Genomic DNA, 54695 nt, shown 5'->3' with positions numbered 1-54695 from the left:
CGAGCGTCTCCGGCCGAGGCGCCCCCGCCCCGTCTCTGACGATCCGGGGGCGGACGACGCGCCGGATTACCCGCCGCCGCGCGTCCGGCGCCTGCCGCTAGGGCTCTTCCTGCCGCCGGCGATCCATGGCGGCGGCCTGTTCCCCCCGCGCTTTCCGGGGTCCTGGGGCGGGCGTTATCCGCAGGGGCCGCGCGGAGGCGCAGGCGGCTACGGCGCGCCGATGCGCGGCGGCTTCAATCGATTTTAGGCGCCCGCCCTCCTATCAGGGAAGAGAATGGGCGCCCCCTGCGGGGCGGGCGCTCGAAAGTTTATCCCCCTGCGCGATTGTCCTGCTATTGGGTTTCGCCGGACCCAAGGCGTCCCCACATTCAGGGCGGTCGGGAGTAGGAGAGCGCGATGCTTGAGGTCGCGGTCCAGATGGACCCATTGGAACGCATTAATTTTGCCGCCGATTCGACTTTCGCGCTGATGCTGGAGGCAAAGCTCAGAGGCCATCGGCTTTGGTTCTACACGCCGGACCGCCTCTCGCTGGAAGGGCGGCGGCTCACGGCGCGCGCGCATCGAATCGACGTCTTCGACGATCCCCACCGCTATTACGCGCTCGGCGAGGAGACCGACCTCGATCTCAATTCGGTCGATGTGGTGCTCTTGCGCCAGGATCCGCCCTTCGACCTCGCCTATATCACCTCGACGCATTTTCTGGAGCGGCTCGCGCCGCATGCGCTCGTCGTCAACGATCCCGCGCATGTGCGCAACGCGCCCGAAAAACTCTTCGTGATGGAATTCTCTGACCTCATGCCGCCGACGCTGATCACCCGCGACCGCGCGGCGATCGAGCGGTTCCGCGCGCTTCATGGGGAAGTCGTGATGAAGCCGCTCTATGGCCACGGCGGCGCGGCGGTGTTCAAGGTCGCGCCGCGCGATCCCAATTTCGGCTCGCTCTTCGACATGTTCGCCACCACCTTTCGCGAGCCCTGGGTGGTGCAGTCCTTCCTGCCGGAGGTGGCGAAGGGCGACAAGCGCATTCTCATCGTCGATGGCGAGGCCATGGGCGCGATCAACCGCATTCCCGCGGCCGACGACATCCGCTCCAATATGGTGCGCGGCGGCTCCGCCGCGACGACCGAGTTGAACGGCCGCGAGAGGGAAATCTGCGCGCGGCTCGGCCCCGAATTGAAGCGGCGCGGCCTGCTTTTCGTCGGCATCGACGTGATCGATGGAAGGCTCACCGAGATCAACGTCACCTCGCCGACGGGGCTGCGCGCCCTAAAACGGGTGGGCGGGCCAGATCTCGCGCCGCCCATTTTCGACGCCATAGAGGCGCGTCTCGCCGCTTTGCGCGCATCGCGCCGCGCGCCGGAACATAGCGCATGAACGAATTGGCTGAGCCGAGCGTCTTCGCCGGACTTGACGCCGGCGCGCAATTTCGCGGATTGCGCGCGGCGCTGGGGCGGCGCGTCGCCACGCTTTGCAAGGAGGCGCGCACGGACGAGGCGCGCCGCACGGCGGCGCTGGAGCTCTTTCGCGAGACGCTGGCGGAGGGCCGCGACATGGCGCGCGCGCGGCTCGAGGCGCGCGGCTCCGGCCACGCATGCGCCAGGCTCCTTTCCGGCCTGCAGGATGAACTGATCGGCGCGATCTACGATTATGTCCTGCGCTATGTTAGCGGCGTCGATGCGGCGCTTGCCGGGAAGCTCACCATCGTCGCCGTCGGCGGCTATGGACGCGACGCGCTCGCGCCGGGCTCCGACATCGATCTCCTCTTTCTCGCGCCCGACAAACAGACGCCTGCGGGCGAGAGCGTCATCGAGGCGATCCTCTATATTCTTTGGGACCTGCGTCAGAAAGTCGGCCATGCGACGCGCTCCGTCGCGGAATGCATGCGGCAGGCGCGCGCCGACATGACCATCCGCACGACGCTGCTCGAGGCGCGCTTCATTCTCGGCGACGCCGAACTCTTCGCGCAATTGCAGGACGCCTTCGACCGCGAGATCGCGCGCCTCGATCCGCGCGAATTCGTCTCGGCGAAGCTCGCCGAACGCGAAACCCGCGTGCGCCGCGCCGGCGCCTCCCGCTATCTCGTCGAGCCGAACGTGAAAGAAGGCAAGGGTGGCCTGCGCGATCTCAATACGCTGTTCTGGATCGCCAAATATGTCTATCGCGTGCGCGAAACGAAGGAGCTTGTCGCGGCGGGCCTTTTCACCTCCGCCGAACTCAGCCTCTTCGAGCGCTGCGAGGAATTTCTGTGGCGCGTGCGCTGCCATCTGCATTTTTTCACGGGCCGCGCCGAGGAGCGGCTCTCCTTCGACGTTCAGAACGCGCTCGCGCGGCGGCTCGGCTATCACGATCGCGGCGGCCTGTCGCCCGTCGAGCGCTTCATGAAACATTACTTCCTCGTCGCCAAGGACGTGGGCGATCTCACCGCCATTGTCTGCGCGGCGCTCGAAGAACGGCAGGCGAAGCCGCGCGCGATTTTCGAGCGTTTCCTGCAGCCCTTCCGCCGCCGGCGCGGCAAGGCGCCGGGAGGCGACTTCGTCATCGATCACGACCGCATCAGCATCGTCGACGCGGACGCTTTCAAGCGCGATCCGGTCAATATCATCCGTCTGTTTTGGATGTCCGACCGCCAGGGCCTGCCGCTGCATCCCGACGCGCTGCGCGCGGTGACGCGCTCGCTGCGCCTTATCGACTCGGATTTGCGCGAGAACAAGGAGGCGAACCGCCTGTTCCTCGAAATTCTGCTCTCGCGCAACATGACCGAAATCACGCTGCGCCGGATGAACGAGACGGGCGTGCTCGGCCGCTTCATCCCGGATTTCGGCCGCGTCGTCGCGATGATGCAGTTCAACATGTATCATCACTATACGGTCGACGAGCATCTCCTGCGCGCCGTCGGCGGATTGTCGGATTTCGAGGCGGGGCGCATGACGGAGCATCGCGATCTCGTCGAAGAGGTTCTGCCCACGATCGTGAACCGCAAGGTGCTCTATCTCGGTCTGTTCCTGCACGACATCGCCAAGGGCCGCCGGGAGGACCATTCCTTCGCCGGCATGGAGGTGGCGCGCGCGCTTTGTCCGCGTTTGGGCTTCACGCCGGGCGAGACGGAAAGCGTCGCCTGGCTCGTCGAGCATCACCTCACCATGTCGAGCTTCGCGCAGAGCCGCGATCTTTCCGACCGCGTGACGATCGAGAATTTCGCCGCCATCGTGCAGACGATGGAGCGGCTGAAAATGCTCTTCGTTCTCACCGTCTGCGACATCAACGCGGTCGGCCCCAACGTGCTCGACGCCTGGAAGTCGCAATTGCTGCGCGCGCTTTATTGGGAGACGGAGGTCGTTCTCGGCGGCGGCCAGTCGTCGGCGGATCGTAAGAGCCGCGTCGCGGCGGCGATCGAAGAATTGCGCGCCGCGCTTCCAGGCTGGAGCGATGAAGCGTTCGAGGCCTACGCCAAGCGCCATTATCCCGCCTATTGGCTGAAGGTGGACGTCGCCCGCAAGCTGCGTCACGCCGAATTGCTGGCGAGCCTCAATGGCGCGGCGACGCCGCTCGCGACCGCGGTCGATCTCGATACGACGCGCGGCGCCGTGGAGCTGACCGTCATCGCGCCCGACAATCCGCGGCTCCTGTCGATCATCGCAGGCGGCTGCGCGGCGAGCGGCGCCAATATCGTCGACGCGCATATTTTCACCACCGTCGACGGTCTCGCGCTCGATACGATCTTCTTCTCGCGCGCCTTCGATTATGACGAGGATGAATTGCGCCGCGGCCGGCGCATCGCCGATTTCATCGTCAAGGCGCTGCGCGGCGAAGTCGCCGTATCCGACGCCGTGAAAGCCCGCGTCCGGGCGGCTCCGCAAAACGCCGCCTTCTCCGTCGCGCCGGAAGTGGTGGTCGATAACAGCCTCTCCAACGTCTATACTGTGATCGAGGTCTCCGGGCTCGACCGGGAGGGGCTTTTGTTCGAACTCACCAACGCCATCTCGAAGCTCAACCTCAATATCGCTTCGGCGCATATCGTCACTTTCGGCGAGCGCGCCGTGGACGCCTTTTACGTCACCGATCTGACGGGGGCGAAAATCGCGTCGCCGCCGCGCCAGGCGGCGATCAAGCGGCAGCTTCTCGACATTTTCCGTCCGCCCGGCGTGCGCGGCGGAAAGGCATTTGCGGTCGCGGCGACTTGATTTTGACTTTTAAGCGCTGATATCGAGGCCTTAACGATTTTGGGGGTAGACGACAGCATGAGCGATCCAAGCAACGCAAAGAAGAACGCGGAGGCGGCCGAAGACAAAGCGCACGCCGATCCGGCGTCCTCCCTGTCGCAGCCGTCGGCCGAGTCCGACATCGCCGAGCCGGAGCCCTTCACCGAGCTTGAGAATCTTTACGCCGAGAACGCCGGGCTGAAGGACAAGCTGCTCCGCTCGCTTGCCGAAGTCGAGAATGTGCGGCGGCGCGCCGAGCGGGAGGTCGCCGATGCGAAGATTTACGGCGTCGCCAATTTCGCCCGCGAAATGCTGGCCTTCGTCGACAATCTCCGCCGCGCGCTGGACAGCGTCCCGGAAGCCGCGCGGGCGGACGCCAACGTCGCGAGCCTCGTCGAAGGCGTCGAGGTGATGGAGCGCGATTTTCTGTCGCGGCTCGCGCGCTTCGGGATAAAGAAAATCGAGGCGCAGGGCGTGCGTTTCGATCCCAATCAGCACGAGGCGCTTTTTGAGGTCCCCGACGAGACGCAGCCCGCCGGCACGGTGGCCCAGGTCGTTGAACAGGGCTACATGATCGGCGAGCGCGTGCTGCGGCCGGCGAAGGTCGGCGTGACGCGGGGCGGACCCAAGCCGGCCTGACGGGCCGGTCTGACGAGCGGAGCGATCGATGGACGAACGCCCCACGACGACGTCGAAAGAAGCGGGAGTCGTCGCGGCGTCCGTCTATTCCGAGGGGCGCAGGGTCGCCGATATCGGGATCGACGAAGCCGGCGAATGGGCGAGGCGCGAGGGGCATATCGTCTGGATCGGCCTGTATGAACCCTCCGTCGCGCTTCTGGAGCGCGTCGGCCGCCAGTTCTCGCTGCATCATCTGGCGATCGAGGACGCCATCAAGGCGCATCAGTTTCCCAAGCTTGAGGAATATGAGGACAGCGCCTTCATCGTCGCGCGCACGGCGCAGTTGGTGGACGGGCGCATCGCCTTCGGCGAGACGCATATTTTCGTCGGCCACGGCTTTGTCGTCAGCGTGCGCCATGGCGCGTCGAGTTCATACGCGCATGTGCGCGAAAGGTGCGAAGCGCGCATCGAGCGCCTCTCCGAGGGAGAAGATTTCATCGTCTACGCCATTCTCGATTTTATCGTCGACAATTACTTCCCCGTGCTCGACAGCATCAACGAGGAAGTGGATGACATCGAGGATCATGTGCTCGCGACGACGATGGGCAAGGGGGAGATCGAGCAGCTCTACACGCTGCGACGCGACTTGCTGCGGCTACGCAACGCCGCGACGCCGCTTGCCGATGTCTGCCGGCGGCTGGAGCGTAGCGACATTGTCGCCATCGATCCCATCATGCGACCGCATTTCCGCGATGTGCGCGACCATTTGCGCCGCGTGCAGGAGCGGATCGACACGATGCGCGAAACGCTCGCCTTCGCTTTCGAGGCGAGCCTGATGACCGCGCAAATGCAGCAGACGGAGATTTCGCGCCGCCTTGCGGCCTGGGCGGCCATCCTCGCCGTGCCGACCGCCATCGCCGGCATTTACGGGATGAATTTCGAACATATGCCCGAGCTGAAGTGGGAATATGGCTATTATGTCGTTCTGGGCGTGACGCTTACGATTTGCGTCGCGCTCTATTGGCGCCTGCGCCGAGCCGGCTGGCTATAGATCAGGCCTCTGTCGCGCCAATCTTTCGACGAGCTTGCCGATCGCGAGCGAAGAGGTCAGGCCCGGCGACTCGATTCCGAAAAGATTGATGAGGCCGGCGACGCCATGTTGCGTTTCGTCCTGGATGACGAAATCCGTCGTCGATCCGCCCGGCCGCTCGATCTTAGGACGAACGCCGCAATAGTCGGGCGCGAGCGCGCCGTCGGGAAGGCCGGGCCAATATTCGCGGATCGCCGAATAGAAATGCGGCGCGCGCCCGGCGTCGACGCGATAGTCGATGCGATCGATCCATTCGACGTCGGGACCGAAACGCGCCCGGCCGGCGAGATCGAGCGTGAGATGCACGCCAAGGCCGCCGGCGGCGGGCATGGGATAGATGAGCCGCGAAAAGGGCGAGCGCGTCGTCAGGGAAAAATAATTGCCTTTGGCGAGATGCAGCGGCGGGATCAGCGCCGGCGGCATCCCCGCGATGTTGCGCGCCAGCGCCTGCGCGCCAAGGGCCGCCGCATTGACGACGGTTCGCGCTACGATTGACATCGGCGCGTGGCCGCCGGTTTCGAGAAGGATGCCTTTTCCCGCGACGCGGCCCGAGACGACAGGCGTATCGAGCGCGATCGTCGCGCCATGCGCCTCCGCGTCGCCGCGCAGCGCCAGCATCAGGGCATGGCTGTCGACAATGCCGGTCGAAGGCGAGAGGAGCGCCTTGACGCAGGATAGAGCCGGCTCGAGGTCGATTGCTTCTTCGCGGCGGAGCCAGGCGAGATCATGCACGCCATTGGCGTCGGCCTGGGCCTTGATCGCCTCGAGTTTCGGTATCTCGCTCTCCGAAGTCGCGACGATCAGCTTTCCGCAGCGCCGATGCGGCACATGAAAGTCTTGGCAAAACGCATAGAGCAGCTCCTTGCCTTCGACGCAGAGCCGCGTCTTGACGAGGCCGGTCGGGTAATAGATTCCCGCATGGATCACCTCGCTATTGCGCGCGCTGATTCCCGTCCCGATCGCATTCTCGGCCTCGATCACAATGACGTCGCGTCCCGCACGCGCGAGTTCGCGCGCGGCCGCGAGGCCGACGACGCCGGCGCCAATGACGATGCAATCGGCCTCGGCCATCGATGCTTCTCTTAGCCTGTTCAGTCGCCACGAATGTCATTCCCGACGCTTCGCGTTAGCGCAGCGATCGGGAGTCCAGAATAACCACAAACGTCCTGGAAGTTGCTCCGGATTCCAGGTCAGGCGTTCCGCCTGCGGGGAATGACGCGGCGAGCGATCGGATCAGTCGACGCCGCTATGATATAAACACTTCGAGGAGGCGCGATGGCGTACGTCTATCTTGCGGGTCCCGATATTTTCCTTCCCCATGCGCAGGAGATCGGGCGGCTGAAAAAGGCGCGCTGCGAACATCATGGCTTCGTCGGCCTGTTTCCCCTCGACGCGGAATTGTCGCTCGAGCGCGGCGATGCCATGTCGACGCGCATTTTCGAGGCGAATATCGCGCTGATGCGCCGAAGCGATGCAGTCATCGCCAATCTGACGCCGTTTCGCGGGCCGAGCGCCGATGTCGGCGCGGTTTTCGAAATCGGTTTCGCCTTCGCGCTGGAAAAGCCGGTTTTCGCCTATACGAATCATGGCGCCTCCTATCGCGAGCGCGCGCTCAATTGCGCCGGCGACGGCATGAGCGTCGAGAATTTCGGCCTGCTGGACAATCTCATGATCGTCGAAGCCATTCGCGCGCAGGGCTGGGACATCGTCGTTCGCGATCCGCCGGCCGAGCGCCGTTTCGAGGATCTCGACGGCTTCGAACATTGTTTGCGCCAGGCGGCGGCCTTTTTCCGGCGGGGCCGGGAGGGCGCGGCGGCGCCCTGAATCCGCCTCCGGCGCGGAGCCTTACGAAAGTTTCATCCGGCCGCCATTGGACGGAAACGCGACAGTCTCCATCTTGGTGTCGTAGCGGCGGCCCGGTCCCCTCCGCCAGGGCGCCGCCAAAGATGGAGATTTCTGGAAAATGCCTATCGCTATCAATCATCGCGAGGAGAACGCCATTCGAGCGCCGCGCCGGGCTTCGCGCCTCGCGCTTTTGGGCGCTGCGGCCGCGGTTGCGCTTGGCGCCGCGATCGGCCCGGCTCCGCTGACGCCGGCCGTCGCAGAAACGTCGCTTTCCGGCTCCGTCGCCGCCGGCCCGGCCTCTTTCGCCGATGTGGTCGACCGGGTGAAGCCGGCCGTTGTCGCGATCAAGGTCAAGGCGGTGGAGGAGGGCCAGAACGAGGGCTTCGGCATGCCCGATATTTCGCCCGACGATCCGATGTATCGCTTCTTCAAGCGCTTCGGCGAGGGCCCGAACGGCCGTCCGCAGAAGCATGAGACGCAATCGCAGGGCTCGGGCTTCATCATCAGCGCCGACGGCTATGTGGTGACGAATAACCATGTCGTCGACCATGCGACCGAGGTCGAGGTCGCGCTCGACAATGGCAAGACGCTGCCCGCCAAGGTCATCGGCACCGACAAGCGCACCGACCTCGCTTTGCTGAAGATCAATGACGGCGATAAGCTCCCTTATGTCGAGTGGAGCGCCGCGTCGCCGCGGGTGGGCGACTGGGTGATCGCCGTCGGCAATCCCTTCGGCCTCGGCGGCAGCGTCACGGCCGGCATCATCTCCGCCCGCGGCCGCGACATCGGCGCCGGCCCCTATGACGACTTCCTGCAGATCGACGCGCCCGTGAACCGGGGCAATTCCGGCGGGCCGGCTTTCGATTCGCGCGGCAATGTCGTCGGCGTCAACACCGCCATCTATTCGCCCTCGGGCGGCTCGGTCGGCATCGGCTTCGCCATCCCGGCGGAAGTCGCCAAGGATGTCGTCGCCGCGCTCAAGGACAAGGGCGCCGTCTCGCGCGGCTGGATCGGCGTGCGGATCCAGAACGTCACACAGGAGATCGCCGACAGCCTCGGGCTCAAGTCCACCAAGGGCGCGCTGATCGCGCAGCCCGAGAAGGGCGCGCCGGCTGACGAAGCGGGCCTGAAGGCCGGCGACGTGATTGTCGCGGTCAATGGCGAGAGGATCGAGGCGCCGCGCGATCTTGCGCGCCGCATCGCGGCTCTCGGGCCGGGCAAAACAGCCGACATCGCCTATCTGCGCGGCGGCGTCGAAAAGACGGTCAAGCTCAAACTCGGCACGCTGCCCGACGAGAAAGAGGCGCGCGCTGACGAGGGCTTCACCGGCCGCGGCGAATTCTCGAGCCTCGGCGTCGAAGTCGCGCCGGCCTCCGAAGTTCGCGGCGCCGGCGGCAAGGAAGGCCTGGTCGTGACCGACATCGACCCCTCGGGCGAGGCGGCGCGCAAGGGATTGCGCCGCGGCGACGTGATCCTCGAAGCGAGCGGCCAGCCCGTCAATTCGCGCGGCGAGCTTGTCTCGGCTTTCGACGCCGCTCGCAAGGATGGGCGCCGTTCGGTGCTGTTGCGGGTGAAATCGACGGATGGCGCGAAATTCGTCGCCGTGCCGGTGAAGACCAGCTAGGCGAAGCGCGCTGCTTCAGTCGAAGCGCGCTTCAAGGACTTCTTGCGTAGAGACCGGACAACTGCACCCGCCCGCAGCGGCCTCCGCAAAGAAGGGCGTCGGACAGAGCCAGCCCCCTCCTGGCTCCCGACCGTGGGCAGGCTGGCGCGCCATGCGCCGGCCTGCCCTTTCTCTCCAAAGTGGCTGGCGCAGCCTGCGCCGCTCTGCCGTTTCGGCGCAATGTCAGCTATATAGAGCCATGCGCATTCTCATCATCGAAGACGATCGCGAAGCGAGCGACTATCTCGTCAAGGCCTTTCGTCAGCAGGGCCATGTGGCCGAGCACGAGCACGACGGCCTCGCCGGCTATGCGCGCGCCGCCGAGGGCGAATATGACGTGCTCCTCGTCGACCGCATGCTGCCAAAGATGGACGGGCTGTCGCTGATTTCGAGTCTGCGCGAGCAGGGGGTCGAGACGCCGGCGCTGATCCTCTCCGCGCTTGGTCAGGTCGACGACCGGGTCAAGGGGCTGCGCGCCGGCGGCGACGACTATCTGCCGAAGCCTTACGCCTTCTCGGAGCTGCTGGCCCGGGTCGAGGCGCTGGCGCGCCGGCGCGTCGGCGCGAAAGGCGAGGAGACGCATTATCGCGTCGGCGACCTCGAGCTCGACCGGCTGTCGCACAAGGTGACGGTCGGCGGCCAGGAGGTCGTCCTGCAGCCGCGCGAATTTCGCCTGCTCGAATATTTGATGAAACATGCCGGTCAGGTCGTGACCCGCACCATGCTGCTCGAAAACGTCTGGGACTATCATTTCGATCCGCAAACCAACGTCATCGACGTGCATATCTCGCGGCTGCGCTCCAAGATCGACAAGGGCCGCGAGAACCAGCTTCTGCACACGGTGCGCGGCGCCGGCTATATGATTCGTGACAGCGCTCGGTAAACTCTTCCGCACGACGGCGTTCAAGCTCTCGATCGCCTATCTCGTGCTGTTCTCGATCGGCGCCGGCATGGTGCTGACGCGAGTCGGCGCGCGCGTGAAAGAAGTGCTCGACGAGCAGATCGAGCAGACGGTCGACGCCGAGATTCGCGCCCTTTCCGAGCAATACGCCCAGGGCGGCCTGCGCCAGCTCGCCAATGCGGTGGAGCGGCGCGTGCGCGCGCCGGGCGGCTCGCTTTATCTGCTGACGAACCATGCCGGGGAGGTCATCGTCGGCAATATCGAACAGCCGAAATTCACCCCCTCCGGCAGTTCGGAGCTTGTCGAAACCACCTATGAGCGCCGTGGCGAGCCGGGCGAGACGCATCCCGCGCTGCTTCGGCTGTTTCTTTTGCCCGGCGGCTTTCGCCTGCTGATCGGCCATGACATCCAGGATCACCAGGTGCTGCGCGACATTCTGCGCCGCGCGCTCGGCGTCTCGCTGTTCTGGCTCGCGCTCGTCGGCGCCTTTGGCGGCCTCTTCATGGCGCATCGCATGCTGGAGCGCGTCGATGTGATGTCGGATTCCGCCCGCCGCATCATGGCGGGCGATATGCACGAGCGTCTCGCCGTCTCGGGCGCCGGCGACGAACTCGATCGACTCGCCGAGAATTTCAACGCCATGCTCGAACGCATCAGCGAGCTGATGGCGGGCTTGCGCGAAGTCTCCGACAATATCGCTCATGACCTCAAGACGCCGCTGACGCGCTTGCGCAACCGCGCCGAGGCGGCCTTGCACGGAAGCTCCAGCGACAGCGAGCATCGCGAAGCGCTCGCCGCGGTGATCGAGGAGTCGGACAGTCTCATTCGCGTCTTCGACGCGCTTTTGATGATCGCGCGCGCCGAGGCCGGCTATTCGAGCGACAATCTGGCGATGTTCGACGCCGACGCGGTGGTGCGCGACATCGTGGAAATGTACGAGCCGGTCGCCGAAGAGCAGGGCGCGCGGCTCGACGTCGAGACGCAAAGCGGGCTTGCGGTCACGGGCAGTCGCGAATTGCTTGGCCAGGCGCTCGTCAACCTCGTCGACAATGCGCTGAAATACGGCGTCGCGGGAGAAAATCCGACGATCGCGGTTTCAGCCAGGCGCCTCGGCGAGAATATCGAGATCGCGGTCGCCGATCGCGGGCCCGGCATTTCGCCTCAGGATCGCGAGCGCGTGGTGGGGCGGTTCGTTCGGCTGGAAAATTCGCGGTCGCGGCCGGGGTCGGGCCTTGGCCTGTCGATGGCGGCGGCGGTGGCCCGCCTGCATCACGGCGCGCTGCGGATCGAGGATAATGCGCCAGGATTGCGCGTCGCGCTGTCGCTGCCGGCGACGCGCGCGATGCCGGGCCCAGCGTCGCGCGCGACGGAGCGCGCGTAAGAGGGCCTCAGCGGCGTGATCGTCGCCGAGGCGCGTAAAGTCGGCGGCGCCGGCAGTCGCATCATGACGATGGTGCCGACGCCGAGCCGCGAGCGGAAACGCAGCGCGCCGCCATGCAATTCGATGAGGGCGCGGGCGATGGCGAGGCCGAGCCCCGAGCCGCGCATGCCGTTCTCCATCAGATCGGCGCATTGCTCGAAGGGCCGCCCGAGCTTGGGGATCGCGCGCGGATCGATGCCGCGGCCGGCGTCCGCCACATAAACGTCGATCGCCGCGCCGTGGCGGCGCGCGCGCAGGCGCACCTTGCCGCCCATGTCGCTGAATTTCACCGCATTGGAGAGGAAGACGCCAAGCGTCTTGACGATCGCCGCTTCGTCGCCGACGCAGCGCAAATCCGCGCCGGCGTCGGCGACGAGCTCCACGTCTTTAAGGTCTGCGCGCTGGCGCCATGAGTCGATCGCTTGACGCATGGCGTCGGCGACGTCGATCTCGCGCTCGGCGAGGCGCACGAGGCCCGCCTCGAGCCGCGACATGTCGAGAATGTCGGAGAGCACCTCGTTCAAATAGCTGCCGCCCTGGCGAATGCCGCTGCAATATTCGAGATATTTGGGCGAGCCGAGCGATCCGAAGGGCTCCGCCTGCATCATCTCCGAAAAGCCGATGATGGCGTTGAGCGGCGTGCGCAATTCATGGCTCATATTGGCGAGGAATTCGGATTTGGCGAGATAGGCCGCTTCGGCCTCGGCCTTCTGCAGGTGATATTGCTCGGCGAGCGTCGCAAGCTGCTGCGCCTGCATCTCCAGCGTCTGGCGCGAGCGCGTCAGATCCGCGACGCTGGCGGTGAGGCGACGCTCCGATTCGCGCAGCTTCTCCTCATTGTGCTTGAGCGCGGTGATGTCTGCGCCGACGGAGACATAGCCGCCGTCCTTGGTGCGCCGCTCGTTGATCTGGAGCCAGCGGCCGTCGACAAGCTGCGCTTCATAGGTGCGCGCGTCGGGCGCGCGTCCGCCCGACGAGGCGATTTCGGTGCGGATCAGCGGCGCTCTCGCGCGACTCATGATCGCGCCATATTGCGCGCCCGCGCAGGCCGCTTCCGGCGGCAGGCCATGCAGGGCGAGGAATTTCGAATTGCAGGTGACGAGCCGGTTCTGCGCGTCCCACAGCACGAAGGCTTCCGAAATCGTGTCGATCGCGTCGCGCAGGCGCAGATTGGCGAGCTCGGTGTGTTCGGCGAGGGCGCGCTGCTCGGAAATGTCGACGGCGATGCCGACGAGATGCTTGCCGGGGTCGCGCGCGTCTTCGACGATGTCGGCGCGCGCGCGCAGCCATATCCACTTTCCTTCGGCGTTCTTGAGGCGGAATACGTGATCGAGCGCGCGCGCCTTTCCGGCCGCGACCATATCGGCGACCGCTTTGAAATCGCCGTCGTCCGGATGCATCAGCGCGCGCAATTCGCCAAAGGAAAGACAGCGCCGCTCGGCGGGCAGGCCGAGCATTTCATACATGGAGTCGGACCAGTAGATGCGTCCGCGCGAAATGTCCCAGTCCCATAGTCCGCAGCGCCCGCGCGAGAGCGCCGTCTCAAGCCGCGCGCGGATCAGCGCATTAACGCGCTCGACCGCCTGCAGCCGGCGCGTCTGACGGAAATAGGCGAAGACGATGGCGAGAAGCGTCAATGTCGTGAAGGCGAAGAGCAGCGTATAGCGCGACGCGATGGCGCGCCATTCGCCCAACACATTGTCGAGTGGATAGATCATCGCCACCTGGCCGAAAGGCGCCGGCAGCTTGCGCAGGGAGACGAGCGCCGGCGCGCCGTCGGGAAGGGTGATGCGCATCACGCCCGCCTTGGCGGCGAAATCGGTCAGCTCCGGCTCGGTCCCGAGGACCTCCGCGAGAGTCGGATTTTTCGCCGCCAGCGGGGGAAAGGCCGCGGCGACGCGACCGCGATGGTCGGTGACGAGAATGCGCCGCCCGCGCGCCAGCGCGCCTTGCGGCACGATCTGATTGAGCGGCTCGCCGAGCGGCGTTTGCGCGTCCGTCTTGATCTTCTCATGCAGGTCATGCGAGACGGCGCGGGCGAAGAGTTCGAGATCGCCGATCGCCTCCTCGACAAGATGGTCCTGCATGGAGGTCGCGAGCGAAACGACGAAGGCGGTCAGGCTGACGAGGCAGACGGCCGATACGGCGAAGGCGAGCGGCCGAAGCCAGGCGAAATCCTTCGGCCCTCTCTCGCCGACCTCGTCGAACCGATACGCTCCCCACACCGTATCGGCGTGAGTCGTCACGCGGGCAGCGGGGGCGCGCGCCATCAAAAGCCTCCAGAATGATTGCAATTCGGGGACCGCCAGACGACCGAATCACCTTCATTCGAATCTCTCGAGGCGAGATTGTCCAGACCTTAATGCAAGGTTAACGAAATCTTTTTCTCGCCGCCTTTGTCAACCGAGCGCGCGTGTCGCGATGTCGCGCAGATCCGCCGAGAGATTTTCCGCAGCGAGGATATGTTTCAGGCGGGTTTCGACGAGTTCGCGGCGGCGCGCTTCGAGCGTTCGCCATGACCGCAGCGACGACAGAAGCCGCGCCGAAAGCTGCGGGTTCTTGGGGTCAAGCTCCAGCACGACGCGCGTGAGGAGATCGTAGCCGGAGCCGTCAAGCGCATGGAAGCGCGTGAGATTGGCGTTGGCGAAGGCGCTGATCAGCGCGCGCACGCGATTGGGATTGCTCATCGAAAATTCGGGATGCGTCATCAGCTCCTGCACGCGCCGCGTCGTCGCCTCTTCGGGAATCGTCGCCTGCAGCGAGAACCATTTGTCGATGACGAGCGCGTCGCCGGCATATTGCGCATAGAAACGCGCGAAGGCGTCCTCGCGCGCCGCGCCGCCGAGATGCGCCAATGTTGCGAGCGCCGCCAGCCGGTCGGTCATATTGCCCGCCGTCTCGAACTGCGCCTGCGCCAATGCGCGGCCCTTGTCCGCATCGCCCGCGGCGATGAGGTCGAGCGCGACATTGCGCAGCGCGCGCCTCCCCGCGCTCGCCGCATCGGGCGCGTAGGCGCCGGGGTCGGCGAAACGCGCATGGATCGTTTCGAGCGCCTCCCCGAGCGCGCGGCCGATCTCGGCGCGCAGCGACTGGCGCGCCGCGAAGAGAACGTCGGGATCGACGTCGGATCCCTTTTCGCGCGCGAGATCGATCTCGGAGGGCAAAGACAGCGCCTGCGCGGCGAAGGCGGGGTCGCCTTCGGCTTTCGCGAGCAGCAGGCGCAGCGCGTCCGTCAGGCCGCGCGCGTCGGACGCCGCGCCGTCGCCGTTCACGCGCGCGAAAATGGCGCGGAGCGCAAGGCTCTGCGCCGCCTGCCAGCGGTTGAAAGGATCGTCGTCATGGGCGAGCAGCCGTTCGAGGTCTTCGCTCGCCGGCGCGGGTTCGAGGCGCACCGGCGCCGAAAAGCCGCGCAGGAGCGAAGCGACGGGCCGCGAGGGGATGTCGCGGAAGCGAATGACGCGCTCCGGCCGGTCGAGTTCGATGAGACCGCGCGCCAGCTCCCGCGCGCTTGCGTCCTCGCTCGCGAGGTCGAGCTTCTGTCCGTTTTCGGAAAAGAGCGCCAGCGCGATGGGAATGACGACGGGCCTCTTCTCGCTCTGGCCGGGCGTCGGCGGCGTCTCCTGACGCAGCGTCAAGGTAAAAGTCTTCGCCGCCGCGTCATATTCTTCGGAAGTCGTGACGAGCGGCGTGCCCGCCTGGCTGTACCACAGCGCGAAATGCGACAGATCGCGTCCCGAGGCTTCGGCGAAGCAGGAGAGAAAGTCTTCCACCGTCGCCGCCGCGCCGTCGAAGCGCTCGAAATAAAGATCCATGCCGCGGCGGAAATCATCCTCGCCGATCAGCGTGCGCAGCGCCCGAATGATTTCGGCGCCTTTCTCATAGACGGTGGCCGTATAGAAATTATTGATCTCCTGATAGACGTCCGGGCGCACCGGATGCGCGAGCGGTCCCGCGTCCTCGGGAAATTGCGCGAGGCGCAGGCCGCGCACGTCGCTGATGCGCTCCACGGCGCGCGAGCGCATGTCGGCGGAAAATTCCTGGTCGCGGAAGACGGTGAGGCCCTCTTTCAGACAAAGCTGGAACCAGTCGCGGCAGGTGATGCGGTTTCCCGTCCAATTGTGGAAATATTCATGGGCGATGACGCCTTCGATCCCGGCATAATCGCCGTCCGTCGCGGTTTCAGGAGAGGCGAGCACATATTTGTCGTTGAAGATGTTGAGGCCCTTGTTCTCCATCGCGCCCATGTTGAAGTCGGAGACGGCGACGATGTTGAACACGTCGAGATCATATTCGCGGCCGAATTTCTCCTCGTCCCAGCGCATCGAGCGTTTCAGCGCGTCCATGGCGTAGCCGGCGCGCGGCTCCTTGCCGTGCTCGACGTAAATGGCGAGATCGACGAGACGCCCCGACATCGTTTTGAAAGCGTCGCGCACGACGCCGAGGTCGCCGCCGACAAGCGCGAAGAGATAGCTGGGCTTCGGAAAAGGATCGCGCCAGATCGCGTAGTGACGCGTCCCGCCGTCGATGTCGCCGGATTCGACTGGATTGCCGTTCGAGAGGAGAATCGGCGCGTCGCTTTTTTCCGCTTCGATGCGCGTCGTATAGACGCTCAAGACGTCCGGCCTGTCGAGGAAATAGGTTATACGGCGAAAGCCCTCCGCCTCGCATTGCGTGCAATAGGCCGAGCCCGAGCGATAGAGGCCGGAGAGTTGCGTATTGGCGCTCGGATCGACCTGCGTTTCGATTTCGAGAACGAAAGGCGCGTCGGGGACGGCCGCGAGAGTGAGCTTGTCGGGCGTCGCCGCATAATCTTGCGGACCGAGCGCGCGGCCGTCGAGCCTGACGCCGATGAGCGTCAGATCGTCGCCGTCGAGAACGAGCGGCGCGCCCGCTTCGCCCGCTGGATTGCGGCGCAACGCCAGCCGCGCGACGACTTTGGTCTTCGTCGGATTGAGCGAGAAGTCGAGTTCGACGGAATCGATGACGAAGTCGGCGGGCCGATAGTCGGCGAGTCGGATGGCGGCGGTCGAAGGGTGGCGCATAAGATCCTCAAGTCCGGAATGACGGTTCTTGAGGCTGATTATAGGCCGAGCGCCGTTGTTGGCGACGGCTATCCCCGCCGAATTGCGACATTCGACTCAAATTCATTGTAAAAAAGCGCCACAATGGGCGAAATGCCTTGAGCCCATGGCCGCGCGCGGGCAATATCGCCTCTGTCGGCGCCCATCCCCGATTCTGCGGGCGTGCAGGGCGTTCTTATAAAGTCGTCACTTGGAGGATATAGCCGGCGCTGCGGGGGAGGGCCCGCAAGCAGCGGGCCGCAACCGCGGACAGCTATGATCGATCACATGCGGCGCACGCTTGCTCTTTTTTTCTGTCTCTTCGCCTTTGGCGTACGGTTTGCGCAAGGCGCGCCCGCCGAGACGGCGAATCTGCAGCCCATTCACATCAAGCTGACCGAAGAGGAAGCGCGCGTCGCGGGCGTCGAGACGCAGCCGGTCGAGCAGGAGTCGAGCCTCGGCGAATTGGTGGTGCCGGGTGTCGTCGCCGTGCCGCCGCAGCAATTGCGCATCGTCGCCGCGCCGGCGGCCGGTCTTATCGAGACATTGCTCGTGGCGCCGGACGAGGACGTAAAGGCCGGCGATCCGATCGCCACGCTGAAATCGTCGGAATTGGTCGAGGCCCAGCGCGCCTTTCTGCATGCGCTCGCCGACGCCAATCTCGCGACGGAGAAGTTGCGGCGCGACGAGCAACTCTTCAAGGAGCGCATCATCTCCGAGCGGCGTCTCATCGTCACGCGCGCGGAAGCGACGCAGGCGCGGTCGGCTTTGGAGGAACGCAGGCAGATTCTCGCGCTCGCCGGTATGACCGAGGAGGAGATCGCCACGCTGCAGCGCGACCGCAAGTTCGCGAGCGCGCTCAATGTGCGCGCGCCGATCTCTGGGGTCATTCTCCAGCGGCACGGCACGACCGGCGAGCGCGTTCAGGCCTCGGCGCCGCTCGTCACCATCGCGCGGCTCGATCCGATCTGGGTCAATCTGCAAGTGCCCCTGGGCCGCGCGGCGGCGCTCGAAAGCGTGGACCGCGTGCATCTGCCGATCGCCGGAATCGACGGCGATCTCATTCGCATCGGCCGCACGGTCGACCTTGCCACGCAGTCGGTGACCGCGGTGGCCGAATTCCGACCCGGCCGCAGCCCCTTGCGCCCCGGCCAGGCGGTGCAGGCGCTCCTGCGCGTCAGGGGCGGATCGGGCTCGCAATGGCGCGTCCCGGCGGACGCCGTCGTCAGCCATCAAAATCACAATTGGGTGTTCGTGCGCGCGCCAGAGGGCTTTGTCGCAACCCCGGTGACGCTCGTCTCCGAGACGCCGCAATTCGCTTCGGTGCAGGGTCAGTTCAAGCCGGGCGATCGGGTCGCCACGCGCGGTTTGCTCACCTTGCTCGCGGAACTCGCTGAAACCGAGAAGTGAAAAACGTAAGATGCTTGAAGTCCTGATCCATGCCGCGCTCCGGCAGAGGCTGCTCGTCTTTATCGGCGCGCTGAGTCTCGCCGTGTGGGGCGGCGTCAGCTATTTCAAGCTTCCGATCGACGCCTTTCCCGACGTCGCGCCGGTGCAGGTGCTTGTCGCCATGCGCGCGCCGGGCCTCACCCCGGAAGAACTGGAGGCCCGCGTCACCGCGCCGATCGAAGTCGTCGCGAAGGGCATCCCCAATCTCGTGCGCATGCGGTCGACGACGCGCTATTCGGTCGCCCTGATCACTTTCGAATTCGAAGAAGGAACCGACATTTATTGGGCGCGCGCGCAAGTGAACGAGCGGCTTGCGCAGGCGCAGGACCAGTTGCCGCCGGGCGTCAGCGGCGGGCTCGCGCCGATCGTGACGCCGCTCGGCGAAATGCTGATGTTCACCATCGTCGGCGGCGGCCTGACGCCGACCGAGCAGCGCTCGCTCATTGATTGGACGATAAGGCCCGCCATCCGCGGCCTGCCGGGCGTCGCCGATCTCAACGTCCTCGGCGGCTTCGTGCGCACCTTCGAGGTCGCGCCGTCGCCGTCGGCCATGGCGGCGCGCGGCGTGACGGTGGATATGCTGCAGACGGCGCTCTCCGCCAACAATAAGAACGACGGCGCCGGGCGCGTGCGCGACGGCGAGGAGACGCTGCTTGTGCGCGCCGAGAGCCGCCTGCGCTCGCTCGACGACATTCGCTCGGTCGTCATCATCCGGCCGGCGGTGGGCGGCGCGCCCGCGACGGGCATCGTGCGGGTCGGCGACGTGGCGGAGGTGCGCAACGGCGCCTTGCCGCGCAATGGCGTCGTCGTGCGCAACGGCGAGGGCGAGGCGGTGTGGGGCCTCGTGCTCGCGCTACGCGGCGCCGACGCGCGCAAGGTGGTGAGCGGCGTCAAGGAGCGGCTCGCCGAACTCGAGCCAGGCCTGCCCAACGGCGCCAAGATCGAAATCTTCTACGACCGCAGCGAATTGATCGGCAAGGCGGTATGGACGGTGCAGAAGGTGCTGATCGAGGCCATCGTCCTCGTCGTCATTCTGCTCGCCCTCTTCCTCGGCAATTTGCGCGCGGCGGTCGTCGTCTCGATCATTCTGCCGCTCGCCGCGCTTTCGACTTTCGGCATCATGCGGCTGTGGGGCCTCTCCGCCAACATCATGTCGCTTGGCGGCCTCGCCATCGCCATCGGCCTGCTCGTCGATTGCGCCGTCGTCGTCGTCGAAAATGTCGAGCATCGCATGGCGCATGCGCATGACGCGACGCTCTCCGACCGAATTTTCATGACCCTGGAGGCGACACGCGAAGTCGCTGCGCCGCTGACTTCGGGCGTCGTCATCATCGTCACCGTCTTCCTGCCGCTGCTGTCGCTCGAAGGGCTGGAAGGCCGGCTGTTCGCGCCGGTCGCGCTCACCATCGCCTTCGCGCTCGGCTCCGCGCTCGTCCTGTCGCTGACCGTGGTGCCGGCGCTTTGCGCGACGCTCTTAAAGCCCGGACAATCGGACGAGCCGTGGCTCGTGCGCAAGATCGCCGCGATCTACGAGCCCGTACTGATGCGCGCGCTGGCGAAACCCTCGCTCGCCGCCGCCATCGCCTTTTTCGGCCTCGTGGTCGCCGGCGTCGCCTATTCGCGCATCGGCCAGACCTTCATGCCGGTGATGAACGAGGGCACGCCGGTCATCACCGTGCGCAAACATCCGACGATCAGCGTCAATGTCGCCGCCGAGACCGACATGCGCATCCAGCGCGAAATCATGGAGCGCGTGCCCGAGGTCAAGGGCATGATAGCGCGCGCCGGCGCGGACGAACTCGGCATCGATCCCGTTGGCCTCAACGAGACGGATAATTTTCTCACCCTCGCGCCTCAGAGCGAATGGCGCGGCAAGGGCATGGACTGGCTAATGGGCGAAATCCGCGCCGTTCTCGACACAATGCCCGGCATCTCCTACGCTTTTTCGCAGCCGATCGACATGCGCGTGCAGGAGATGATCATCGGCGCGCGCGGCGACGTGGTGATCAAGATTTTCGGCGACGACATCAACGAGCTCAATCGACTGACCCGCGACGTGGCGGCGACTCTGCGCAAGATCAAGGGCGCGCGCGACGTGTTCGGCTTGCAGAACGACGGCATGCGCTATCTTACGGCGCGTGTGGACCGGCTCGCAGCCGGACGCTTCGGCCTGAGCGCCGCCGAAATTCAGAACGCGCTGCGCGTCTGGGTCGACGGCCAGCCGAGCGGCATCGTTCTCGAAGGACCGCTCCGCACGCCGCTTGTGGTGCGCGGATCGGAAACCTCGCGCCGCTCCTCCGTGGATTTCGCGCGGCTGCCGATGGTGGCCAGCGACGGCAGGGTGGTCGAACTCTCGCAGCTCGCCCAGGTGGAGGCGGAGAACGGACCGATCCAGGTCGCGCGCGAGGGCGGGCGGCGCTTCGCCACCGTGCTCGCCAATGTCGCGGGACGCGATCTCGTCGGCTTCGTCGACGAAGCGAAAAAGGCGGTCGCGCAAAATGTGAAGACGCCGCCGGGCTACCGCTATCAATGGGGCGGCCAGTTCGAGAACCAGCAGCGCGCCTCGGCGCGGCTCGCCATCGTCGTGCCTATCGCGCTGGCGCTGATTTTTCTCCTGCTCTATCTGACCTTCAATTCCATGCTGCAGGCCACCCTCGTGTTCTGCAACGTGCCCTTCGCGGCGATCGGCGGCATTCTGGGCCTGTGGCTCTCCGGCGAATTCATCTCCGTGCCGTCGTCGGTCGGATTCATTGCGCTCATCGGCATCGCCGTGCTCAATGGCGTCGTGCTGATTTCCTATATCAACAAGCTCGTCGCGGAAGGAACGCGCACGACCCGCGAGGCCGTCGTCGAAGGCGCGCGTCGGCGCATGCGGCCGGTGATGCTTACCGCGAGCATCGCGGCTTTCGGCCTCATTCCGTTTCTTTTCGCGACGGGGCCGGGCGCGGAGATCCAGCGGCCGCTCGCCGTCGTCGTCATTGGCGGATTGATTTCCGCCACCGTGCTCACTCTCGTGCTGCTGCCGATTCTTTACGACCGCACCGCCAATCTTGGCCTCTTCCTGCGTCAGAAGCTGAGCGCCAGGGGGCCGCGGGGCGCCTCGGAGCGCCGACGCGAGGACGCCCGCGCATGAAAGTGCGCGTCGTTTTCATCGCTTGCTCCTTGGCGGCCCTTGGCGGCGCTTGCGGCGACGCCTGCCTGGCGCAGGAGGCGGCCCAATCCGCGGAGCCGCGCGTCAAAGGCTCGGTGAAAGCCGCGGGCAAAAGACCGGCTGCGCGGCCGGCGGCCCAGAAGCCGCGCGGCGGCGTTCTGGCGCGTCATCTCGAAATGGCCGTCGCGATCGATGCGCAGAGCAAGGCGCTCGAAGCGCAATATCGCGCCATTTCGGCGCGCTACGCCACCGCGAATTCGATCTCGCCCGGTTCGCCCTATGTCGGCGGCCTGCAACGCAACAATGTCTCCAGCAATGTCACCGGCAATATGCGCAATTACAACGAGACGGAGTTGGAGGCCGGGCTGCCGCTGTGGCTGCCGGGTCAGCGCGACGCCTATGAAGCGACGGTGACGACCGGCGTTTACGAGGTGGAGCAGTTGCTGGCGCTGCGCCGGCTCGGCGTCGCGGCGCTGCTGCGCGACGCTTGGTGGAGCGCGCAGCGCGCCGGACGCGACGTTGAGGTGGCGCGCAACCGCGTCGCGACGGCGCATGACATCGGCAGGGACATGACCCGGCGCGTCGAGCTTGGCGACGCCGCGCAGGGCGATGCGCTGCTCGCCCAGAACGAGACGCTCGCCGCCGAAACGGAGCTGGCGCAGGCGGAAGGCGCCGCGAAGGTCGCGCAGGTGAATTATATGACGCTGACCGGCGGCGCGCCGCCGGAGGGAACGCTCGAAACCGTGCGTCCCGCGACCGACATAGAAGATCATCCGGCCCTGCGCGCGCCGCGCGCCGCGCTCGAGCGCGCCGAGGCGCAAATGCGCCTCGTCGATGCGACGCCGATCGACAGTCCCGATATCGGCGTCTTCGGGCGGCGCGAATATAATGATCAATATTCGACCGATCCTTCGCAGCCGATCACCAACCAGCGCACCGATACAACGACCGTCGGCGTTCGCATCCGCATTCCCTTGCCGACAGCGGGCCGCAACGAGCCGCGAATCGCCGCGGCGCAAGCCGAAATGGACCGCGCGCAGGCCGAATATGATCGTGCGCGTCGCGTCGTCGCGGCGGAGATAAAGGCGGCGCGCGTGGCGCTCGCGGCCGCGCAGCGCGCGGCGGGCACAGCCAACAGCCGGCTTTCCGTCGCCAACGATCAATTCGAATTGTCGCGCAAATCATATAGTATCGGCGAGATCAGCGCCTTCGACCTTTACCGCGTGCGCCAGATCCAGCTCGAGGCCCAGCGCATGCAAGCGAACGCCGCGATCAATGTCGGCGTCGCGATCTCGCGGCTCAATCAGGCTCTCGGCTACGCGCCCTAGGCGGACGATGCGGGGAGTTTTGCATGGCGCGCATTTGACGATATACATGGCGGCGGCGGTTCCTTGCCCGGCCGTTTCGGCCTGCAGCCATTCTTAAAAAATATACGACCGAGCAGGACCGGAATGGCCGAGATCATCGCGATCGCCGAGGATGAAGAGGATTTGCGCGACCTGCTCGCCGAATTCCTGGGATCGAACGGTTATCGGGTGATCGCGACGGGCTCTGCGGGCGAGTTCCGCGCGGCCGTCGAATTCGAATCGATCGACCTCGCCGTCATCGACGTGAATATGCCGGGGGAAGACGGGCTGTCGCTCGCCCGCTGGCTCAACGCCCGCAGCTCCGCGGGAATCATTTTCGCGACCGCCATGAATTCGTCGATCGATCGCATCGTCGGGCTCGAATTGGGGGGCGACGATTATATCGGCAAGCCTTATCACATGCGCGAAATGCTGGCGCGCATCCGCGGCCTGTTGCGTCGGCGCAAGTCGACGCAGGCCGCCTTCGCGGGCAAGCGGCTCGCGGCGATCGCATCGGTGGATATCGTCGGCTATACGCGCATGATCCAGCGCGACGAGCCCGGCGGCCTCGCGCTGACCGACCGTTTCTTTCGCGACGTGGTCGCGCAATCCGTCGCTGCGCGCTCGGGCTTTTTGTTCAAAATGCTCGGCGACGGCGCCTTGATCGACTTCCCGAGCGTGCAGAACGCCGTCGAGTGGGCCGTCGACTGTCAAAGCGAGACGCGCGCCTATGCGGGCGGACGCGGCCTCGACGATATGCTGCGGCTGCGCATCGGCGTCGCCGTCGGCGACGTGATCGTCAGGAATGGGGACAGATTTGGCGAGGTCGTGGCCTTTGCCGCAAGGGTTCAGGAAGCGGCGCCGCCCGGCTCGATCATGATAACCGATCTCGTGCGCGCCATGACGCAGGGGAAGGTGCGCGCCAATTTCGTCGCCACGAGACGCGAACTCAAGAATGTCGCCGAGCCGATCACCTTGTGGCTGCATGAAACGCCCGATCTTCGCGTCGCGCCGGCGGCCTCCAACGCTTTGCGGGCCTGAGCATGTCCAATATCGCGCAGTCCTCCGACATCGCGCCGCCCGCGAGCGCCGCGCAAGGGGCGGCATCGATGCTGCGCGCCTTTTTCCAGGCCATTCCGGGACCGGCGGCGTTTCTCGATCTCGATTTGCGCTACCGCTTCGTGAACGACGAATTTCTCGACGCCGTCGCCCTGCCGGAAAGCGCCGTGCTGGGCAGGCCCGTCGAGGAGGTTTTGGATGCGGAGACGGCGAAGGCCTATCGACTCGCCCTGCCGAAAATCCTCAAGGGAGAGCCGGTCCGCTCCGAGCGATGGCTCGGACGAAAGGCCGGCCTTCGCGCCTTCATCGAGGAAAGTCTGCGGCCGTTTTCGCCGAATGGCGCGACGCTCGGCGTCATTGCGATCGAACGCAATCTCACCGAAATCGAAAAGCGCAGGCTCGATCAGGCCGATCTTTTGGTGCGGCATCAGAGGCGCGAGGCGATTCACGCCGCTGTCGTCGACTCGGCGCTCGATTGCATCGTCGTGACCGACGCGGAAGGCCGCGTCGTCGAATTCAATCCCGCCGCGACGGCGACCTTCGGATTTTCCCGCGAAGAGGCGGTCGGCAAGACCATCGCCGAATTGATCGTGCCGCCGGAGTTGCGCGAGGCGCATAACGCCGGCCTGAAGCGTTTCGCCTCCGGCGGCCCGAGCGCGGTGCTTGGCCGCCGAGTGGAGCTTGAGGCGCTTTGCGCCGATGGTTCGCGCATACCGGTCGAGCTTGCGATCACCGCGGTCGGCGCCTCGCATGAGGCGTTGTTTACGGCGCATTTGCGCGATTTGCGGCCGGCGCGGAAGGCCGCCGCCGAGATCGAGCGGCAAAGAGAGGCGCTGTATCAGAGCGAGAAGCTCGCCGCGCTTGGATCGCTCCTCGCTGGCGTCGCGCATGAATTGAACAATCCGCTTTCGATCGTCATCGGTCAGGCCTTGATGCTGCGCGAGGCGGCGCAGGCGCGCGGCGGAAGCGATCCGCAATTCGCGAGCTTCGCGGAACGCGGCGCCAAGATCGAAACCGCCGCCAATCGCTGCGCGAAAATCGTCAAGACCTTCCTCACCATGGCGCGCCAGCGCGAGGCCGAGCGCGTCGAGGTCAATATTCCCGAATTGATAGAGCGCGTCCTCGACCTTCTGTCTTACAGTCTGCGCACTGCCGGCGTCGACGTGGCGACCAAGATAGAGCCGGGTCTTCCCTTGATCAGGGCGGACAGCGATCAATTGCATCAGGTGCTGCTCAACCTCGTGGTCAATGCGCAGCAGGCGCTCGAAAGCCAGCCCGCGCCCCGGCGGATTTCAATCGACGTCAGCGCCGATAGGGCGAGCGAGAAAATCATCTTCGCCTTTTCGGACAATGGTCCCGGCATTCCCGAGAGAATCCGCAACCGCGTGTTCGAGCCCTTTTTCACGACGAAGCCGCAAGGCGTCGGAACGGGGATCGGTCTCGCCGTCTCCCGCGGGCTGATCGAGTCGCATGGCGGGTCGCTGACGCTCGCGCCGCCGCAGCCGGGCGTCGGCGCGACATTCGTCATTCAACTTCCGATCAATGCGGGCGAGGGCGCGAGCGGCTTGCGCGCCGATGAGTCTGAAAGCGTCGCGCAAGCCGCGCCGCCGCGTCGCCATGCGTTGGTGATCGATGACGAAATCGAGATCGCGTTTCTTCTCGTCGAAATCTTGAACCGCATCGGCTTCGATTGCGAATGCGTGGCGAACGGGGCGGAGGCCAAGGCGCGCCTGCGGGAGCGCGCGAAGCCGGTCGATCTCATTCTTTGCGATATCCGCATGCCCGATTGCGACGGGCCAGCCTTTTACGATTGGCTTTCGCTCGAAGCGCCATCATTGACCTCGCGCATCGCTTTCGTGACGGGCGACGTCCTTGGCCCTTCCGCCGCCCGCTTCATCGCGCGGTCGGGAAGCCCGGTCATCGAGAAGCCGTTTCTCCCCGACGACATTCGGCAGGTCGTCGAACTGCTCACCGAAAGCAGCCTCGTCTAGAGCAAGTTTCGAAAAAAGTTGACGGACTTTTTCGATCGGCGCTGGCTCCGGCTAATAAGTTCAGCACGATTTCTTCTCATCCTAGGGGCGTTGGCGCACGAAATCGGCGATGCGCGCGATCGTCGGCGCATCGAGCAGCAGCGGCGCGTGGCCTTGGCCTTCGACGACAAGCCGCTCCACCAAAGGCGCGCGGCGCGCCATTTCGTCGAAGACCTCAGGCGAGAGAATGTCGGAATTGGCGCCGCGAATGGCGAGCAGCGGCAATTCCGCGAGCGCGGCGAAATCTTCCCAATGGGTTTCCGGCTCCGCCTCCGGCGTCACCATATCGAGCGTATGGGCGAGCTCCGGGTCGTAGCGCAGCAGCACTTTGCCGTCCTTCTCGACGAAGGTGAGGCGCGCATACCTCTCCCATTCTTGCGGCGAAACGTCGGAAAATTGCGCGCCGGCCGCGAGCCGCATCAGCGCGATCGCTTCGCGCATCGAGGGGATCGGCGGCAGCTTCCCGACGTAGCGCTTGATGCGCAGCAATCCCGCATGCTCGATCTTGGGGCCGATGTCGTTGAGCACGGCGGCGCGGACGACGCCGGGCCGCCTTGCGGCGATGCGCATCGTATGGAGGCCCCCGCGCGAGGTGCCGAGAAAGATCGCCTCGGCGACGCCGGCGTCGCCGAGCTGGGCGGAAATATCGCCCTGCTCGACGTCGAAATCGTAGCGCCGCCAATCCGGGTCCCAGTCGGAGCGGCCGCGCCCGCGATAGTCGAGCGCGAAGACCCGTCTTCCTTCCGCCTGCAGAACCCGCGCGACGCTGTCGAAATCGTCGGCGGCGCGGGCGAGGCCCGGCAGGCAGACGACAGGCAGAAGGCCGCCGCCGGCCGGCGCGGCGTAATCGAGAGCATGAAGCTTGAGGCCATCGGCGGATTGGATGAAGCGGCTGACCGGCTCTTGCAAAGGCCCCATGGATATGTTCGCTCCTTCACGCCGAAAGCCGCGCGCGTCGGGCGCGACATTGACGCCTTGAAATCCATCCCGCAACCGTCCCACATGAGGCTTTCGGTTCCTTGACTTCAACGCCCGTTGCGGCGAGTTTGCGCCCGCCCGCCAAGCCCGTCGGTTTTGTGCGTCTCGCGCCAAAGGTCGCCCAGTCGTCCCATGCGTTCCTATCTCGACTTTGAAAAGCCGGTCGCGGAGCTTGAAACGAAGGTCGAGGAACTGCGCGCGCTGGCCGACGGCGGCGAGGGCGTCTCGATCGGCGAGGAGCTGACGAAGCTTGAGGCCAAGGCCGCCAAGGCGCTTGCCGACCTTTACGCCGGCCTGACGCCCTGGCAGAAGATTCAGGTCGCCCGCCACCCGCAGCGCCCGCATTTCTCAGATTATGTGCAGCAACTTGTCGCGGAATTCACGCCGCTCGCCGGCGATCGGCACTTTGGCGAGGACGCCGCCATTGTCGGCGGCTTCGGCCGGTTTCGCGGCGAGCCGATCTGCGTCATCGGCCAGGAGAAGGGCTCCGACACCGCGAGCCGACTGCGTCACAATTTCGGCATGGCGCGGCCGGAGGGCTATCGCAAGGCCGTCCGCCTAATGGAGCTCGCCGACCGTTTCGGCCTGCCGGTCGTCTCGCTCGTCGACACCGCCGGCGCCTTTCCCGGCATTGACGCGGAGGAGCGGGGCCAGGCCGAGGCGATCGCCCGTTCGATCGACGTATCGCTCGCGCTCGGCGTGCCCAATGTCGCGGTCGTCGTGGGGGAGGGCGGCTCGGGCGGCGCCATCGCCATCGCCGCCGCGAATAAGGTGCTGATGCTGGAGCACGCCGTCTATACGGTCGCTTCGCCCGAGGCCTCCGCCTCGATCCTCTGGCGCGACGCCGCCAGGGCGCAGGACGCCGCCACCAGCATGAAGATTACGGCGCAGGACCTCCTAAAATTCGGCATCATCGACCTGATCGTGACGGAGCCGCCCGGCGGGGCGCATCGCGATCCGCAGGCCGCGATCGGGGCGGTGGGGGAAGCGCTGGCCAAGGAGCTTTCGGGACTTGCGAATTTTTCGCGCGAGCAGCTGGTCCAGTCGCGGACGGAGAAATTCCTGGCCATGGGCCGAAAGCCCGAAGAGAAGCGTTAAGGTAAATCGCGCAAAATCCATCGCTAAAACGGGCCGGCGCGGCGATTTTAAGCCTTTTGGACACGTTCTCGTCCCAATGTTCCGATCTTGTCGCCCGAATGCGGCCCGTTCCGCCGGTTCGGGCAAGCTCGCGTCGGGAACGGCCGGAGGGATCGGTCATGAGAATTTCGCGCATCGCGCCAGTCGTCGGGCTCATCGCCGCGCTGGCGTTGTCGGCCTGCCAGGACAGCGGCCTCGCGCATCGCTCGCTCGCGCCGATTCCTTCCGAAACCGTCGCCCTGATGAATGACGTCGGCGTCACCAAGGAAGCGCCGATTCTGATCCGCGCCTATAAGAAGGAGGCGGAGCTCGAAATCTGGAAAATGCGGTCCGACGGCAGCTATGTCTATCTGAAGACCTTTCCCATGTGCCGCTGGTCGGGCCAGCTGGGCCCCAAGCGCCGGCAAGGCGACCGTCAGGTGCCAGAGGGCTTCTATTCGATCGGCCCGGCGCAGATGAATCCGAATTCCGCCTATTATCTTTCCTTCAACGTCGGCTATCCCAACGCGCTAGACCGCGCGCTCGGCAATACCGGCGGCGACATCATGGTGCATGGCGCTTGCTCCTCGGCCGGCTGCTTCTCGATGAGCGACAAGCAGATCGCCGAAATCTACGCCATTGCGCGCTCTTCGCTCGAAGGCGGCCAGCGCGCCATCCAGATGCAGTCTTTCCCCTTCAAAATGACGGCGGAAAATCTCGCGAAGCACCGGCTCGATCCCAACATCGACTTTTGGAGGCAGTTGAAGGAAGGCTCGGATCATTTCGAGGTGACGCTGAAGGAGCCGCAGGTCGCTTTCTGCGGACGCCGCTATGTGTTCAACGCGGAAGGCGCCGGCAAGCTCGATCCCAATGTCGCCTGTCCGCCCTTGAAGCGCGATCCCCATATCGCCGCCGCCGTCGCCGAGAAAGCGTCGAAGGATGAGGCGAAGGTCGCCGAACTCGCGCAAAGCGTGAAGCCGGTGCGCGTCGTCTATCAGGACGGCGGCCAAAATCCCTATTTCGCCTCCCGCATGGCCGAGGTCAGCCGTCCCGAGACGATCCTGCCGCCCACCGAGATCGCGCTGGAGGAAAAGACCAGTCGCAGCGCCTCCAAGCTCGCCGCCAAATCGCCGGTCGTGACCATGGCCGCGGCGCCGACGGCTGACGACCGGCGTGAAATGTCGGCGCTCGCCGCCGTCGATACGACGCCGACGAACACCGCCAAAAAATGGCTGCATATCAAATTAGGCAAATTCGCTCCCGCCGCCGCGACGCCGGACGGGCGCTCCGCTGCGGCGCAGTAAATCCATCCAGCCCGCGCGCTCCTGGCCCCACCCGGCGAGCGCGCTACGAAGAAATGCAAATCCAATTTTTCGGATAAAGCCGCCAAAAAATTTATTAAATCGCTCCCGTGAACCGCCTTTGGACGATTCCGTCCAAAGGCGGCATAAGCGAGAGGCGCAGGATAAGCTTATTATTTCAATGGATTTTTTGGGTATGCGCGAGGGTGCGCGCTTTTGACATAGACAATCTGTCAAAAAGGGCTTGACTCTTGTGCGTCGCAGCAATACAACAGTGCGACGCAGCGAGAGCTGTCTCGCTTCGTAGCCCTCCTTGGGCGTTTCCTCCCTTGACTTGGGCCGCTGGTTCGTCCGGCGGCCCTTTTTTCATGCGATCAGGTGGAAAAACGAGCCGGAGACGCGTCCCTTGCGCAATCCGGCGGGATGTTCCTCGTCGCCATAGGCGTCGCGCGCCAGCGCGAAAGGCGATCCCTCTTCGCGCAATATGCTGGCGTAATGGAACTCGTGTCCGCGCAGCGTCCGGCCGGCGGGTCCGAGCGCATGATCCGCGACGAGTCTCGCGCGGCGGTAGCCCAGATGCAGCTTGCGCTTCGCAAAGCTCGTGTCGAGCTCGAGGAGCCCGGCCATCGCATGGGACTGGCCTTCCGCGTCGACGAGCGCGCCGCCCAGAACCATATAGCCCCCGCATTCGCCATGAACCGCGCGCGCCTCGGAAAAGCGCCGCAGCCCCGCCATGAAGCGCCGCGCCTGCGACAGGCGCCCGGCGTGAAGCTCGGGATAGCCGCCGGGAAGCCAGCAGAAGTCGCAATCGTCGCCCGGCGCCTCGTCGGCAAGCGGCGAGAAGAAACAAAGCTCGGCGCCGGCGTCGCGCCAGCTCTGCGCGAGATGCGGATAGAAGAAGGAGAAGGCGTCGTCCCGCGCGATGGCGATGCATTGTCCGGGGGGCGGAATTGCTCCCTCTCTGGCGGAGCGGGGGAAGGCCGGGGAGGGGGCGGCGTGCGCAGCCGCGACAATCGCCTCAATGGCCACATGCGCCTCGATGACATCCGCGAGCGCGTCGAGGCGCGCGTCGAGCGCCGGCGTTTCGCCCGCCTGCACGAGGCCGAGATGGCGTTCCGGCAGGACGACCCCTTCGTCGCGCGGCAGCGCGCCAAGCACGGGAAGCCCAATCGCCTCGATCGCCTCGCCCGCGAGCTTGCGATGGCGCGGAGAGCCGATGCGGTTGAGCACGACGCCCGCGACCTTTATCCGCGCGTCATAGGACGCCAGCCCGCGCAGCACGGCCGCCGCCGTCTGCGCCTGGCCGGAGGCGTCATGGACGATGAGCGCGGGCCAGCCGAGAAGCGCGGCGATGTCGGCGCTGGCGCCGACGCCCGACGCTCCGCCCGGCGCGCCGTCGAAGAGGCCCATCGCCCCTTCGGCGATGACGATGTCGGCGTCTTCGCTCGCGCGCGCGGCGAGGCGGGCGATCAGATCCGCCTCCATCGCCCATGAATCCACATTGACGCCCGCGCGCCCTGTCGCCGCCGCGTGGAAAGCGGGATCGATATAGTCCGGCCCGCATTTTACTGGCGCGATCTTGAGGCCGCGCCGCGTCAGCGCCCGCATGAGGCCGAGCGCGAGCGTCGTCTTGCCGGAGGAGGAGCGCGCAGCGCCGATGAGAATGCCGGGCGCGCTCACCTTTCGCCCCGAGGGCGGAAGCGCCGGTCATAGTCCGCGTCGTAAAGCGCGCTTTCACGAAAATCTTCGCTCGAAAGCGCCGAGCCGACGAGGATGAGCGCCGTGCGCTCCATCGGCGTCTCCGCCGCGCGCGCCTCTATGTCGGCGAGCGTCCCGCGCACGATCCGCTCATCCGGCCATGAGGCGCGATAGACGAGCGCGACCGGGCAATCCGCGCCATAGAAGGGCGTCAGCTCTTCGACGACGCGCGCGAGAACATGGATCGAGAGATGGATGGCGAGCGTCGCGCGCGACTGCGCGAAGGTCGCGAGATCTTCGCTTTCCGGCATCGCCGAGGCGCGGCCCGAGGTGCGCGTCAGCACCAAGGATTGCGCGACCTCGGGCAGCGTCAGTTCGCGCCTCAGGGCCGCGCTCGCCGCCGCGAAGGCGGGCACGCCCGGCGTCAGCGTATAGGGAACGCCGAGCGCGTCGAGGCGGCGCGTCTGCTCGCCGACCGCGCTCCAGATGGAAAGATCGCCGGAATGCAGGCGCGCGACATCCTGGCCGGCGTCATGCGCGGCCTTCATCTCCGCAATGATGGCGTCGAGCGAGAGAGGCGCCGTGTCGATGATGCGCGCGCCGGGCGGACAATGCGCGAGCACGCCAGGAGGCACGAGCGAGCCGGCGTAAAGACATATGGGACATTGCGCGATGAGATCGCGCCCGCGCAGCGTGAGAAGATCGGCGGCGCCGGGCCCGGCGCCGATGAAATGCACGGTCATGGCTCTTCGTCCTCGCCGCGTCGCGCCAGCGCGCAAGCGGCGACGGGCGTCGTCATGCGCGGCGCGACAAGGCGGCTCCCTGGTCATTGAGGCGAGCGCGAAGCTCGGCGTCGATGGCGACGCCGAAATCGAAATCTCGATTCCGGGCGGCGCGGAAATGGCGAAACATACGCTCAACGGGCGCCTTGGAATCGTCGGCGGCCTCTCCATCCTCGGCACGACGGGAATCGTCACGCCCTTTTCCTGCGCGGCCTGGATCGACAGCATCCATCGCGGCGTCGATGTCGCGCGCGCCATGGGCCTCGCGCATATCGCCGGGACGACGGGCTCAACTTCGGAAGCAGCCGTGCAGGCGCTTTACGGTCTGCCCGAGACGGCGCTCATCGAAATGGGCGATTTCGTCGGCGGCCTTTTGAAATATTTGCGCGCGCATCCCGTCGCGCGCGTGACGATTGGCGGCGGATTCGCGAAACTGACCAAGCTGGCGCAGGGTCGGCTCGATCTGCATTCCGGCCGCTCCAGCGTCGATTTCGCGCTGCTCGCGCGGGCCGCGCGGGAAGCCGGCGCAAGCGAGGCGATCGCGCGCCTTATCGCCAAGGCCAATAGCGCGCTTGAAGCCTTGCAAATCGCGCAAGGCGCGGGCGTCGATCTCGCAGGGCCGATCGCCAGCGCCGCCTGGCGCACGGCGGCGGGCGCGCTCGACAATGCGGAGACGGAATTGGAGATCATCGTTTTCGATCGCGAGGGCGCGCCGCTCGCCCGCGCGCCGTTTCGGAAGGCGAAGGCATGAGCGAAAATCCCTATCTCGGCCTCGTTCTCGGCGGCGCGCGCTCGGGGAAAAGCGCCTATGCGGAGAGCCTCGTCATGGCGCATCGGCCGCCCTGGATCTATATCGCCACGGCGCAGGCGCTCGATGCGGAAATGCGCGCGCGGATCGACGCGCATAAAGCGCGGCGCGGGCCCGATTGGCGCACGATCGAGGCGCCCCAGGAGTTGCCTGAGGCGATTCGCGCCGCGCCCGAAGACGCGCCGCTCCTCGTCGATTGCCTCGCCATCTGGCTCTCGAACCGCATGCTGTCGGAGTGCGACCTCGGCGCGGATCGCGCGGCGCTGCTCGCGGCTCTGCGCGGGCGCCGCGCGGCGACGGTCGTCGTTTCGCCGGAGGTGGGTCTTTCCGTGGTGCCGGAGAACGCCCTCGCCCGCGCCTTCCGCGACGCGGCAGGCGAATTGCATCAAGCTGTCGCGAAAATCTCCGACCATGTCGCTTTCGTCGTCGCCGGCTATGCGATGAAAGTGAAGTGACGCGCCGCTCCATCTCTCTCCGCTCGTAGAAAGGGAAGGAGGCGCTTCGACATCTAGCGGCGTGACGATCGATGCGACGATCGTTTCCGTCGTCCATTTCAAGGAGGCGTTTATGTTCAATTTTTTTCGCTTTGGAAAATTCAGCTTCGCCGCCGCTCTCGCGTGCGGCCTCTGCATAGATTTTGCGCTGGGCGCGGAGCGCCTCCCGCCCTACGGCGCCGATCTTTCGCAAACCTCGGTGTCCGGCATTTCGTCTGGCGCGGCGATGGCGCTGCAATTCCATGTCGCGCATTCGGGGATCGTCACAGGAGCAGGCATCATCGCCGGCGTGCCTTATGATTGTGCGGAGCAGAGCTCCAACCGCGCGACTCATAATTGTATGAAGCCCGATGCGGATCATCCCGTTCCGAACTCCGCGCATTTAAAGGAAATCACCGACGCATTGGCGCGTTCCGGCGCCATAGACGATATCGGCAATTTGGCGAATGCGCGCGTTTGGCTGTTCTCCGGCCGGAAGGACGAAGTGGTGCTTCCGCCCGTTATGGACGCCACGCGCGGCTATTACGCGCTCTATACGCCCGGCGACCATATCCAATATCGAAACGATATCGACGCCGGCCACGCCATGGTGACGGAGGACTATGGAAACAAAACTTGCTCGGCGAACGCGGCGCCCTTCATCGTGGATTGCGACTTCGACGCCGCCAAGGCCCTGCTCGAACAGATTTATGGGCCGCTCGAAGCGCCGAGCGTTGCGCCGGCGGGAAAATATGTCGAATTCGACCAGAAGGAATTCCTGGCCGACGGCAACGCTTATAATCACAGCCTGAGCGACGTGGGCTACGCCTATATCCCGCACGCCTGCGCCTTGCAGAGCTGCCGCGTGCATGTCGCGCTGCATGGGTGCCAGCAGCAGGCGGCCGCCATCGGCGACGGTTTTTATAAACACGCGGGCTATAATCGCTGGGCGGATACGAATCGGATCATCGTGCTCTATCCCCAAACCATCAGCCGCTGGGGATGGGGCTGGCCCTTCTATACGTTCAACTTCGTGCTCAATCCCAACGCCTGCTGGGATTGGTGGGGATATGACAGCGCCGATTACCATACGAAGAAAGGGCCGCAGATCGTCGCGCTCCGCGCGATGGTCGATCGGCTCGCGACGAAGCCTTGAGCCGCAGGCGTCGGTCACGAATTGAGGCCCCGCCGTCCTCGTGCTTCGAGACGCGAGCTTCGCTCGCTCCTCAGCATGAGGACTGCTTGTTGTTATAGCAAAGTCTGCTCACATTCGATTTGCGCAACCTCGGCCCCTCATCCTGAGGAGCCCGCGTAGCGGGCGTCTCGAAGGACGAGGGGTCGATTTCATTAGTCAGCCGCCTCGGCCGCTTTAAGACCCTTCTCCAGATCGGCGATGATGTCGTCGATATGCTCGAGGCCAATCGAAAGGCGCACATAGCCGGGCGTGACGCCGGTCGCGAGCTGCGCTTCCTCGGCGAGCTGCGAATGCGTCGTCGTGGCGGGATGGATGGCGAGGCTGCGCGCATCGCCGATATTGGCGACGTGATAGAAGAGTTCGAGCGCGTCGATGAAGCGGCGGCCGGCGTCGAGGCCGCCCTTGAGCTCGAAGCCGATCAGCGCGCCATAGCCGCCTTTGAGATATTTGTCGGCGCGGGCGCGCAACTCCCCCGTCTGCTGCGAGGGATGAATCACCTTCGTCACTTCGCCGCGCTGGCTGAGAAAATCGACGACCTTCTGCGCATTCTGCACATGGCGCTCCATGCGCAGCGTGATGGTCTCGATCCCCTGCAGCGTGAGGAAGGCGTTGAAGGGCGAAGGCGCCGAGCCGAGATCGCGCAACAATGTCGTGCGCGCCTTGATGATATAGGCGATGGGGCCGAGCGGCTTCACCGCCTCGACCCAGATCGCGCCATGGTAGCTTGGATCGGGCGTATTCAGCGTCGGCTGCCGCTCGGGGAATTTCTCCCAATCGAAATTGCCGCCGTCGATGATCGCGCCGCCGATCGAGGTGCCATGCCCGCCAAGATATTTCGTCGTCGAATAGACGATGATCGCCGCGCCGTGATCGAAGGGCCGGCAGAGGATCGGCGCCGCCGTATTGTCCATGATGAGCGGCACGCCGAATTCGCGTCCGATCGCCGCGACCTCGGCGATCGGAAAGACGACGAGTTTCGGATTGGGCAGCGTCTCGGCGTAATAGGCGCGCGTGCGCGCATCCGTCGCGCGGCGGAAATTCTCCGGGTCCGTCGGATCGACGAAGCGCACCTCGATCCCCTGATCCTTCAGCGTATTGGCGAAGAGATTCCAGGTGCCGCCGTAAAGATCGGTCGAGGAGACGACATTGTCGCCGACGCGCGCGAGATTCTGAATCGCGAAAGCCGAGGCCGCCTGTCCCGAGGAAAGCGCCAGCGCCGCCGCGCCGCCTTCGAGCGCCGCGAGCCGCTCCTCCAGCACCCCGGTCGTGGGATTGCCGATGCGCGTATAGATGGGGCCAAGCTCTTTGAGCGCGAAGAGATTGGCCGCATGCTCGGTATCACGAAACTGAAAGGACGTTGTCTGATAGATCGGCACGGCGACGGCGCCGGTGACGGCGTCGGCCCGCCAGCCCGCGTGGAGCGCTATCGTTTCGGCGTGCTTGCTGTCGACGGCCATCTTCTTCCTCCCGATGTGAGCTTAAGCTGAATAAATCAAAGAGCGCGGGCGCGCTATATGGCGCGCGCGACAGCGCGTGTTTTCCCATTGCTAGTTTCGTTTCCTCCTCCATTTAGCCAATGGGGTCGATCCTTCGCGCAGATAAAAACCGTCGCAGGAGTTTGAAATGAAGCCACAAATCGCTGTCATCGCATGCTTTGCCCTCGCCATCGCGGCGCCTGCGGCGTGGGCGGAGGAGCAACAGCAGCAGGGCGTGACCTCTGGTCCAGCGACCGCGAGCCCCGTGGAGCCGTCGGGCGCCGTGCAGAAAGAAAATCCAAAAGCGACTGAGGGTCATGAAAGCGGCGTGTCTGGCCCCAGCGGAACGTCCGCCGGCGCGCCGGGCGTCGAAGGCAAGCAGGGGACGCAGAGCGGCCAATAATGGCGCGCGCGAATTACGCGGGGTCCGCGGCCTTTTGAAACATCATTCGATCGACGATGGCGGCGGCGAAATGCTGGACGAGATTATAAAGGATCGCCGGCAACATAACGCCGGCGTGATCCGCCATCGCCGTCGAGGCTAGCGTCAGTCCCGCGCCATTATTCGCCATGCCGAGCCCAAACATGAGCGAGGCCGTCTCTCCCCGGCCGGCGCGGCCGAAACGCGCGCAAACATAGCCGACAGTGAAGGCGACGACGCAGAGCGCGACGACGATCGCGAGCATGAGCGCGAGGAAGTCGCCGTCTGGATCGCTGACGACGGCGGGGAGCGACAGCGCCGCATTGGCGTAAGTGAGCGCGGCGATCATGGCGTAATTGACGAGCTTGACGAAAGGCTTCGCCGCCATGATGCGCGGCTGCGGAATGACGCGCGCGGCGAGGACGCCGAGAAGCGAGGGCGCGACAACCCAGGCGCCGAGGAAATTCACCGCATTTCCGGCCGCAAGCTCATGCAGGTCTTCGCTATAGTCGCCCGTCGTCAGCGCGCCGACGCCGTGAATGACGAGCGGCGTGACCAGCGGGCTGAGCAGGGTCGTCGCCAGCACCAGCCCGATGCTGAGCGAGAGATTGCCGTTCGCCGATTGCGTCCAGGCCGTCGACGAGCCGGCGATCGGCATCGCCGCGACGAAAGCGAGCCCCGTCAGAATCTGCTGGGCTTCGTCGGGATTGTGCCAGGGCTTGAGACAAAGGCTCGCCGCGGCGACGAAGGCGTATGGCATGACGAAATTGCCCAAGACGCCCGAGACGACGAGAAAGGGTCGCTTCACGACGCTTCTCGCCTCCCGGAGATTGGTGAAAAGGCCGGCGTTGAACAGGAGCAGGGCGAGAAGCGCCATCGCCGCCGAGCCATGGAGATCGCTCGATCCTATGTTCGCGGAATGCGTCTGATGGAGCAGGGCGCCTGCGCGCGGCGCGGCGGCGGCGCCGATGTAAGACGCGATGACGATCCAGATGAAATAGCGATGAACGATATGCGCCATCTTTGCGACGGCGCCCTGCTGGTCCGACATGTGAGTGTCGCCTGAACGGAATGCGCTTGGCCGCGCCGTTCATGGCGTCGGCCTTTGGCCGTGAAGGATAATTGTGCGGCGCCGCATTGTATAGCGCCAAGGATCGCATCGTATAGCGCGCAGGATGAAGTCGAGCGCCGCGCCCAATGCGCGACGGCGAACAGCGCTACGACGTTATCGAGGCGGCGCTTTTATCCGAGGGGGCGGAGACGGCGCGCGCCGCGCGCGCGGCGCAGGCGATGGCGAAGGCATATTCCAGCGCCGTATCGGCGAGCGCTTCGAAACGTCCCGACGCGCCGGCGTGGCCCGCGCCCAAATGGGTGAAGAGCAGAACGGGCCCGCCGCCGCGCATCGTCCTGCGCAATTTTGCGACCCATTTCAGCGGCTCCCAATAGGTCACGCGCGGGTCGGTGACGCCGGCGATGGAGAGAATCGGCGGATAGTCCTGCGCGCGCACATTGTCATAGGGCGAATAGGCGGCGATCCGGTCATAGACGGCGGGATCGGCGATCGGATTGCCCCATTCGAGCCATTCCGGCGGCGTGAGCGGCAGATCGCCGCGCAGCATGGTGTTCAGCACGTCGACGAAGGGCACGCCGGCGATGATGCCGGCGAAAAGCCGCGGCGCCTCATTGGCGACGGCGCCCATGAGCATGCCGCCGGCCGACGCGCCCTGCGCGACGATCGCGCCTTCGCGCGTATAGCCTTCGGCGATGAGATGGCGCGCGCAATCGATGAAATCGGCGAATGTATTGGGCTTATGTTCGAGCTTGCCGTTCTCGTACCAATGCCACCCCTTGTCGGTTCCGCCCCGCACATGGGCGTAGGCGTAGACGAATCCGCGATCGACGAGCGAGAGCGCGTCCTCGTCGAAATCCGCCGCAAGCGCATAGCCATAGGCGCCATAGCCGTAGAGCAGGAGCGGCGCGCCGTCACCGCCGGGCGTAAAGTCGGCGCGATGCAGCAAGGTGATCGGCACGCTTTCACCGTCGCGCGCCGGCGCGAACAGGCGCCGCGTCACATAATGTTTCGGATCGTGGCCGGAGGGAATTTCCTGGCGCTTGCGCAAGACGCGCGTCCGCGTCGCCATGTCGTAATCATAGGTCTCTTCGGGCGTCGTCATCGACGAATAGACGAAGCGCAAGATATTGGTGTCGAATTCGAGCCCCGGATCGAGCGAGAGCGCATAGGCTTCCTCTTCGAAGGCGATCGCATGTTCCTCGCCGCTGGCGAGGTCGCGGATCATGAGTTTGGGCAACGAATTTTCGCGCAACAGCCAGACGAGATAACGGGCGTAGACCGTGTTCGCGACAATCATCGCGCCCGCCCGATGATGCACGACGTCATCCCAATTTTCGCGGCCCGGCGCATGGAGCGGCGCGACGGAAATGCGGAAATCATGCGCGCCGTCGGCGTTGTTGCGAATATAGAGAAGATCGCCATGCGGCTCCACGTCGTAGCGCAGGCGTGGTTCGCGCGGCGCGACGATGCGCGCCGAGGCTTGCGCATCCCTCAGATCGATCAGCCAGCATTCGGAGGCGTCATGGCCGCGAATGGAGACGATGGCGAAGCGCCCGCAGCGGCTCTCGCGCAGGTCGACGAACCATTGGCCGTCGAGTTCCTCGATGATAAGCGCGTCGGTCGAGGGATCGGCGCCGACGTCGTGACGAAACACCTGCGCCGTGCGGTGGTTCTCATCGACGAGCACATAGTAGAAGGCTTTCGAATCCGCGCTCCAGACGAGAGAGCCGTCCGTGTCGGTCACGACATCGGCGCGATCGACGCCGTCGGCGAGGGCGCGCGTGCGAATGGCGTAGAGCTCGGAGCCTTTGTCGTCGACGCTCCAGGCGAGCTGCGCGTGATCGGGCGCATGCGCCGTCTCGCCAATGTCGAAGAAATCGCTTCCCGCCGCGAGCGCCTCGCCGTCGAAGAGGATCGTCTCGGGCCCGCCGCCCCGCGGCGTGCGGCAATAGAGCGGATGCTCGCCGCCTTCGCGAAAGCGGCCGTAATAGGCGAATGGTCCGTCGGGCTCGGGAACGTCGCTATCGTCCTCCTTGATGCGCGCGCGCAATTCGGCGACGAGCGTCTCGCGCAAAGCTTTGAGCGGCGCCGTCACACGGTCGCAATAGGCGTTCTCCGCCTTGATGAGCGCGGCGATCTCATCCGGCAGCGCGGAAGGATCGCGCAACACTTCGCGCCAGTTGTCGGCGGCGAGCCAGGCGTAAGGATCGTCCAGCGCGCGGCCATGCGTGACTTTGCGCGTCGGGCGCTGCGCCGCAAAGGGCGGCGCCGCGGCTACCAGATCGAAACCATAATCCTTCATACTTTTGACTGTTTCGCCCGCCATCTTGGTCTCCGTCGCCTAAGCAAGTTCCCAAAAAGTTGGCAGACTTTTTCGACCGGAACTTGCTCCAGCGTATTAACTGGCGCGATTTCTTCTCGATCAGACGATCCCGTCTGATCGGAAAGCGCGCTAGGGCGCATCGTTCGCGTCACGGCGTCGATGCGAAAGCAATTGTAAATTTTTTGCGCGTTAGCCTGACGTCAAAAGCACCTGTCGACTCTCATATAAGGAGCAGCCGATGCGTTACGCTCATGCCGCGCTCAATCCCGTCGCTTCCCACCGCGCCGTCGATCTCCCGCGCAACAACGCGGCCCCCGCGCGGGCCGCCTCCATACGCTGGCGTCTGTTCTGGAAAATCGTCGTGTCGGCGTTTGGAGCCGCCGTCGCGATCTATCTTTGGCGGCGGCGCTAACGCGCGATATCGCTCCGGATTTTTGAGCAGGCCTTGTGCGCACGGCAAGGCCGGCCGGCCTCAGTAAACGCGCTCGATGCAGAAATCGACGACTTCGAGCAGCGCGCTCTTCCAGGGCGACGCCGGGAAAATCTCCATTGCGTCGCGAGAGATGGCGCCGTAATGAGCCGCGCGCTCGATCGTGTCGTCGAGCGCCTTGTGCTTCTTCATCAGTCCGCACGCGACCTCGACGTCGCCGTCCTTGATGTCGCCCTTCTCCAGCGTGCGCCGCCAGAACTCGCGCTCTTTCTCACTGCCGCGGCGGAAAGCGAGCACCACCGGAAGCGTGATCTTGCCCTCGCGGAAATCGTCGCCGACATTCTTGCCGAGCTTGGCCGCCTGGCCGCCGTAATCGAGCGCGTCGTCGATGAGCTGGAAGGCGACGCCGAGATTCATGCCATAGCTGCGCGCGGCGGCCTCGTCGGCTTTCGACTTGCCGCCGAGCATCACGCCGACTTCGGCCGCCGCCGCGAAAAGCTCGGCCGTCTTGCGACGGATGACGCCCATATAGGCGTCTTCCGTCGTCGTCGTGTCCTTGGCGGCGTTGAGCTGCATGATCTCGCCCTCGGCGATGACCGCCGCCGCCTGGGAGACGACGGTGAGCGGGGCGATGAAGCCGGGCTCCACCATCATCTTGAAGGCGTGGCCGAGCAGGAAATCGCCGACGAGCACGCAGGTTTGATTGCCCCACAGCATGCGCGCGGCGATCTTGCCGCGCCGCATGTCGCTTTCGTCCACCACGTCGTCATGGAGGAGCGTCGCCGTATGCATGAATTCGATGCCGGCGGCGAATTTCAGGTGCCCGTCGCCCTTGTAGCCGCACATGCCGGCGGTGGCGAGCACGAGCATGGGCCGCAGACGCTTGCCGCCGGCCGAAATGAGATGGTTCGCGACCTCGGGGATCGTCGTGACGTCGGAGCCCATTCTCTGGATGATGAGCTGATTGGTGCGCTCGAGATCGGGGCCGATGAGTTCGAGGAGACTGTCGAGGCCGGCTTCCTTTTTTTCTTCCAACGGAATGACGATACCCACGGAGCCCCCTCGGCCTTGTCCCTAATCGCGCGAATTTACGGCTTTGGGAGGGAGGCGGCAAGTCGGGCGGGCGAAGCGAGCGCATGGGAGAGTGGGCGCCTGCCTCCCCGTTCAGACGGGCCATCGCCCGCCGTAAGCGGGCGGGAGCGATCTCCATTGAGGGGATATTCGCTTCGCCGCGCGTTGTTATCCGTCGTCGCTTCGTGAGAGTGTCGCGGTCTTATGAGCGAAGAAACGGAAGTCGACGGCTTTCTCGACGGACGCCTGCGCCTGCGTCAAAGCGCCGCCGGCCATCGCGCCGGCACGGACGCCGTGCTGCTCGCCGCCGCGACGCCCGATGAGCAGCAGGGCCTCATTCTCGACATTGGCGCGGGGGCGGGCGCGGTCGGGCTGATGGCGGCGTTGCGCGCGCCGCGCGCGCGTGTCGGCCTTGTCGAGATCGATCCCGCAAGCAGCGCGCTGGCGCGGTTGAATGTTGCGACGAACGGGCTCGAGGCGCGGGTCTCGGTCTTTGAGGCCGACGCGCTTTCCGCGAAATCGCGCCGCGCGGCGGGGCTGGTCGACGAACAGGCGGCGCTCGTGCTGACCAATCCGCCCTTTCATGAAGCGGACAAGGTGCGCGTCACGCCAGACGCGGCCAAGGCGCGCGCCCATGTCGCCAGCGCGCCGCTCGCCGATTGGGTCCGAGCCTGCCTCGCGCTGCTCGCATCCGGCGGGACTTTCGTCATGATCCACCGCGCCGACGCGCTCGCCGAATGCCTCGCGGCGGTCGAGGGACGGCTCGGGGGCGTCTCGATCCAGCCGATCCACACCCGCGCCGAGGCGCCCGCGACGCGCATTCTGCTGCGTGGCGTCAAGGGTTCGAAGGCGCCGTTGTTGATATTGAAGGCGATGGTGCTCGATTAACTTCACCATGATAAAGTTATAAAATTTGTTCCTTGTTAGGGGTCGGTCTAAATATTCATTTATCTTTAGGGCGAGAGGAGTGGGCGGTGGTTTTCGAAGTATCGCGTGGTAGTCTTTGGCGTGAGGCGTTTGCACCGAGGAAAGGCGACCCTCATGACGCGCCAAGAAAAAGGCTTCTTGATAGCTTGGAGCGAATGAGAGACAATGTTGCTCAGCTGGTCACGACTATTCCGGCAGACTGCAAAGACCTTACCATCCACGATGTTTCTCATCTCGATGCCTTATGGGAAATGGCATCTCTTATCGCGGGGTCAGAGTACGCGCTAAATCCCGCTGAGGCTTTTGTGCTCGGAGGTGCAATACTTCTGCACGACGCCGGTTTGTCGGTTGCCGCATTTCCAGGTGGATTGGAGCAAATAAAGCAGACACAGGAGTGGCAAGACCTCACGTGTGCAATATTACGCCAACATGAAATTGAACCCACGGCGGAGTTAATCGAGCACCCTCCAGCCGAATATCTTGGCGGAATCAAATTCGCGGTTCTTCGTGCTTTGCATGCCGGTCACTCTGAGAGACTTGCGTCGGCCTCATGGCAGCTCGCGAGTGGCGGGCAAATCTATCTCTTGGAAGACGTCGAACTTAGAGAAGCCTTTGGGTCGACGATCGGTAGGGTGGCCCATAGTCACCATTGGGACATCACTCGCGTTGCGGAAAAGTTGGTAGACAACATTGGCGCTGGGACCATGCTTCCTGCCGACTGGGCTGTGAGTGAACGAAAGGTCGCGTGTTTACTGCGTTGCGCGGATGCAGCTCATATTGATCGGCGGCGGGCGCCTACAATTCTTTACGCAGCAACTCGCCCGACTGGAGTTTCGAATTCACATTGGAATGCGCAGAACAAAATTAATAAGCCGGTCGTAGAAGGTGGTACGCTGATTTACAGTGCAGGACAGCCGTTTAAAGCTGCCGATGCCGGGGCGTGGTGGCTAGCCTATGATCTTGTCCGTCTCGTCGACAAAGAAATTCGTGCCGCTAGCGCTTTGCTCGAAGAGCTACAATTTGCGCCGCTCCAAGTCCAGCGAGTACTTGGAGCGGAAAGTCCGCGCGCCCTTTCAATCCATATCCGGCCCGAAGGGTGGCGCCCTATAGATGCGGAAATCCGCGTTTCCGATCCTATTCATCTTGCCCAAACTCTAGGTGGTCGTCACCTTTATGGTCGGGATCGGATTGCTCCGATACGTGAGTTGCTCCAAAATGCGGCTGATGCCATTCGCGCGAGAAGGTCGCTCGAAGAACGTTCCGCCGACTGGGGGAAAATTAGCGTTAGTATCGAGGCAGTTGCTGGAGAGGAAAACAAGTGCTGGCTGCATGTTGATGACAACGGCATTGGGATGTCGGAAAGAGTTCTATGTGGACCTCTCGTCGACTTTGGAAAGTCTATTTGGAGCTCTCCCGTACTACGTGAAGAATATCCTGGGTTACAAAGCAAACGTATACATCCGGTCGGCAAATTTGGCATCGGTTTTTTCTCGGTATTTGAGATCGCGCAGTACGTCAAAGTTGTAAGCAAACATTACGAAGCCGGCATGTCCGATGCAAACGTGTTGGAGTTTAGTTCGATTTCAACACGTCCGCTGATCCGACGCGCCGAGCCGCGGGAGTTGCCTCGGGATGTCTCTACTCGCGTAAGCATAAGGATTGAGGATCAAGGAGCGCTCTTCGGCGGGGTCAACGACCCTGATGAGTTGCCCTTTGATAATGCTCTGTTGCGCCTGATATTAATGCTCGATGTTCAGCTTGAGTACAAGAATCCCATCGACGGGACCGAGTTTATCCATTCCGCGAACCCATATACAGTTGGGGCAGATACATTCATCCGGGAGCTTATCCCGGCTGCTGACAAAAAAGATCGTGAAGCTCTTATCCGGGTTCAGTCGACACTGATACGTCCTATGTTAGGATCGGATGGGTCAAAGTTCGGCCGCGCTTCGTTATTGATGAGCGAATTTGATCGATACAACCGGGCTGGTGGAACTGCAGTCAGTGTAGGAGGATTTATCTACACGCATGCGCCATATCGGCCATTTCTAATACTAGGTGTTCTTGAGGGAAACACAGACGAAGCAGCTCGTAAATCGGCCTATTCAACAGTTCCAAAGGCCGTTCTTAGCGCTTGGGCGAGTGAGCAGGCCCGCATAATCGATAGGCAAAGATTTTCCAAGGCCGACTTACTGACTGCATCCCAGAAGGTAATTTTGCTGGGTGGCGATCCAGGCATGTTACCGTACTGCTTTGCAGGTGGGCGTTTGATCACATACGGCGAGTTGAGGGGTTTGGTTGATTCTATATCTGTTTTTAATGTGCTAATAGGAGTTGACTATGCGAGCGAATTTTGTGTGGTGAACTATTCCAAGTTGAGCTCAGTGTATTTTGATTTATCCGTGAAAGAAAATGTCGTTATTCTGGCAGATTGGGATTTCGCTGACCGAAGCATATTCAGAGATGATATAGGCGAAGCAATAAAAAATGGCGATACCAAGGAAATTGGCTTTCATGATCTAGATATGGGTACACAGAATAGCTCGCTGGATATTTTTATTCAAACATTGCGTTCAAAATGGGCCTGCGAGCCTCGTCTTTTCGTTGAAGAAATGCAAATTTTCTCTGCGGAACTCTATTCTCCACCAGAGTTACGCTGGGTGCTGTCCTTGCGAAGGTCATAAGGACTTCCGGTCACCGGCAATGGCCTACGCCGCGCGTGACGGCGCGACGGGCGGGCTCGCGAGCTGCGGCTCCCAATAATTGCCCTTGTCGAACATGTGCCGCGCCTGCGCATATTGGAACATGATGCGCGCGACGATGGTGATGGTCTCGGGCTTGCGCACGGCGGCGCCCCAAACCCTGTTCCACATGCGTCCTTCCTGTTCGCCCATCTTGCGCACATCCATGCCGACCTGCATGGCCTGCTGTTCGACCTCGCGCAGCGATTTGGGATCGAAGGGCTGCGGCGCCGGTCCCTTGCGGTTGCGGCCGAAGGTTTGGATCATGTGCAGTATGCGCTCGCCGAAGGCGGCCGGCGCGTAGATGGCGTTGCAGAGATTCTGCATGCCGTCATGCAGCTCCTCCATGCTCATCGTCTGGCACTGGATGTTGGAGCTCCACGGCACCGCCTGGGTCTCGACGCCGCCGGTGATGAGGCGGCCTTCGCGCGTGATGCGGTCGAAGAGAGGCGTCGCTTCCGAAGCCATCAGCGCGCCAAGGCTGAAAATCGGGATCGGCGTCGCCATGGCGAAATCATATTGCTGGGCGAAGACGCCGGGGCCGTCATGGTCGAAGCCGACGATCATGCCGCCCATGACCGACATGCCGTGGTCGACGAGCTTCTGGATTTCGTCGACGAGGCTGATCTTGAGATTCTGCCGCTTGCCGGTCTCGCGCAGGCTTTCGACATTGGGCGTTTCGATGCCGACGAAGACCTGCGTCAGGCCCGCCGCGACACACATGTCGAGCAACTCCTCGTCGCGCGTCGCGTCGATGGAGATTTGCGTGACGAACTCCATCGGACGATCGCGGCGCCAGTGCGCCATCGCCGCGAGCAGCTCCTTGCAATGCGCGCGATAGGCGGTGAAATTGTCGTCGGCGAGGAAGGCGGTGCGATAGCCCGCGTTCCAGAGCGCGTCGATCTCGGCGATGACATTTTCGATCGGCTTGTGACGCTGCTTGCGGCCCAGATACTGGATGACGTCGCAGAATTCGCATTCGAAGGGACAGCCGCGCGAGGTCTGCACCGCGCCGAGAATCGCCCGGTCGTTGCGATAAAGGTCCCAGCGCGGCAGCGGCGACGCGGCGAGCGACGGCTTGTCGCCGACATAGCTGTCCTTCGGCTTGCCGGCGCGAAGATCGGAGAAAAGATCGGCCGCGATTTCCTCCGTCTCGCCGCTCACCAGCACGTCGCAGTGATCGCGCAGCCGCGCCGGGGAGAGACTGGCGTAGGGACCGCCGATGATGACGCGCTTGCCGCGCCGGCGGAACTCGTCGGCGATGGCGGTCATCCGCAGACGCTGGCTGACCTTCCCTGTGATGGCGATCCAGTCCGCGGGATGGTCGAAATTGACGGGCTCGACCTGCTCCTCGCAGAGCTCGATATTGAAGTCTTGCGGGGCGAGGGCCGCGACCGTCGCGCTGGCGAGGTCCGCCATCATGACGGCCCCAGGCGCGCCGGACGCCGCCATGGCTTCGCCGCCGAAATAGGTAGGAAAATCGCCCGCAGGATTAATGATATAGATCGAAGTGGTCATGCAATCCCCTCAAAGCATGATCGGCAAATGCTATTTGATCTTGATCGCCGCGACAAGAAGGGCGGGGCTAAGCGCCGTAAATCATTCACACAATAGCGGGCGCCGGATGCCGAAAAAGTCGAGAGGCTTTTTCGAGCGAAGCTTGCCGCACTTTATTGATTTAACCAGATTTATCGATCGGACGAGGCCGTCCGATCGATAGGCGCGCCGGGGCGGCGGGAGATGCGTCTGTTAGAGGCGCGCGACGACCGCGAGGCGCCGCACCACGCCATTCTTATAGGCGCGCAGGAAGGCCTGATAGTCGCGGAAGGAGACGCAGCCGTTCGAATCGCCGTTCGGTCCGAGCATGTAGGTGTGGGCGAGAAGCCCGGCGCGGCCGAAGATGGCCCCTTCGCCGCCGAGCGGCGTCAGCCGCAGCGCCTCGACGCCGTGGAACAGCGCCTCGCGCGGCGACAGATCATAGACATGCGGCGGCGTCGGGCCGCGCATGCGCAAGTGAACGTAGCGCGGATCGTCGAGATGTTCGCGCAGGCCGGAATGGGCCTCGAGCCTGCTGCCGTCCGGCATGTAGACCGTATGGGCGGAAATGTCATAGACGGCGGTGTAGCGGTCGAAGCGCGACGGGAGGGCGACGGCCGCGCCGCGCCCGCCGCCGCCGAGCAGGCCGGACTGCAAATCCGACAGAGTCCCAGAACCGCTGGCCTCGGGCCCCGCATAGGCGAGCGCCTGTCGGGGCGCCTGCGGCCGCGCGGGCTGCATGGATTCGCCAATGCCGAAGAATTTCTCGAAGATCGAGCGATCGTCGGCGGGCGTCGCGGGGACGACGGTCGTCCGCGCCGCCATGCGGCGCAGCGGCGCCTCATAAAGGCCGCGGCTCGCGAGCGCGCCGAGCTCGGTCGGGCGGCGCGGCGGCAGCGGGGCGTCGACGGCGGCGGTCTCTTCGGCGTCGGGCGTGTCCGAGAGGGCCGCCATCTCCTGGCGTTCCGGGACGACGGCGGCGGGCGTATGCGACGCCGCCTCGATCTTCCCTTCAAATTCGTCTTCGCTCGGCCTTAGGGCGAGCGTTTGCGTGCGTCCGCCAAGGCCGACGAGCGCGCCATAGGGATTGGGCGCGAAGGCGACGGGCTTAACGCTTTCCGGCTCGGCGGCGGGACGCATCGCCACCATCCACACGCCCCCGAAAAGGCTCAGCGCGACCGCGCCGATGATGACCGAGAGACGCGACGAGCTTTTATCAGAATAGATACGGCGTTCCGAAGAAACAAAATACGTTGGCGCACCGATTCTCTGCATTCTCCGCCCCTGTCTAGGAATTCATCTAGCCCGTTGCGGCTTTCGACTGGGTCGACCTTGCGGTGCTAGACGCAATTTCGTTCAGTCGAAAGCGCTGCTCGGGGGTGGCCCCATAGCTATTCTCAACAGAGCTTCACGGCCTTGCTTTGGCTGCTTTGGGGCGAATTCTTGACCGGCGATCAGGGTAGGAATGAAAGGTTAAAGCTCTGAAAGCCCTCGATTTGGCGCTTTGCATCGCGTCAGAATTTTGTCGGCGAAGCGGGCGAAAGGGGATGGCGCGCCGGCCTGCGCCTTTAAAGACATGAGTTTGCGGCGGGTATCGGCGGCGCGGCGCGGCGACGCCGAAAACTTCGCCCTCGCTCAAACGCCTTGAGAGCGGCTTTAGCCGCGTCTTTTTAGGGGATCATTCGTCATGAAAATTAACTCTTCGTTCGGCATGCGCGCAAAAATCGCTCATCGGGCTTTTTAGCGGCGAGACAGGCGCGATTGTTTGGCCTCGGCGGCCGCGAAGCGAAATCGACGCGCGGGGTTGAATCGAGAGGCCGGGGCCTTTGCTATGTTGAGGGCCGGCGTCGGCGGCTATTTCCGATGCGGGGAAGGCGGAGGTTCCCGACATGAGCAAGAATATCGAAGGCAAGGTCGTCGCCATCACCGGCGCGTCGAGCGGCATTGGCGAAACGGCGGCTCGTCATCTCGCGGCGCTTGGGGCGACGGTCGTTCTCGGCGCGCGCCGCATCGAGCGGCTCGAGGTCATCGCCGCCGAAATCAACGCGGCCGGCGGCAAGGCCAAGCCTTTCGCCATGGATGTGACGAAGAAGGCCGATGTCGACTCTTTCGTCGCCGGCGCGGTTCAGGCGTTCGGCAAGCTCGACGTTCTCGTCAACAACGCCGGGCTGATGGCGATCGCCCCGCTCTCGGAGGTAAGGACCGAGGAATGGGACAGAATGATCGACATCAACATCAAGGGCCTGCTTTACGGGGTCGCCGCGGCGCTGCCCGTGTTTCAAAAACAGGGGTCGGGCCATTTCATCAATATTTCCTCGGTCGCCGGCCTCAAAGTCTTCAGCCCCGGCGGCACGGTCTATAGCGGCACCAAATTCGCCGTCGCGGCGATTTCGGAAGGGCTGCGTCACGAGGTCGGGGACAAGATTCGCACGACCGTCATCCTGCCCGGCGCCATCGACACGGATTTGAAGGCGGGCACGTCGGACCCGGCGAGCCGAAAATTCGTCAACGCCTTTTACGAGCGGGCGATCCCGGTGGATTCAATCGCCCGGGCGATTGCCTATGCGATCGAACAGGCGGCGAATGTCGATGTGAACCAGATTGTGATCCGGCCTACGGCGCAGGAGTTTTGAGGGGAGTACTGGCGACTGATATGGAATTGTTGACGCTTCTTGGATTGCGCAGGAAGCTAGAGAAAATTGTTCAGGACTAGCCTGATCCTCTTGACGCCAGAAGTGTAATCGCGCAGCCTACGTTCGCCTCTGGATAGAGGTTGAAAAGAAGCCTGGAACGGTTTCGGTCTCTAGATGCCGCTGGAAAGCGGCAAATTGATAGGCGAAATGCCGATCTCGATTGCGCACATTCGCGGCGCTCATTGATCGAAGCCAGTTTCTTCGTTTTGAAGGACTGGACAATGATGAACCCCCCAAAACTCATTATCCGCTTTGCCCTTGTGGCGGAGCAACCAAATCCGCGTGATGAGGATCGATTGAGCAGCAGCTCATCAGACCAGTCAATCGCGGGCATTAAGCGTTACACCGGCTTTGTCCGTGGGCGTGACCTCTATCCTCTGTTCGACCACGTTTCACTTGAAGCAAATCCGCGCGCAGCGAAGACGGGCTCAGTGGTGCGGGACATTCTTGAATCGCTAGAAAAAACACCGGAGCTTTTTCCCTTCAAATCCAAGGGCATTTTACTGGGTACGGCTGACTACGAGCCGTTGCAGCGAAACCGGTTTGAATTGCGAATTAATGATCCTGGATCGGAAGGCGTGTTGGATGGCGGCCACAATATGCTGGCGATCGGGATTCATATGCTTTCGGCGGTGATGGATCGAAAAGCAATAGCTAAGATCTCTTTGTGGGAAGACATGAAGGATTGTTGGGAGGAGCAGCGCGCCGCACTCGAGGAGATTCGCGAAACGTTTGAGTTTCTCGTTCCGGTTGAACTTATCGTCCCGTCCGACGTAGAAAACTCTCAAATTATACAGCAGTTTGAAATGTCGGTTCTGGAGATTTGTGCGGCGCGCAACAATAACGCTCAACTGACACAGGAAACGAAATCTAATAAGAAAGGCTTTTACGATGATATTCGTGGACGTCTTGCTCCTCAACTCGCTGCGCGAATCGAATGGAAGAGCAATGAGTGGGAGAGCAATGAAGCTCGCCCCATCAAAGTGCGCGACCTATTGGCGCTCGCGTGGATTCCGCTCAACAAGGCGAACGAAGAGCGTTTGTTGCCCATAGATATCTCGGTGACGCCACAGAATATCTACCGAAATAAAGGGGAGTGCTCGAAGCAATTTGATAAACTGATGGAACACGCTGAAGTGTCAGCAGCACGCGAGGGGCCAATTCACGAACTGAATAACGATGTTGTAGCTAGCGCATTCGATATTCTCGCTGATCTGCCTAAGCTCTATGACAAGATCTACGCAGATTTTCCCAGTGCTTACAACGCTAATCAGTATCGTTTCGGATCAAATTCGATCGTAAAGATATATGATCCGGCTCGGAGGGAAACAGCTAAAGACAAGAGCGGGTTCGTGCTAACGCAGCCGACAACGCACTTTTTGAATGACGAGTGCGATTATCGTTATCCAGATGGGTTGATAATGCCTCTTGTGTACGGCCTAAAAGGCCTCATCGTCGTCAAGGACGGCAAGCTGGCTTGGGCCACTGATCCTTTCAAGTTCTTAGACAAGTATCTTCGCGACATAGCAGGCGCCTATCGCTTGGTTTTGGATATGGCACGGTTTGATCCGCAGAAACTCGCCAAGAACCAAGCAAGCCATGAGTTTGCGGTCGGCGAGTTCGAAAAAGCGCTCCTCAAGCACAAGTCCAAGGAGCTCGTGTAAAAAAAGGGGGGCGGCTTCGTCTTTCGGAGCTGCCCATTTATTGCTTATTCGCAAAGTAGCTCTTAAGCCGTAAGCCGCTGAATGGCGTGGTCTCGTTAATGTTGAAACGACGGTTTCGACGCCATCTCTCTCAGGATTTCCATGCCCACCGACACCGCCTATCTCTCCCCAACGCTCTCCTTTCAGGGCCTCATTCTCACCCTGCAGAATTTCTGGGCGACGCAGGGCTGCGTCATCCTGCAGCCCTATGACATGGAGATGGGCGCCGGCACCTTTCATCCCGCCACGACGCTGCGGGCGCTTGGCCCAAAACCCTGGCGGGCGGCCTATGCGCAGCCCTGCCGGCGCCCCAAGGACGGGCGCTATGGCGAGAACCCCAATCGCCTGCAGCACTATTATCAATTCCAGGTGATCCTCAAACCCTCGCCCCCCGATCTGCAGGAGCTTTATCTCGCTTCGCTCAAGGCGATCGGCATCGATCCCAAGCTCCACGACATCCGCTTCGTCGAGGACGATTGGGAAAGCCCGACGCTCGGCGCCTGGGGGCTCGGCTGGGAATGCTGGTGCGATGGCATGGAAGTCTCGCAATTCACTTATTTCCAGCAAGTCGCTGGCTTCGAATGCGCGCCCGTCGCCGGCGAACTCACCTATGGGCTCGAGCGTCTCGCCTGCTATCTGCAGGGCGTCGACAGCATCATGGAGCTCAACTTCAACGGCCGCGAGGGCGAGGAGAAAGTCACCTATGGCGACGTATTCCTGCAGGCCGAGCAGGAATATTCGCGCCATAATTTCGAGGCCGCCGACACGTCAAAACTCTTCGAGGACTTCAAGGACGCGGAAAGCGAATGCCAGCGGCTTTTGGAGTTCGGCGCGGGTTCCGGCGACGCGCTGCATCTCATGGCGCTCCCGGCATACGATCAATGCATCAAGGCGAGCCACGCCTTCAATCTGCTCGACGCGCGCGGCGTGATCTCGGTGACCGAACGCCAGAGCTATATCTTGCGCGTGCGCGAACTCGCCAAAGCCTGCGGCGCGGCCTGGCTGCGCACGGCGGGCGGCGGCGCCAATGGTTAACAATTATTAAACAAATAATTCCGGCAATTTTTCTTGCGCCGGCGCGAACAATCGCCATGTCTTTTAAGTTAGGCGTTTGTCATGCGCGTTGGCGCACATCTTTCCAAGATGGCGTCATGCATAAACGGCGTGAGACGGGAAACCGTCTTGCGCCGTTGGCGAGTAGCGGCGCGTCGCGCGCCCGTCCTGCACCTTGCCAGGAACCCGAGGAGTTCGGACGGGCGCGCGCTTGTTGACTGTGTGCTGCGTTTGTTCTATTCATGTTCCGCGTTTGCTCTCGCGTGGCGGATCGGTCATGTATCACCCTCGTTGCTCCTCATTCGGCTCTCTCCCTGGCGATAACAGCGGCGCGCGCGCCGGCGCGGCGCCGCGCGGTCAGGCGCTCCGCTCGCTCGCCGGCGCGCAGGGTTTGCGCGATCACTTCTTCTCCTGGCGCGGCGCGTCGGGACGCCGCTATGTCTGCTCGGTGTTCCAGGCGGGCGAAGACGGTTTCGTCGCCGATGTGACGAATGGCGTCATCATCGGCGTCGCGCGCGAAGGCGCCGCGACGCGGCCGGTTTGCGTCTTTGTCGCCGAGGAAGAGGGACGGCGCGACCGTTATGCGCTGCGGCGCATGGCGCGCGAATTTAACGTCAGCGAGTGGCATGTGCATTTTTGCGCCGACGCCGCGACGATGCGCGACCTTTCCGCTTCGCTTCTGAATTAGCTGCGGTTTTTGGGCGCCGCGCGGCAGGAGGCGGAATCGAGACGGCGCACGACCTCCGCCAGCTCGGCGTCGTGAATGTCGAGCCGCAGCAGATGTTCGTAAGTGTTGCGCACATAGGCGGGATTGTCGCCGTTCTGGCCGACGCCCTCGGCGATGAGGCGAATCATTTCCTCCTGCGGCAGGCGCCCGGCGTATTGGCTATGGGTGCGGTCGACGACATAGGCCAGCGCATTGACGCCGCCGCCATCGGCGAATCGCACGCCGAGCGTCTTCTCCAGATAGACCGAGGTGACGAGTTCGCGCTCGCGCAGATAGCGGATGGTCGCGGCGCGTTGGCGCCCCGCGACCTTGAAGGCGACGCCCTGGCAGGAGCCGCCGCGGTCGAGGCCGAGCACGAGACCGGGGCGCTCGGGCGTCCCGCGATGGACATGCGAGAAGATGCACAGCGAGCGGTGATAGCCATGCACCCAGGCGAGCGCGCTGTCGACGAAGTCGAAGCCCGGCCGCCACATCAGCGACCCATAGCCGAACACCCAGAAATCTTGGTCTTGCGACTGCGCCGAACCCATGCTCTCCGCCGTGGAGCCTCGCTAGTTTGAGAAAACGCCCGAGGCGCGCTCGGGGGAAGGTTTCCTCATCCTGAGGAGCCTGCGGAGCAGGCGTCTCGAAGGGCGAGGAAACCTTCATGCGCCGCTTTTCCGGACTCCCCTGATGCTTCGAGACGGCTCCTGCGGAGCCTCCTCAGCATGAGGGCGAGAGGGCGGTTCTTCGCCCAATCATCCTGCGACTCGTCACTCGCCGCCTATTTTTTCCGCCGCATTTATACGATGCAATGAAAAAAGCGATTCGGCGATCCGATTCGCCTTGTGGCCGCCCTCCTGGGCTGAGCGGGCCGCTCCCGCCTTCCCACAACATATTGCGGCGGATTTCTTGCTTTCCCCATTAGTTTGTGGCGGTCTGACGCTATGAAATTCCAGCGACTGCGTCTTTTAGGCTTCAAGAGCTTCTGCGAACCGACCGATTTTCACATCGAGCCGGGCCTGACCGGCGTCGTCGGGCCCAACGGCTGCGGCAAGTCCAATCTCGTCGAGGCCCTGCGCTGGGTCATGGGCGAGAACTCCTATAAAAACATGCGCGCCTCCGGCATGGACGACGTGATTTTCTCGGGCGGCGGCTCGCGCCCGGCGCGCAATCTCGCCGAGGTCGGGCTTGTGCTCGACAATTCGGAGCGCGTGGCGCCGGCGGCCTTCAACGACGCCGACGAGATCGAGGTCACGCGGCGCATCGAGCGCGAGCAGGGCTCGACCTATCGAATCAACGGCCGCGAGGTGCGCGCCCGCGACGTGCAGCTGCTGTTCGCCGACGCCGCCACCGGCGCGCGTTCGCCCTCGCTCGTGCGTCAGGGACAGATCGGCGAGATCATCTCCGCGAAGCCGCAGGCGCGCCGCCGCATTCTCGAGGACGCCGCCGGCGTCGCCGGCCTGCATTCGCGCCGGCACGAGGCGGAGCTGCGGCTCAATGCGGCGTCGGAAAATCTCACCCGCCTCGAAGACGTGCTGAAACAGGTCGAGAGCCAGGCCGAGAGCCTGAAGCGGCAGGGCCGTCAGGCGTCGCGCTATCGCGGCCTCGCCGCGCAAATCCGTCAGAACGAGGCGCTCGCCGCGCTCGTCGCCTATCAGATCGCGGCCGAGCAATTGCAGGCGGCCGACGCAAAGCTCTCGACTGGCCAGCGCAACGTAGAGGCGCGCACGCTGGCGCAGGCGGAGGCGGCGAAACTCCAGGCGATCGCCGCGCATGAACTGCCGCCGTTGCGCGAGAAGGAAGCCGAGGCCGGCGCCGCGCTGCATCGCCTTGTCGCGGCGCGTCAGGCGCTCGAAGGGGAAGAGCAGCGCGTCAAGGACCGCATCGCCGAGCTTGACCGCCATATCGCGCAATTCGCCCGCGATCTCGAACGCGAGCGCCATTTGATCGAGGACGCCGCGCAGGTCGTGTCGCGTCTCGACGAAGAGCGCGCCGAACTCGGCGAGGCCGACGCCCGCGACGCCGAGCGCGGGGTGGAGGCGCAGGCGCGTCTCGCCGAAATCGAATCCGTCCTCGCCAGGACCGAGGCCGAACTGTCCGACGCCCAGGAACAACTTGCGGGCGTCAACGCAAGGCGCGGGTCGCTCGAGGCGGCGCTGCGCGAGGAGACTCACCGCGTCGCGCGATTCGAGGCTGAGCTCACCCGCATCGAGACGGAATTTGCGCTGATCGCCGGGCAGGGGGGCGGCGCCGAAGAGGTCGAGCGTCTCTCGCAAGCCTTGGCGCTGGCCGCCGAAGGCGCGCGCGCCGCCGACGAGACGGCGCAGGCCGCCGAAGCCGCGCAGTTGAGCGCGCGCGC

The 54695-nt window shown here is 64.0% G+C and carries 40 protein-coding genes and 1 pseudogene; 28 read left to right on the top strand and 13 right to left on the bottom strand.

The window, feature by feature from the left end; genetic code table 11:
- From V3H18_RS09200 to corA, 5 genes are all read left to right on the top strand, one after another.
- The coding region (locus V3H18_RS09200; RefSeq protein WP_332081730.1) for a hypothetical protein at positions 1–247 on the top strand (247 nt) is incomplete at its 5' end.
- Positions 248–396: 149 nt separating this feature from the next.
- Positions 397–1374 carry a glutathione synthase gene (gene gshB, locus V3H18_RS09195; RefSeq protein ID WP_332081729.1) on the top strand — a complete coding sequence of 326 codons (978 nt, stop codon included), beginning with the start codon at positions 397–399 and terminating at the stop codon, positions 1372–1374.
- Positions 1371–4181, top strand: a complete 2811-nt coding sequence (locus V3H18_RS09190) for a [protein-PII] uridylyltransferase (protein ID WP_332081728.1) — start codon at positions 1371–1373, stop codon at positions 4179–4181. Before gshB ends, V3H18_RS09190 begins: the two co-directional genes overlap by 4 nt.
- Positions 4182–4238: 57 nt before the next feature.
- Positions 4239–4838 carry a nucleotide exchange factor GrpE gene (gene grpE / locus V3H18_RS09185; RefSeq protein WP_332081727.1) on the top strand — a complete coding sequence of 200 codons (600 nt, stop codon included), beginning with the start codon at positions 4239–4241 and terminating at the stop codon, positions 4836–4838.
- Positions 4839–4866: 28 nt separating this feature from the next.
- Entirely contained in the window at positions 4867–5868 is a 1002-nt protein-coding gene (gene corA / locus V3H18_RS09180; RefSeq protein WP_332081726.1) for a magnesium/cobalt transporter CorA, read from the top strand.
- On the opposite strand, the gene V3H18_RS09175 is transcribed toward corA, so the two are convergent.
- Complete coding sequence (locus tag V3H18_RS09175; RefSeq protein ID WP_332081725.1) at positions 5863–6978, bottom strand: NAD(P)/FAD-dependent oxidoreductase; 1116 nt, start codon at positions 6976–6978, stop codon at positions 5863–5865. The two genes, corA and V3H18_RS09175, sit on opposite strands and share 6 nt — an antisense overlap.
- 204 nt (positions 6979–7182) lie before the next feature.
- Between V3H18_RS09175 and V3H18_RS09170 the strand changes: the two genes are divergently transcribed.
- From V3H18_RS09170 to V3H18_RS09155, 4 genes are all read left to right on the top strand, one after another.
- Positions 7183–7731, top strand: a complete 549-nt coding sequence (locus tag V3H18_RS09170; RefSeq protein WP_332081724.1) for a nucleoside 2-deoxyribosyltransferase — start codon at positions 7183–7185, stop codon at positions 7729–7731.
- A gap of 139 nt (positions 7732–7870) precedes the next feature.
- A complete protein-coding gene (locus V3H18_RS09165; protein ID WP_332081723.1) occupies positions 7871–9376 on the top strand; it encodes a Do family serine endopeptidase in 1506 nt (501 codons plus the stop codon).
- 238 nt (positions 9377–9614) lie between these two features.
- On the top strand, positions 9615–10298 hold the full coding sequence (locus V3H18_RS09160) for a response regulator transcription factor (RefSeq protein WP_332081722.1): 684 nt from the start codon (positions 9615–9617) through the stop codon (positions 10296–10298).
- Entirely contained in the window at positions 10282–11697 is a 1416-nt protein-coding gene (locus V3H18_RS09155; protein WP_332081721.1) for a sensor histidine kinase, read from the top strand. The genes V3H18_RS09160 and V3H18_RS09155 overlap by 17 nt, the downstream gene beginning before the upstream one ends.
- Here the strand turns inward: V3H18_RS09155 and V3H18_RS09150 are convergent.
- Together V3H18_RS09150 and pepN are read right to left on the bottom strand one after the other, a co-directional pair.
- Positions 11586–14006, bottom strand: coding sequence for a PAS domain-containing sensor histidine kinase (locus V3H18_RS09150; RefSeq protein ID WP_332081720.1), 2421 nt, complete (start codon positions 14004–14006; stop codon positions 11586–11588). The two genes, V3H18_RS09155 and V3H18_RS09150, sit on opposite strands and share 112 nt — an antisense overlap.
- A gap of 129 nt (positions 14007–14135) precedes the next feature.
- Complete coding sequence (pepN, locus tag V3H18_RS09145; protein WP_332081719.1) at positions 14136–16778, bottom strand: aminopeptidase N; 2643 nt, start codon at positions 16776–16778, stop codon at positions 14136–14138.
- Between the two features lie 294 nt (positions 16779–17072).
- Here pepN and V3H18_RS09140 point away from each other — a divergent pair, with 294 nt between their 5' ends.
- The 5 genes from V3H18_RS09140 to V3H18_RS09120 all read left to right on the top strand — a co-directional run bounded on the left by V3H18_RS09140 (position 17073) and on the right by V3H18_RS09120 (position 25792).
- Positions 17073–18206 carry an efflux RND transporter periplasmic adaptor subunit gene (locus V3H18_RS09140; protein WP_332081718.1) on the top strand — a complete coding sequence of 378 codons (1134 nt, stop codon included), beginning with the start codon at positions 17073–17075 and terminating at the stop codon, positions 18204–18206.
- 10 nt (positions 18207–18216) lie between these two features.
- Entirely contained in the window at positions 18217–21378 is a 3162-nt protein-coding gene (locus tag V3H18_RS09135; protein ID WP_332081717.1) for an efflux RND transporter permease subunit, read from the top strand.
- Entirely contained in the window at positions 21375–22724 is a 1350-nt protein-coding gene (locus tag V3H18_RS09130; RefSeq protein WP_332081716.1) for a TolC family protein, read from the top strand. The genes V3H18_RS09135 and V3H18_RS09130 overlap by 4 nt, the downstream gene beginning before the upstream one ends.
- 123 nt (positions 22725–22847) lie before the next feature.
- The gene (locus V3H18_RS09125; RefSeq protein ID WP_332081715.1) at positions 22848–23783 is read left to right on the top strand and encodes a response regulator; all 936 of its coding nucleotides are present in this window, start codon (positions 22848–22850) and stop codon (positions 23781–23783) included.
- A 2-nt stretch (positions 23784–23785) separates the two neighbouring features.
- A complete protein-coding gene (locus V3H18_RS09120; RefSeq protein ID WP_332081714.1) occupies positions 23786–25792 on the top strand; it encodes a PAS domain-containing hybrid sensor histidine kinase/response regulator in 2007 nt (668 codons plus the stop codon).
- Positions 25793–25873: 81 nt separating this feature from the next.
- On the opposite strand, the gene V3H18_RS09115 is transcribed toward V3H18_RS09120, so the two are convergent.
- Entirely contained in the window at positions 25874–26749 is an 876-nt protein-coding gene (locus V3H18_RS09115) for an alpha/beta fold hydrolase (protein ID WP_332081713.1), read from the bottom strand.
- Positions 26750–26941: 192 nt separating this feature from the next.
- Here V3H18_RS09115 and V3H18_RS09110 point away from each other — a divergent pair, with 192 nt between their 5' ends.
- Together V3H18_RS09110 and V3H18_RS09105 are read left to right on the top strand one after the other, a co-directional pair.
- The gene (locus V3H18_RS09110) at positions 26942–27907 is read left to right on the top strand and encodes an acetyl-CoA carboxylase carboxyltransferase subunit alpha (RefSeq protein ID WP_332081712.1); all 966 of its coding nucleotides are present in this window, start codon (positions 26942–26944) and stop codon (positions 27905–27907) included.
- Positions 27908–28065: 158 nt separating this feature from the next.
- The gene (locus V3H18_RS09105; protein ID WP_332081711.1) at positions 28066–29229 is read left to right on the top strand and encodes a L,D-transpeptidase family protein; all 1164 of its coding nucleotides are present in this window, start codon (positions 28066–28068) and stop codon (positions 29227–29229) included.
- Positions 29230–29592: 363 nt separating this feature from the next.
- On the opposite strand, the gene V3H18_RS09100 is transcribed toward V3H18_RS09105, so the two are convergent.
- Together V3H18_RS09100 and cobM are read right to left on the bottom strand one after the other, a co-directional pair.
- Positions 29593–30906: a cobyrinate a,c-diamide synthase gene (locus V3H18_RS09100; RefSeq protein ID WP_332081710.1), complete on the bottom strand. Its 1314-nt coding sequence runs from the start codon at positions 30904–30906 to the stop codon at positions 29593–29595.
- Positions 30903–31667, bottom strand: a complete 765-nt coding sequence (cobM, locus tag V3H18_RS09095; protein ID WP_332081709.1) for a precorrin-4 C(11)-methyltransferase — start codon at positions 31665–31667, stop codon at positions 30903–30905. The genes V3H18_RS09100 and cobM overlap by 4 nt, the downstream gene beginning before the upstream one ends.
- Before the next feature lie 82 nt (positions 31668–31749).
- Here cobM and cbiD point away from each other — a divergent pair.
- The 3 genes and pseudogenes from cbiD to V3H18_RS09080 all read left to right on the top strand — a co-directional run.
- A pseudogene (gene cbiD / locus V3H18_RS09090) lies at positions 31750–32457 on the top strand (cobalt-precorrin-5B (C(1))-methyltransferase CbiD); the annotation flags it as partial.
- Positions 32454–32969, top strand: coding sequence for a bifunctional adenosylcobinamide kinase/adenosylcobinamide-phosphate guanylyltransferase (gene cobU / locus V3H18_RS09085; RefSeq protein ID WP_332081708.1), 516 nt, complete (start codon positions 32454–32456; stop codon positions 32967–32969). The pseudogene cbiD and the gene cobU, both read left to right, overlap by 4 nt.
- 112 nt (positions 32970–33081) lie before the next feature.
- Positions 33082–34143, top strand: coding sequence for an extracellular catalytic domain type 2 short-chain-length polyhydroxyalkanoate depolymerase (locus V3H18_RS09080; protein ID WP_332081707.1), 1062 nt, complete (start codon positions 33082–33084; stop codon positions 34141–34143).
- 191 nt (positions 34144–34334) lie between these two features.
- Here V3H18_RS09080 and V3H18_RS09075 read toward each other — a convergent pair whose 3' ends face one another.
- Positions 34335–35639, bottom strand: coding sequence for an O-acetylhomoserine aminocarboxypropyltransferase/cysteine synthase family protein (locus V3H18_RS09075; protein WP_332081706.1), 1305 nt, complete (start codon positions 35637–35639; stop codon positions 34335–34337).
- 166 nt (positions 35640–35805) lie between these two features.
- On the opposite strand from V3H18_RS09075, the gene V3H18_RS09070 reads away from it, so the two are divergent.
- A complete protein-coding gene (locus tag V3H18_RS09070; protein ID WP_332081705.1) occupies positions 35806–36060 on the top strand; it encodes a hypothetical protein in 255 nt (84 codons plus the stop codon).
- Positions 36061–36073: 13 nt separating this feature from the next.
- Here the strand turns inward: V3H18_RS09070 and V3H18_RS09065 are convergent, their stop codons facing one another.
- Both V3H18_RS09065 and V3H18_RS09060 read right to left on the bottom strand, forming a co-directional pair.
- Entirely contained in the window at positions 36074–37129 is a 1056-nt protein-coding gene (locus V3H18_RS09065) for a bile acid:sodium symporter family protein (protein ID WP_332081704.1), read from the bottom strand.
- Between the two features lie 166 nt (positions 37130–37295).
- Positions 37296–39476, bottom strand: a complete 2181-nt coding sequence (locus tag V3H18_RS09060; protein WP_332081703.1) for a S9 family peptidase — start codon at positions 39474–39476, stop codon at positions 37296–37298.
- A 235-nt stretch (positions 39477–39711) separates the two neighbouring features.
- On the opposite strand from V3H18_RS09060, the gene V3H18_RS09055 reads away from it, so the two are divergent.
- On the top strand, positions 39712–39885 hold the full coding sequence (locus V3H18_RS09055; RefSeq protein ID WP_332081702.1) for a hypothetical protein: 174 nt from the start codon (positions 39712–39714) through the stop codon (positions 39883–39885).
- 60 nt (positions 39886–39945) lie between these two features.
- Here V3H18_RS09055 and V3H18_RS09050 read toward each other — a convergent pair whose 3' ends face one another.
- Positions 39946–40956 (bottom strand): polyprenyl synthetase family protein, encoded by a 1011-nt coding sequence (locus tag V3H18_RS09050; RefSeq protein WP_332081701.1) that lies wholly within the window; start codon positions 40954–40956, stop codon positions 39946–39948.
- 222 nt (positions 40957–41178) lie between these two features.
- On the opposite strand from V3H18_RS09050, the gene V3H18_RS09045 reads away from it, so the two are divergent.
- A complete protein-coding gene (locus V3H18_RS09045; protein ID WP_332081700.1) occupies positions 41179–41862 on the top strand; it encodes a tRNA1(Val) (adenine(37)-N6)-methyltransferase in 684 nt (227 codons plus the stop codon).
- A gap of 86 nt (positions 41863–41948) precedes the next feature.
- Positions 41949–44585 (top strand): HD domain-containing protein, encoded by a 2637-nt coding sequence (locus V3H18_RS09040; protein ID WP_332081699.1) that lies wholly within the window; start codon positions 41949–41951, stop codon positions 44583–44585.
- A gap of 24 nt (positions 44586–44609) precedes the next feature.
- On the opposite strand, the gene V3H18_RS09035 is transcribed toward V3H18_RS09040, so the two are convergent.
- Both V3H18_RS09035 and V3H18_RS09030 read right to left on the bottom strand, forming a co-directional pair.
- A complete protein-coding gene (locus V3H18_RS09035) occupies positions 44610–46160 on the bottom strand; it encodes a radical SAM protein (RefSeq protein WP_332081698.1) in 1551 nt (516 codons plus the stop codon).
- A gap of 231 nt (positions 46161–46391) precedes the next feature.
- Positions 46392–47453 (bottom strand): DUF2778 domain-containing protein, encoded by a 1062-nt coding sequence (locus tag V3H18_RS09030; protein WP_332081697.1) that lies wholly within the window; start codon positions 47451–47453, stop codon positions 46392–46394.
- A 614-nt stretch (positions 47454–48067) separates the two neighbouring features.
- On the opposite strand from V3H18_RS09030, the gene V3H18_RS09025 reads away from it, so the two are divergent.
- The 4 genes from V3H18_RS09025 (at position 48068) to V3H18_RS09010 (ending at position 52315) form a co-directional block, all read left to right on the top strand.
- On the top strand, positions 48068–48811 hold the full coding sequence (locus tag V3H18_RS09025) for an SDR family oxidoreductase (protein ID WP_332081696.1): 744 nt from the start codon (positions 48068–48070) through the stop codon (positions 48809–48811).
- A gap of 242 nt (positions 48812–49053) precedes the next feature.
- Positions 49054–50535, top strand: coding sequence for a hypothetical protein (locus tag V3H18_RS09020; protein ID WP_332081695.1), 1482 nt, complete (start codon positions 49054–49056; stop codon positions 50533–50535).
- Between the two features lie 141 nt (positions 50536–50676).
- A complete protein-coding gene (locus V3H18_RS09015) occupies positions 50677–51609 on the top strand; it encodes a glycine--tRNA ligase subunit alpha (protein WP_332081694.1) in 933 nt (310 codons plus the stop codon).
- A gap of 295 nt (positions 51610–51904) precedes the next feature.
- The gene (locus V3H18_RS09010) at positions 51905–52315 is read left to right on the top strand and encodes a hypothetical protein (RefSeq protein ID WP_332081693.1); all 411 of its coding nucleotides are present in this window, start codon (positions 51905–51907) and stop codon (positions 52313–52315) included.
- Here the strand turns inward: V3H18_RS09010 and V3H18_RS09005 are convergent.
- Positions 52312–52884: a gamma-glutamylcyclotransferase gene (locus V3H18_RS09005; protein WP_332081692.1), complete on the bottom strand. Its 573-nt coding sequence runs from the start codon at positions 52882–52884 to the stop codon at positions 52312–52314. The two genes, V3H18_RS09010 and V3H18_RS09005, sit on opposite strands and share 4 nt — an antisense overlap.
- A gap of 396 nt (positions 52885–53280) precedes the next feature.
- Between V3H18_RS09005 and V3H18_RS09000 the strand changes: the two genes are divergently transcribed.
- On the top strand, positions 53281–54695 hold a 1415-nt coding region (locus tag V3H18_RS09000), incomplete at its 3' end, for a chromosome segregation SMC family protein (RefSeq protein WP_332081691.1).

The sequence above is a fragment of the Methylocystis borbori genome, assembly GCF_036576025.1.
GTDB lineage: Bacteria > Pseudomonadota > Alphaproteobacteria > Rhizobiales > Beijerinckiaceae > Methylocystis > Methylocystis borbori.
Note: the sequence above shows the minus strand (reverse complement) of the source record. Positions and strands in the feature narration are given on the sequence as shown.

Bases quoted from the DNA above. Each gene is read 5' to 3' on its own strand.
- grpE (WP_332081727.1), top strand. From the start codon at position 4,239: ATGAGCGATCCAAGCAACGCAAAGAAGAACGCGGAGGCGGCCGAAGAC.
- V3H18_RS09150 (WP_332081720.1), bottom strand. From the start codon at position 14,006: ATGGCGCGCGCCCCCGCTGCCCGCGTGACGACTCACGCCGATACGGTG.
- pepN (WP_332081719.1), bottom strand. From the start codon at position 16,778: ATGCGCCACCCTTCGACCGCCGCCATCCGACTCGCCGACTATCGGCCC.
- V3H18_RS09175 (WP_332081725.1), bottom strand. From the start codon at position 6,978: ATGGCCGAGGCCGATTGCATCGTCATTGGCGCCGGCGTCGTCGGCCTC.
- V3H18_RS09030 (WP_332081697.1), bottom strand. From the start codon at position 47,453: ATGCAGAGAATCGGTGCGCCAACGTATTTTGTTTCTTCGGAACGCCGT.
- V3H18_RS09120 (WP_332081714.1), top strand. From the start codon at position 23,786: ATGTCCAATATCGCGCAGTCCTCCGACATCGCGCCGCCCGCGAGCGCC.
- V3H18_RS09165 (WP_332081723.1), top strand. From the start codon at position 7,871: ATGCCTATCGCTATCAATCATCGCGAGGAGAACGCCATTCGAGCGCCG.
- corA (WP_332081726.1), top strand. From the start codon at position 4,867: ATGGACGAACGCCCCACGACGACGTCGAAAGAAGCGGGAGTCGTCGCG.
- V3H18_RS09070 (WP_332081705.1), top strand. From the start codon at position 35,806: ATGAAGCCACAAATCGCTGTCATCGCATGCTTTGCCCTCGCCATCGCG.
- V3H18_RS09105 (WP_332081711.1), top strand. From the start codon at position 28,066: ATGAGAATTTCGCGCATCGCGCCAGTCGTCGGGCTCATCGCCGCGCTG.
- gshB (WP_332081729.1), top strand. From the start codon at position 397: ATGCTTGAGGTCGCGGTCCAGATGGACCCATTGGAACGCATTAATTTT.
- cobU (WP_332081708.1), top strand. From the start codon at position 32,454: ATGAGCGAAAATCCCTATCTCGGCCTCGTTCTCGGCGGCGCGCGCTCG.
- V3H18_RS09080 (WP_332081707.1), top strand. From the start codon at position 33,082: ATGTTCAATTTTTTTCGCTTTGGAAAATTCAGCTTCGCCGCCGCTCTC.
- V3H18_RS09015 (WP_332081694.1), top strand. From the start codon at position 50,677: ATGCCCACCGACACCGCCTATCTCTCCCCAACGCTCTCCTTTCAGGGC.
- V3H18_RS09075 (WP_332081706.1), bottom strand. From the start codon at position 35,639: ATGGCCGTCGACAGCAAGCACGCCGAAACGATAGCGCTCCACGCGGGC.
- V3H18_RS09190 (WP_332081728.1), top strand. From the start codon at position 1,371: ATGAACGAATTGGCTGAGCCGAGCGTCTTCGCCGGACTTGACGCCGGC.
- V3H18_RS09025 (WP_332081696.1), top strand. From the start codon at position 48,068: ATGAGCAAGAATATCGAAGGCAAGGTCGTCGCCATCACCGGCGCGTCG.
- V3H18_RS09125 (WP_332081715.1), top strand. From the start codon at position 22,848: ATGGCCGAGATCATCGCGATCGCCGAGGATGAAGAGGATTTGCGCGAC.
- V3H18_RS09115 (WP_332081713.1), bottom strand. From the start codon at position 26,749: ATGGGGCCTTTGCAAGAGCCGGTCAGCCGCTTCATCCAATCCGCCGAT.
- V3H18_RS09135 (WP_332081717.1), top strand. From the start codon at position 18,217: ATGCTTGAAGTCCTGATCCATGCCGCGCTCCGGCAGAGGCTGCTCGTC.
- V3H18_RS09170 (WP_332081724.1), top strand. From the start codon at position 7,183: ATGGCGTACGTCTATCTTGCGGGTCCCGATATTTTCCTTCCCCATGCG.
- V3H18_RS09005 (WP_332081692.1), bottom strand. From the start codon at position 52,884: ATGGGTTCGGCGCAGTCGCAAGACCAAGATTTCTGGGTGTTCGGCTAT.
- cobM (WP_332081709.1), bottom strand. From the start codon at position 31,667: ATGACCGTGCATTTCATCGGCGCCGGGCCCGGCGCCGCCGATCTTCTC.
- V3H18_RS09035 (WP_332081698.1), bottom strand. From the start codon at position 46,160: ATGACCACTTCGATCTATATCATTAATCCTGCGGGCGATTTTCCTACC.
- V3H18_RS09010 (WP_332081693.1), top strand. From the start codon at position 51,905: ATGTATCACCCTCGTTGCTCCTCATTCGGCTCTCTCCCTGGCGATAAC.
- V3H18_RS09045 (WP_332081700.1), top strand. From the start codon at position 41,179: ATGAGCGAAGAAACGGAAGTCGACGGCTTTCTCGACGGACGCCTGCGC.
- V3H18_RS09055 (WP_332081702.1), top strand. From the start codon at position 39,712: ATGCGTTACGCTCATGCCGCGCTCAATCCCGTCGCTTCCCACCGCGCC.
- V3H18_RS09065 (WP_332081704.1), bottom strand. From the start codon at position 37,129: ATGTCGGACCAGCAGGGCGCCGTCGCAAAGATGGCGCATATCGTTCAT.
- V3H18_RS09130 (WP_332081716.1), top strand. From the start codon at position 21,375: ATGAAAGTGCGCGTCGTTTTCATCGCTTGCTCCTTGGCGGCCCTTGGC.
- V3H18_RS09160 (WP_332081722.1), top strand. From the start codon at position 9,615: ATGCGCATTCTCATCATCGAAGACGATCGCGAAGCGAGCGACTATCTC.
- V3H18_RS09060 (WP_332081703.1), bottom strand. From the start codon at position 39,476: ATGGCGGGCGAAACAGTCAAAAGTATGAAGGATTATGGTTTCGATCTG.
- V3H18_RS09110 (WP_332081712.1), top strand. From the start codon at position 26,942: ATGCGTTCCTATCTCGACTTTGAAAAGCCGGTCGCGGAGCTTGAAACG.
- V3H18_RS09140 (WP_332081718.1), top strand. From the start codon at position 17,073: ATGATCGATCACATGCGGCGCACGCTTGCTCTTTTTTTCTGTCTCTTC.